Source organism: Cupriavidus sp. 05T42 (assembly GCF_056396345.1).
The window spans coordinates 113,892-171,562 of sequence record NZ_JBFTLH010000012.1 but is presented as its reverse complement, the minus strand read 5'-3'; the positions used below and the strand labels follow the sequence as shown (position 1 = coordinate 171,562).

The following is a 57,671-nucleotide window of genomic DNA, read 5'->3' as shown; positions in this document are numbered from 1 at the left end:
GGTATCCGGCAGGTGTGGCTGGCGCCCGGCTTGCTGGCCGATCCCGCAGCCGCGCCGCGCGGCTTCGCCCCCGGGGCCGACGGGCTCCTGCACCGCAGCCTCGTGCCGACGCCCAAGCAGCTCGGCTGACCTCGGCATCGACCCCAATCCCGCTACTGGCCGGCTTTCCCGGCCGACCCTGACTGTTGCGCCCGCGCCGCTGCGGGTTAATCCCGCCTTTTCGTACGAAATCGCTGTGTTAGACTCGATTCGCATTCCCGACCGCACGGTCGGGGAATGCAACTGCGCAATCCGGGGGTAAACCGCGCAGGACGGGAAAATCAAAAGGGACGGTCTTCGAAGTTCCCGACATTGACGCTGGTGCCAGCGCTGCGCCGGCCATAGAGCCCGAAAAACGGGCCAAACCAAGAACTGAGGGCATCCGCCGGCCGGAAGCCGGCGGATGCCTTTTTCCTTTTTTGGAACCGAAGGAGACGAGATGACATTCAAGCGCGCCAGCGTGATGGCCCTTGCCGCCGCCAGCCTGTTCGCCGGGGCGGCCAGTGCCCAGGTCAAGGTGGGGGTCACCGTATCGGCCACCGGGCCTGCCGCTTCGCTCGGCATTCCCGAGAAGAACACGTTCACGCTGCTGCCCAAGGAGATCGCGGGCAAGAAGATCGAGTACTTCGTGCTCGACGACGCCACCKACACCACCACTGCCGTCAAGAACACCCGCAAGCTCATCAGCGAGGACAAGGTCGACGTGGTGGTGGGCTCCACGGTTACGCCGAACTCGCTCGCCATGGTCGACATCGCCGCCGAGAGCGAGACGCCGATGATCTCGATGGCCGCCTCGGCCCGCATCATCGAGCCGATGGACGCCAAGCGCGCCTGGGTCTTCAAGACGCCGCAAAACGACTCGCACATGGCCACTGCCATTGCGGAGCACATGACGAACAACAACGTGAAGACGGTGGCATTCATCGGCTTCGCGGATGCCTACGGCGAAAGCTGGGCGCAGGAATTCGCCAAGGTGGCGGAGATGCGCAAGATCAAGGTCGTGGCCAACGAGCGCTTTGCGCGCACCGACAACTCGGTGACGGGTCAGGTGCTCAAGATGATGGGCGCCAACGCCGATGCGGTGCTGATCGCTGGTTCGGGTACGCCGGCCGCGCTGCCGGCCAAGACGCTCAAGGAGCGCGGCTACAAGGGCAAGATCTACCAGACCCACGGCGTGGCCAACCCGGACTTCCTGCGCGTCTGCGGCAAGGACTGCGAGGGCACGTTCCTGCCGGCTGGTCCGCTGCTGGTGGCCGAGCAGCTGCCCGACAGCAATCCGGTGAAGAAGCCGGCGGTGACCTACAAGACCGCCTACGAGAAGGCCTTCGGCGGCCAGGTGTCGACCTTCGGCGGCCACGCCTGGGACGCCGGCCTGCTGCTGCAGAACGCGATCCCGGAGGCGCTCAAGAAGGGCCAGCCCGGCACCAAGGAATTCCGCAAGGCACTGCGCGACGCCCTGGAGCAGACCAAGAACCTGCCCGTCTCGCACGGCATCATCACCATGAGCCCCACCGACCACCTCGGCATGGACCAGCGCGCGCGCGTGATGGTGCAGATCGTGGATGGCAAGTGGAAGCTGCAAACGAAGTAAGCCGGCATTCGACCGGCGGTACGGAGCAAGTCGCGGAGTCACGAGGCAAAAAAGGGCGCATGGCGATCCATGCGCCCTTTTTTTGTCCGCCGGATCCTGTGATGATGCCCGCATGACCCTGTTCAGGAGGGCGGCGCCGCCAAGCTGGTAACGCCGCACCTCCTTCCACGACACGTTCCCAGACACGGGGAGACAATGGACCTCTCGATTGCGGCCATCCTGGCGCAGGACGGCATCACCTCCGGCGCCATCTACGCGCTGCTGGCACTGGCACTGGTGCTGGTGTTCTCGGTGACGCGCGTCATCTTCATCCCCCAGGGCGAGTTCGTGGCGTATGGCGCCCTGACGCTCGCCGCGATGCAGGCCGGCCACGCGCCGCAGACCACGTGGCTGCTGCTGGCGATGGGCGTGCTGACGTTCCTCTACGAGTGCGTGACCGTGCTGCGCAGTGCCGAGCTGCGCCGCACCGCCCCGCGCCGGCTGGCCGTGCTGGCCGGCAAGTACGTCGTGTTTCCGCTGGCCGTTCACCTTGTCGTGCAGCAGTACGGCGGGCAGCCGCTGCCGATGCTCGCGCAGATCGCCCTGACGCTGCTGATCGTGATTCCGCTCGGGCCGATGCTGTACCGGCTGGCGTACCAGCCGCTGGCCGAAGCCAGCACGCTGGTGCTGCTGATCGTCTCCGTGGGGGTCCACTTCGCGCTCGTGGGGCTGGGTCTGGTGATGTTCGGCGCCGAGGGCTCGCGTACCAGCGCGTTCTCCGATGCGCGCTTCGACATCGGCACCTTGAGCGTCTCGGGCCAGAGCCTGTGGGTGGTGGGCGTGTCGGCGCTGCTGATCGGCGCGCTGTACTTCTATTTCGAGCGCACGCTCCAGGGCAAGGCGCTGCGTGCCACGGCCGTGAACCGGCTCGGCGCGCGGCTGGTCGGCATCGGCACCACGCAGGCGGGGCGGTTGTCGTTCACGCTGGCGGCGGCGATGGGCGCGCTGTGCGGCATCCTGATCGCGCCGCTGACCACGGTGTACTACGAGTCCGGCTTCCTCGTGGGCCTGAAGGGCTTCGTGGGCGCCATCGTCGGCGGGCTGGTCAGCTATCCGGTGGCCGCGCTCGGCGCGATCCTCGTCGGCCTGCTCGAATCCTATTCGTCCTTCTGGGCCAGCGCGTTCAAGGAGGTCATCGTATTTACCTTGATTATCCCGGTGCTGTTGTGGCGCTCGCTGACCAGCAAGCATGTCGAGGAAGAGGAGTAAGCCATGACACTGCTGACCGAGAAGCCCGTGGCCGACAAGCCGGTGGAGATCATCCACCCTCGCACGAAGGCGCGCACCCCAGCCGCCACGCGCAATCGTATTTTCACGATGTTGTTCGTCGTCGTGCTGGCCTTGCTGCCTGTGCTGCCGACGCCCGAGTTCTGGATCACGCTCGGCAACTACATCGGTCTCTATAGCATCGTGGCGATCGGGCTGGTGCTGCTGACGGGCGTCGGCGGCATGACCTCGTTCGGGCAGGCGGCGTTCGTGGGCCTGGGCGCCTACAGCACGGCCTACCTGACGACGCAGTTCGGCCTGTCGCCGTGGTTCGGGCTGCTGGTGGGGCTGGGCATCACGATGGCCTGCGCCTACGTGATCGGGCTGATCACCATGCGGATGTCGGGCCACTACCTGCCGCTGGCGACGATCGCCTGGGGGCTCTCGCTGTTCTTCCTGTTTGGCAACCTTGAATTCCTGGGCAAGTACGACGGCCTGAATGGCGTGCCGGTGCTGTCGTTCTTCGGTGTGTCGCTGCAGTCCGGGCGCTCGATGTTCTATCTGATCTGGGTGGTGGTGCTGCTCGCCGTGCTGGCCATGCAGAACCTGCTGAACTCGCGGCCGGGCCGTGCCATCCGTGCGCTCAAGGGCGGCGGCACGATGGCCGAGGCGATGGGCGTGAACACCGCCTGGATGAAGGTGGTGATCTTCGTCGTGGCGGCGGTGCTGGCCTGCGTGTCGGGCTTCCTCTACGCGCACCTCCAGCGCGCCGTGAACCCGACGCCGTTCGGGCTCAACTACGGCATCGAGTACCTGTTCATGGCCGTGGTGGGCGGCGTGGGCCACGTATGGGGCGCGGTGCTCGGCGCGGGCATCCTGACCATCCTCAAGGACGTGCTGCAGGGGCTGCTGCCGAAGCTGCTCGGCTCCACGGGCAATTTCGAGATCATTGTCTTCGGTGTGCTGATGGTGCTGCTGCTGCAATACGCGAGCGACGGCATCTGGCCGTTCTTGCGCCGGCTGTTCCCGTCGGGGCCACCGGTGACGGCGCCGGACGATGCCCAGCCGCTGCCGGTGCGCCAGAAGCCCGAGGCCGGCGAGCTGATCCTCGACGTGCGTGCGGCGCGCAAGCACTTCGGCGGGTTGGTGGCCGTGAACGACGTGAGCTTCCAGGTGCGCGCCGGCGAGATCATCGGGCTGATCGGGCCGAACGGCGCCGGCAAGTCCACCACGTTCAATCTCGTCACGGGTGTGCTGCCGCTGACGCGGGGCGAGGTGCGGTACCGCGGTGAGGTGATTTCGGGCTTGCCGTCGCGCGAGATCGTCAAGCGCGGCGTGGGCCGGACCTTCCAGCACGTGCACCTGCTGCCGACGATGACGGTCCTCGAAAACGTAGCCATCGGCGCGCACCTGCGCGGCGACTTCCGCCCCCAGGGCGGCGTGGCGGCGGCGATTCTCCGCATGAATCAGGCCGAGGAGCAGAAGCTGCTGTTCGAAGCGCGCCGGCAGCTCGAGCGCGTGGGGCTGGCCGACTGCATGTATATGGAAGCCGGCAGCCTCGCGCTGGGCCAGCAACGCATTCTGGAGATCGCGCGTGCGCTGTGCTGCGACCCGGCGCTGCTGCTGCTGGACGAGCCAGCGGCMGGCCTGCGTTACAAGGAGAAGCAGGCGCTGGCCGAGCTGCTGAAGAAGCTGAAGGGCGAGGGCATGAGCGTGTTGTTGGTCGAGCATGACATGGACTTCGTGATGAACCTGACCGATCGCCTCGTGGTGATGGAGTTCGGGACGCGCATCGCCGAGGGCGTGCCGGAGGAGGTCCAGAAGAATCCGGCTGTGTTGGAAGCCTATCTGGGCGGCGTCGAGTGAGGATATGAGATGAATCTGATTCTGGAAGTCGATGACCTGCATGTTCGCTACGGCAAGGTCGAGGCGGTGCATGGCGCCAGCCTGAAGGTGGAGGCCGGGAAGATCGTGACCGTGATCGGTCCGAATGGCGCGGGCAAGTCCACGATGCTCAACGCGATCATGGGCGCGCTGCCGGTGAGTGGATCGTCGAACGGCGCGGTGCGCTACCTCGGCCATGACATGGCGGGCATTCCGGTGGAGGGGCGCGTCGCGCGCGGCATGTGCCTGGTGCCGGAGAAGCGCGAGTTGTTCGCGTCGATGACGGTGGAGGACAACCTGCAACTGGGCGCGTTCCGTCGCAAGAAGGCCGGCGAGCGCAATTACCTCGATCAGATGGAGGTGGTCTACGGGCTGTTTCCCCGGCTGAAAGAGCGGGCGAAGCAGGACGCCGGCACGCTGTCAGGCGGCGAGCGCCAGATGCTGGCGGTGGGCCGCGCGCTGATGGCCAAGCCGCAACTGCTGATGCTCGACGAGCCCAGCCTTGGGCTGGCGCCGCTGATCGTCAAGGAGATCTTCCACATCATCCACAACCTGCGCGAGACCGGCGTAGCGACGCTGCTGATCGAGCAGAACGCGCGCGCCGCGTTGCAGGTGGCCGACTATGCCTATGTGATCGAGACCGGCGACATGGCGATGGAAGGGCCGGCTTCCGAGTTGGCTAGCAATCCGAAGGTGATCGAAACGTACCTGGGGCTGGCGAAGAAGGCGGCCTAGTGTACGAAGTAGGTACGGTTGGTTACTTGGATGAATGAAAGCCGGCGTTGAGCCGGCTTTTTTATTTGTGCAGAGAATATCAGGCTGGAGTAGATGGGCGGGATGGATGTTTTTTCCCTTGGCTTAGGAAAGCTCATCTATCCAGTTCATCCTCCTTCGCCACCTCCAACAGCCATGCGCGGAAGCAATTCAGCGCCACATGGTCGCGCCGCTCCTTCGGGGCGCAGAGGAAGTATCCACGCTGCAGCCGGATCGGCAGATCGAAAGGTGCGACCACTGCGCCGGCGGCGATTTCGTCGCGCACCAGGCAGCGCTGGAGCACCGCCACGCCCATGTCCGCCTTCACTGCCTGGACGAGGATCGACACCTGATCGAAGCCGGTGGCCAGTCGGGGCGCAGCACTGGGTACGCCCGCTGCTTCGAGCCAGTGCTGCCAATTGGCGGGCGCCGTGGTGTGGAACAGCAGCGGTTCCTGGAGCAGATCGGCGKGGTGCTGCCATCTTCCCGCCGCGCGCCGTGCGTGGGCCCGTGCGGGGTGGCAGATCGGCACCATCTCGCGGCCAATCACATAGTCGACTTGCAGACCCGGCCACTTGTCGGCCACGCCGGCGAGCAGCGCCGCATCGGGCGACGGCCCGGAGAGATCCTCGTTGCGGCGATAGGGCACGAAGTCGAGCCGGATGTCGGGGTGTCGGCGGTGAAAGTCGGGCAGGCGCGGCACGAGCCAGACGCTCGCCAGCGTGGGGACGGCTGACAGCGTGAGGTGGTGCTGCCGGGCCTGATCCCGTTGCAGCATCGCCGCGCTGGCGGCTTCGATGGCGGCCAGTGGGCCAGCCACGGCCTCAAGATAGATTCGTCCCGCCTCGGTGAGCGTCAGCCGATGTGCGTTGCGATGGACCAGCGGCTGGCCGAAGTGTTCTTCCAGGCGCGCGATGGCCCGGCTGATGGCGCCCTGGGTCACGCAGAGCGTCTCCGCCGCGCGCGTGAAACTGCCCAGCCGCGCCGCCGTGGCGAACGCGTGCAACTCGGACATCGACGGGGAACGGAGCCGCATGGGGCAGGGCGCGGGGGCGCTTGGTTAGGATGAGCTTTGGTAATGCAACCGTGCAATATAGTCGTTTGTGCGCGACCGGTAAACTCCCGACACTCGACGCTCGGTATCCCCATCGAGAACGATAAAGAGGAGTTTGATCCCATGACCCGAGCCCGTTCCCCGCGACGCCAGTTCCTGCTGACCGGCATCGCCATGGCCGCCACGCTGGGCGCCACCGTCAGCGGCCACGCCATTGCGCAAGGCAGCTATCCGAACAAGCCGATCCGGCTTGTCGTGCCGTTCGCGGCGGGCGGTTCCACCGATCTGTCGGCACGCCTGGTGGCCGAATTCGCCGGCCGGGAGCTGGGCCAGACCATCGTCGTGGACAACAAGGGTGGGGCGGGCGGCTCCATCGGCATGGAGCAGGTGGCGCGCTCGGCGCCGGACGGCTACACGATCGGCATGGCCACTGTGAGCACGCACGGCTCGAACCCGGCCGTCTACCCGAAGCTCGGCTATGACCCGATCAAGGACTTTGCGCCGGTCACCAACGTGATTGCCATCCCGAGTGTGTTCGCCGTCCACCCGAGCGTGCCGGCCAAGACGATGCAGGAGTTCATCGCGCTGGCCAAGGCCAACCCGGGCAAGTACACGTTCGCGTCGCCCGGTGCGGGCTCGCTGGGGCACGTCAACATCGAGAACTTCATGATGCTGGCCAAGATCGACCTGCTGCACGTGCCGTACAAGGGCGCCGGGCTTGCGCTCAATGACGCCGTGGCAGGGCAGGTCAACGCGATCACCGACAACCTGTCGTCCACGCTGCCCCACGTGAAATCGGGCCGCCTGCGCGCGCTGGCGGTGCTGGGCGCGGCACGCTCGTCGCAGTTGCCGAATGTGCCGACCTATAACGAGCTCGGCTTCAAGGACATGGGCGATGGCGGCTGGTTCGGCATCGTCGCACCGGCCGGCACGCCGCCGGCCATCGTCGACAAGCTCAACGCCGCCATCCACAAGGCGATGCAGAACCCCGAGTTCAAGCGCAAGGTCGAGGAGTCCGGCGGTACGCTGGTCCCGACCACGCCTGACCAGTTCAAGGCGCAGATCCAGCAGGCCATGGCCCGCTATGCCCGCGTGGCCAAGGCTGCCAACATCAAGCTGGACTGAGCGATGACGACCTTCGAAGCTGTACAGGGCGACGCCCCGATTGGCCCGTTCTCGCTGGCCGGCCCCCAGGGTGATCCGCTGCCGCTGGTTTGCGATTCTCCGCACAGCGGCGTGTTCTATCCGGACGACTTCCGCGCGGTGGTGCCGCTGGCGCGGCTGCGAGGTGGGGAGGACACCCACATCGACACGCTGTGGGAAGCCGTGCCCGAGGTCGGCGGGACGCTGGTCGCGGCCACTTTCCCCCGCGTCTATATCGACCCGAACCGGATGCTCGACGACCTCGACCCGGACCTGCTCGACGGCCCCTGGCCGACCACGCTGGCCCCGGGCGAGAAGACGCGCCTCGGCTACGGGCTGGTCTGGCGCAGGCTGGATGCGAATACCCCGATCTATGACCGCAAGCTGTCCGTAGCGGAAGTGCAGACACGGATCGACCGCTATTACCGGCCGTACCACGCGGTGCTGTCGTCGGCGGTGGAGGCCGCTTACAGCCGCTTCGGCGCGGTGTGGCACTTGAACCTGCACTCGATGCCGAACACCGCCTACGAGCGGCTCAAGATCCAGAGCCCGCACCCGCTGGCGGACTTCGTACTGGGCGACCGGGACGGCACCACATGCGAGCCCGGCCTCGTCAACCTCGTGGAGCGGGAACTGCGGAAGATGGGCTACACCGTAGCCCGCAACGACCCGTACAAGGGTGTGCAGCTCATCGCCCAAATCGGCCGCCCCGCCGAGCGCCGCAATAGCCTCCAGATCGAGATCCGCCGCCCGCTCTATATGGATGAGGCAACCAAGGTACCCAATGCGGGTTTCGTGACCCTCCAGCGGGATTTGGGATTGCTGTCGGCGAGCATCGCCACGTATATCCGCGGGAAGCTTTGAAAGCGGTACGGTGATGTTTCACGTGAAACATCGGAGAGGGAAGGGCCCCGCGGAAGCGGGGCTTTTTCTTTGGGGGCTTAACAGATGACGCCGCCGATGCTTTTGCCGGTTTTCAAGTCGAAACCGACGTAGCACACGTATTCCTTGGCAGAGTATCGTAGACAAGAAATTTCTCTTTTTTCCCTCACGCGAGTCGAGGCGTCCGCACCGCATGCATCAGGCCGGTCCGGCCCAAGGGCGTTGAACATCTCTCGGGCGGCGCTACCCGAGATCAAAAAGGAAATCTTACTGTCGCCTTTGCTGGGCGGGATCGTGTCGCCAAGATAGCCACCATATACAACGTACTCCACTTTTGCTGGACGAAACTCGTACTCCCATGCCGAAGCTGCAGCGCTCACTGCCGCCACGCCCAGCAATGTGGCGACCAGGACTATAGCCATTTGATATCTCATTGTCCTTATCCTCGGACACGAACGTGCAGATGGTTATCGTGGAATGGCTTCCGGACGACCCGTGGGACTGTGAGGTCGTTAAAGTACACATAATCCACGTGTCCACATTGCCAAATGAGCTCGACGAGTCGGCGTGTGGCGGCGCGATCATAGGCCGCTTGCTGGTATTCGACTGGCATGTGTTTCCCGTCCTTACGGACGGGCCGAATGTCGATATCCAGCCCATCCCTATGCGATTTGTGGCCTTCGAAATAGGTGCTGTCGGCGAGACTAATGTTCCCGAATCCCAGCTTCCGATCATCGTGCCGGCCCCATTTGAACTCAAGGTTGAACAAGAACGACAGCATATTCGGATGCGCGTATTGCCCCAGGCCCGCGCTGGGCGTTCCATAGGTGTAGTACGACGCTTCCTCTGGCGCCTGCGGCAGCATGTGAAGACCCCGTGAATCCTGGAAACTCATGACTGAACTCCTGTCTGGTGAGTCCAAGATCATGCGCCGAGTCATGTTGCGACGCAAAAAATGCATCAAATACGTCACAAATGACGTGCGTGGCGGAGATCACAGATTGTGTTCCACGTGAAACACTTCCTCCCACCATGTACCGCACCCGCCATGTTTCACGTGAAACATGGTGTCCGACCAAAGTCCCTGATGGGATTGCCGCTATAATTCGGCATCCTGAATTTTCCCGCCCAGCCTCCCGGAGGAGGTGTCCCATGCTTTACCCGAAAGAGTTCGATGTCATTGTCGTCGGTGGTGGTCACGCCGGCACCGAAGCCGCGCTTGCCGCCGCCCGTATGGGCTGCCAGACGCTGCTGTTGAGCCATAACATCGAGACGTTGGGTCAGATGAGCTGCAATCCGTCGATCGGCGGCATCGGCAAGGGGCATCTGGTCAAGGAAGTGGATGCCATGGGCGGCGCAATGGCGGCGGCCACGGACGAGTCCGGTATCCAGTTCCGCATCCTCAACTCCAGCAAGGGTCCGGCCGTCCGTGCCACGCGTGCCCAGGCGGACCGTGTGCTGTATCGCAAGGCGATTCGGACCCGGCTGGAGAACCAGCCGAGCCTGATGCTGTTCCAGCAGGCCGTCGATGACCTGATGGTGGAGGGCGACCGCGTGGTTGGCGCCATGACCCAGGTTGGCATCGCCTTCCGGGCGCGGGCTGTGGTGCTGACGGCGGKGACGTTCCTCGACGGCAAGATCCACGTCGGGCTGGATAACTACACGGGTGGGCGTGCCGGCGATCCGGCGGCGGTCTCCTTGTCGGCACGTCTGAAGGAATTGAAGCTACCGCAGGGCCGGCTCAAGACCGGCACGCCGCCTCGTATCGACGGGCGCACCATCGACTTTTCGGTGATGGAAGAGCAGCCGGGCGATCTCGATCCGGTGCCGGTGTTCTCCTTCCTGGGCCGTCCGGAGCAGCATCCGCAGCAGCTTCCGTGCTGGATCACGCATACCAACAGCCGTACCCACGACATCATTCGCGGCGGCCTGGACCGCTCTCCGATGTACACCGGTGTGATCGAAGGGGTAGGGCCGCGTTACTGCCCGAGCATCGAGGACAAGATCCATCGCTTTTCGAGCAAGGAAAGCCACCAGATCTTCCTCGAGCCGGAAGGGCTGACGACGAACGAGTTCTATCCGAATGGCATCTCCACCAGCCTGCCTTTCGACGTGCAGCTCGATCTGGTCCATTCAATCCGCGGCATGGAGAACGCGCACATCCTGCGTCCCGGCTACGCGATCGAATATGACTACTTCGATCCGCGTGCGCTGAAGGCGTCGCTGGAGAGCAAGGCCATCCAGGGGCTGTTCTTCGCCGGCCAGATCAACGGTACGACTGGGTACGAGGAAGCCGCCGCGCAGGGCCTGCTGGCCGGTATTAACGCAGGCTGCTTTGTGCGCGAGCGGGATGCCTGGACGCCGCGCCGGGACCAAGCCTACCTCGGCGTGCTGGTCGATGACCTGATCACGCGTGGCGTGACCGAACCGTATCGGATGTTCACGAGCCGTGCCGAATTCCGCCTGAGCCTGCGCGAAGACAACGCGGATATGCGTCTGACCGAGATGGGGCGCGAACTGGGCGTGGTCGATGACGCCCGCTGGGACGCCTTCAATCGGAAGCGCGACGCTGTTTCACGTGAAACAGAGCGCCTGAAGAGCACGTGGGTCAACCCGACGCTGCTGCCCGAGGCTGACGCCGTGCCGCTGCTCGGCAAGGCCATCGAGCGCGAGTATTCGCTGGCTGATCTGCTGCGGCGCCCCGAGGTCACCTATGAGGCACTGATGGCGATGCAGGATGGCCGTCATGCGCCGGAAGGGGTGCTCGATGCAGACCCGATGCTGGCCGAGCAGATCCGCGAGCAGATCGAGATCGGCGTGAAGTACCACGGGTACATCGCCCGCCAGGCCGCCGAGGTGGACAAGCTGGAAGCCAACGAGGCGACAAAGTTGCCGCCTAATTTCGACTACACCGAGGTGCGCGGGCTGGGCTTCGAGGTCAGCCAGAAGCTGAACCAGCATCGTCCGGAAACGCTCGGGCAGGCGTCGCGGATCTCGGGCGTCACGCCGGCCGCGATCTCGCTGCTGTTGGTACACCTCAAGAAGAAKGGCATGGGACGCGGTGCGTCCGCTGCCGCGCCGGCCGGCAACGGCCAGGAGGCTGCCTGAGTGGGCGGCCCCCGACACCCCGCGATCGACGACGCCGCGCAACGCCGCCGCCTGGAAGCCGGGTTGGCGGCCATGGGCCTKACACTGGCGCCGGCCCAGATCGACACGCTGTTCGCCTACCTGACGCTGCTGCGCAAGTGGAACAGCGTCTACAACCTCACCGCCATCCGTCATCCTGACGAGATGCTCACGCACCATCTGCTCGATTCGCTGACGGCCGTCCCCGCGTTGGCGGAAGCCGCGCGCGCCACGGATGCGGCCGAGCCGGCCCGGGGCAGGGTGCTCGACGTCGGCTCCGGCGGCGGCATGCCCGGGCTGCCGTTGGCGATTGCCTGTCCGGACGTGTCCGTGCTGATGGTCGACATCGTCCAGAAGAAGACCGCGTTCCTGACACAGTGCCGCGCACAGCTTGGGCTGTCCAACGCCGCCGCGCATTGGGGCCCGGTGGAGAAGCTCGAGGACGCCAGCGGCTATGCCGTGATCACGTCGCGGGCGTTCGCGGAGTTGAGCGATTTCGTGAGCCTGTCTGGCCAATTGCTGGCGCCGGGCGGGAAGCTGATCGCGATGAAGGGTATTTATCCACAGGCGGAGATCGATCGCATGGAAGCTGCTGGACTGATGGCGACGTGGCAGGTGGAGGCGGTACCGAAGCTGACGGTGCCGGAACTGGATGCGGAACGGCACCTCGTGGTGCTGTCGCGCCGGTCATGAACGATAATGTGAACAATTCAGCACAAACCGGCCTCGCGCCGGCGGTAAGCACTGAGGAGCAGCAAGCGCCTATGGCCAAGGTATTCGTGATCGCCAACCAGAAGGGCGGTGTGGGCAAGACCACCACCACGGTGAATCTGGCCGCCGGGCTGGCTGCGCAGGGGCAGCGCGTGTTGCTGGTGGACCTCGATCCGCAGGGCAATGCCTCGATGGGCTCCGGCATCGACAAGCAGTCGCTCGAACACAGCGTGTACCAGGTGCTCGTGGGGCTGTCGACGGTGCAGCAGGCGCGCCAGCGTTCCGAGTCCGGCCGCTACGACGTGGTGCCCGCCAACCGCGAACTGGCCGGTGCCGAGGTGGAACTCGTCGAGTTGGACCAGCGTGAGCGCCGGCTCAAGCAGGCGCTGGCCGAGGTGGATGGCGAGTACGACTTCGTGCTGATCGACTGCCCGCCGTCGCTGTCCCTGCTGACGCTGAACGGCCTCTGCGCCGCGCACGGCGTGATCGTGCCGATGCAGTGCGAGTACTTCGCGCTGGAGGGCCTCTCGGACCTCGTCAACACGATCAAGCAGGTCCACGCGAACCTGAACCGCGAGCTGAAGGTGATCGGCCTGCTGCGCGTGATGTTCGACCCGCGCGTGACGCTGCAGCAGCAGGTGTCGGCGCAGCTGGAGGCCCACTTCGGCGACAAGGTGTTCAAGACCGTGATTCCGCGCAACGTGCGGCTGGCCGAGGCTCCGTCCTATGGCATGCCGGGCGTGGCGTTCGACGCCGCGTCGAAGGGCGCCAAGGCGTATCTCGATTTCGGCGCGGAGATGATCGCGCGCGTGCGGCAGCTCGGTTGAGCGTCGCGGATTAGGATAGAAGGATGGCGACCATGAGTACCGCGAAGAAGAAGGGCCTCGGCCGTGGACTGGAGGCACTGCTGGGCGGCCCCGCCGAGATCGTCGAGACCGCGAAGCAGGAGGGCGCGCCCACCGTGCTGCGCCTGGAACAGCTGCAGCCGGGCAAGTACCAGCCGCGCACGCGCATGGACGAGGGTGCGCTGCAGGAGTTGGCCGCGAGCATCCGCGCGCAGGGGCTGATGCAGCCGATCCTCGTGCGCCGTGTGGCCGAGCCGGACCGCTACGAGATCATCGCTGGTGAACGCCGCTTCCGCGCCTCGAAGATCGCGGGCCTGGACAAGGTGCCGGTGCTCGTGAAGGACGTGGCCGACGAGGCCGCCGCCGCGATGGCGCTGATCGAGAACATCCAGCGTGAAGACCTGAACCCGCTCGAGGAAGCGCAGGGTATCATGCGGCTGATCCGCGAATTCCAGTTCACGCACGAGCAGGCCGCCGAGTCGGTCGGCCGCTCGCGCAGCGCGGTGTCGAACCTGCTGCGCCTGCTGAACCTGGCCAATCCCGTGCAGACGATGCTGATGGCGGGCGATCTCGACATGGGTCACGCGCGCGCGCTGCTGGCCGTCGACGGCGCCAACCAGATCACGCTCGCCAACCAGATCGTCAACAAGCGGTTGTCGGTGCGCGAGACCGAGAAGCTGGTCACGTCGACGCTCAAGCCGTTCGACCTCAAGTCGCTCAAGCAGAAGACCGGCAACGGCACGCGTGACGTGGCGCGCCTGGAAGAAGAATTGTCCGATACGCTGGGCCTGGCCGTGCAGATCAAGCTCGGCGCGCGCGGCAAGGGTCAGCTGACGATCCACTTCACCAGTAACGACGCCCTCGACGGCGTGCTCACCCGCCTGCGCGAGCCTGCGGACGGCCAGCGCGTGGCCTAGCGTCATCCGCGCGTTACGGCAACCGCTTTGTGCCCCGGAGGCACGCGGTTGTCGGCCTGTTGCGACAATGCCGCGATGTCCGTCGCGGCGCTTCCCACAATCTGCGCGATAACCGAACGGCTTGCACCGTCGAAGGGCAGGGTGCACCGCTCGCGCGCAGGTCAAATCGCCATCATGCGGCCCGTTGCGCGCGCAATCCAATTACGTCTTGCGTCATTGCCGCGCAATATCCCGCCAGCCATCATGGAGGCGTGATAGCAACCGTTGTGCGCAACATGCTGCAAGCTAACTGAAAGCAGATTGACTCGTCTCGTGGATTCCCCGTAGAATCGTGCGGTTTGAATTCTGGCCGGACCCGAAAAGTTCCGGCCTGGAACGAGGCTAGGCAGGTGGTGGTACGAGACCGACAGCAAGACCCTTCGCTGGACCGTGCAGCGTCTCCGGATCAACCGAATACCGCTCGTCGTTACGACGACTGGAGCGATCGGGATGATGACTGGGGCGATGATGGCGCGAATGAAGAACAGGCTGTCGATCCGCTATCGCGTGCCGATGCGGTGACGCTGCTGGGCGAGCGTGCGCTGCGCCCGTCGCGGATGACACCAGCCAGGGTGGTGATGGCGCAGGTTGTTGTGACGCTGCTGTCGGCCTTGGCCTGGGCGGTGTTCGCGCAGGAGCAGGCGGCGTCGGGCTGGTCGGCGTTCTTTGGCGGCACGGTGTGTTTCGTGCCGAGCGGTTTCTTCGCGCTGCGCCTGTGGATGTCGCGCGGGCAGCCGTCGGTCGGCGGCCTGGTGGCCGGCGAGGCGATCAAGGTCTTCGGCACCGTCGCACTGTTCGTGCTGGTGGTGGTGCTGTACCGCGATCTGCGCTGGGTACCGATGCTGGTCACGTTCCTGTTGGCGCTGAAGACATATTGGGTGGCACTCGCGATTCGCTGAGTGGATTCCTGAAGCGGTGGCCGGATGCAAGGGTCGGCTGCCGATTCAAATGAGGCACCCCTCCGGAATATCAAGAGGTTTCAGTTTCACGCGCGGCGGGCCCACGAAGGGGCCAGTGCCGCGTGAGCAAGGTTTGCCCAGAACAACGAGGCGGCTTGCCTGGCGGTGACCGGTCACGTGACCGAAGGCCATGCAAGACGCGTACCGGGCTTCCGCCAGAGCGGGGGCCAGTACCTATCCATTTCGCAATATACGGTTCGCAACGACATGTCAGCAGAAGCTACGCAAGGCGCAGGGCATACGCTCACACCCTCAGGCTATATCGCCGAACATTTGCAGAACTTGAATTCGATCGGCGGGAAGCAGCATTCCGTGGTCGATTTCAGTGTCATCAACTATGACACGGTGTTCTGGTCCGTCCTGTGCGGCGTGCTCGCACTCTCGTTCCTCTACGCCGCCGCGCGCCGCGTGACGCCTGGCGTGCCGGGCCGCTTCCAGGCCTTCGTGGAAATGATCGTCGAGATGGTGGACGACCAGGCCAAGGGCATCATCCACGGCGACCGCTCGTGGATCGCCCCGCTGGCACTGATGGTGTTCTGCTGGATCACCGTGATGAACGCGATCGACTTGATCCCCGTGGACTGGGTCACCGGCCTGAACCACCTGCTGGGCGTGTTCCACATCCACCTGCCGCACCACCGCGCCGTGGCCACTGCCGACCTGAACGGCACGCTGGGCATGTCCTGTGCCGTGCTGGTGCTGATGATCTACTACAGCTTCAAGATCAAGGGCGTGGGCGGCTTCATGCACGAGCTGTTCTCGGCCCCGTTCGGCGCCAAGTGGTACCTGGCCCCGTTCAACCTGATCCTGAACGTCATCGAATACCTGGCCAAGGCCGTCTCGCTCGGCATGCGGTTGTTCGGCAACATGTACGCCGGCGAACTGGTGTTCCTGCTGATCGCGCTGCTGGGTTCGATCTGGACGTTCAGCGGCGACCTGTCCGCGCTGGGCTTCGTCGGTCACGTGATTGCTGGCGCCGTCTGGGCCATCTTCCACATCCTGATCGTGCTGCTGCAGGCATTCATTTTCATGATGCTGACGCTGGTGTACATCGGCCAGGCTCACGATCACCACTGATTTCAAGGTTTTTGGTTTTTTGGTTTTTTGGTTCTAAGTCTCTCTCAATTTAAAGGAGTCATCATGCAAGCATATCTCGCCAACATCCAGGGTCTGACCGCTATCGGCATCGGCATCATCATCGGTCTGGGCGCCATCGGTGCCTGCCTGGGTATCGCCCTGATGGGCGGTAAGTACATCGAGGCATGCGCACGTCAGCCCGAGCTGATGAACCCGCTGCAAACCAAGATGTTCCTGCTGGCTGGCCTGATCGACGCGGCATTCCTGATCGGCGTGGGTGTTGCAATGCTGTTCGCCTTCGCCAACCCGCTGCTGGCTGTCATTCAGTAAGTCTTTTCGGTCTGCATGATGCTGACGGGCGGCGCAGGCCTCAGTCCGATGGCCTGGCCGCCCTTGTGCATTTATCTGTAGTTTGATTACCGAAAGGAACACACCATGAATCTGAACGCAACGTTTTTTGCGCAGATGGTCGTGTTCTTCATCCTGTGGTGGGTTGTTGCCAAATTCATTTGGCCGCCGCTGGTGAAGGCGCTCGACGAACGCGCAAAGAAGATCGCCGATGGCCTCGCCGCTGCCGAAAAAGGCAAGGCCGAGCTCGAACTCGCTAACAAGCGTGTGGACCAGGCTATGGCCGAAGCCCGCACCGAKGGTGCTCAACGCGTCGCTGACGCCGAGAAGCGCGCCCAGCTGACGGCCGACGAGATCAAGCAGAACGCCCAGGCAGAAGCCGCACGCATCATCGCCCAGGCCAAGGCCGAGGCGGATCAGCAAGTGACCCGCGCTCGCGAACAGCTGCGCGACCAGGTCGCCACGCTGGCCGTGAAGGGCGCCGAGCAGATCCTCAAGCGTGAAGTGAACGCGCAGGTGCACGCCGACCTGCTCAATCAACTCAAGGCTGAGCTCTAATCATGGCTGAAACCGCAACCATTGCCCGTCCCTACGCCGAGGCGCTGTTCCGCGTCGCGAGCGAAGCCGGTGCAGGCAACCTGGGTGCATGGTCCGAACTGGTGTCGGAGATGGGGCAGGTTGCTGCCAATCCCGACATGAAGGCGCTTGCCGACGATCCGAACGTTTCCGCCCAGAAGCTGGCGGAAGTGTTCCAGTCGGTGCTGAAGAGCCCGGTCAACGACGAGGCACGCCGCTTCGTGAACCTGCTGGCGGAGAACCACCGCCTGACGGTGCTGCCGGAAATCGCCGAACAGTTCCATGCGCTCAAGAACGCCCGCGAGGGGTCGTCCGACGTCGAGATCACCAGCGCTTTCCCGCTGGAGACCTCGCAAGTCAACGAACTGGTCGCCGCACTCGAACGCAAGTTCGGCCGCAAGCTGTACGCACAGGTGGCGGTGGACCCGTCCCTGATCGGCGGCGTGAGCGTCAAGGTCGGCGACGAAGTGCTCGACACCTCCGTGCGCGCGCGCCTGGCCGCCATGCAAGCCGCGCTGACCGCCTGACCGCAACGGCCGACGGATTGAAGAATTAGGAGCATTGTGATGCAACTGAACCCCTCAGAAATCAGCGAGCTGATCAAGTCCCGCATCTCGGGTCTTGGCGCCGACGCTGAAGTGCGCAACACCGGCACGGTGATCTCCGTGACCGATGGTATCTGCCGCGTGCACGGCCTGTCCGGCGTGATGCAGGGCGAGATGCTGGAATTCCCCGGCAACACCTTTGGCCTGGCGCTGAACCTGGAGCGTGACTCCGTGGGCGCCGTGGTGCTGGGTGAGTACGAACACATTTCCGAAGGCGACACGGTGAAGTGCACCGGCCGCATTCTGGAAGTGCCGGTGGGACGCGAACTGCTGGGCCGCGTGGTGAACACGCTGGGCCAGCCGATCGACGGCAAGGGCCCGATCAACGCCAAGGAAACGGACGTGATCGAGAAGGTGGCCCCGGGCGTGATCGCACGTCAGTCGGTGAGCCAGCCGGTGCAGACCGGCCTGAAGTCGATCGACGCGATGGTGCCGATCGGCCGTGGCCAGCGCGAGCTGATCATTGGCGACCGCCAGACCGGCAAGACCGCCGTGGCTGTCGACGCCATCATCAACCAGAAGGGCAAGGGCGTCTTCTGCGTGTACGTGGCAATCGGCCAGAAGGCTTCGACGATCGCCAACGTGGTGCGCAAGCTGGAAGAGCACGGCGCGATGGAATACACCGTCGTCGTGGCCGCTGCCGCTTCGGACTCGGCCGCCATGCAGTACCTGGCCGCCTACGCCGGCTGCACGATGGGCGAGTACTTCCGCGACCGCGGCGAAGACGCACTGATCGTCTATGACGACCTGACCAAGCAAGCCTGGGCCTACCGCCAGGTGTCGCTGCTGCTGCGCCGCCCGCCGGGCCGCGAAGCCTACCCCGGCGACGTGTTCTACCTGCACTCGCGTCTGCTCGAGCGTGCTGCCCGCGTGAACGAAGACTACGTGTCGAAGTTCACCAACGGCGCCGTGACCGGCAAGACCGGCTCGCTGACCGCGCTGCCCGTGATCGAAACGCAGGCTGGCGACGTGTCCGCCTTCGTGCCGACCAACGTGATCTCGATCACCGACGGCCAGATCTTCCTGGAAACCGACCTGTTCAACGCCGGTATCCGCCCCGCTATCAACGCCGGTATCTCGGTGTCGCGCGTCGGTGGTGCTGCCCAGACCAAGGTCATCAAGAAGCTGTCCGGCGGTATCCGTACCGACCTGGCCCAGTACCGTGAACTGGCTGCGTTCGCGCAGTTCGCCTCGGACCTGGACGATGCCACCCGCAAGCAGCTGGAGCGCGGCCGCCGCGTGACGGAACTGCTGAAGCAGCCGCAGTACCAGCCGCTGCAAGTGTGGCAACTGGCCGCGTCGCTGTACGCCGCGAACAATGGCTTCCTGGACAACGTGGACGTGAAGGACATCCTGCCGTTCGAGAAGGGCCTCCACGACCACCTGAAGACCAAGTTCGCCGATCTCGTCAACCGCATCGAAGATACCAAGGATCTGTCGAAGGACGACGAGGCCGCACTGCGTGCCGCGATCGAGGATTTCAGGAAGTCCGCCGCGTTCTAACCGCGTAATTCCACGGATCGTGCCGCGCGCCCGGAGTAACGGTGGCGCGGCGCGAAACGAATGGAGAGGAAGATATGGCCGGAACGAAAGAGATTCGAACCAAGATCAAGAGCGTGCAGAACACGCGCAAGATCACCAAGGCGATGGAGATGGTCGCCGCGTCCAAGATGCGCAAGGCGCAGGAACGGATGCGGAATGCCCGCCCCTACGCCGAGAAAGTGCGGAATATCGCGGCGCACCTGGCTACGGCCAACCCCGAGTTCAAGCATCCGTTCATGCAGGCCCGCGATGTAAAGCGCGCTGGCATGATCGTGGTGACGACGGACAAGGGCCTGTGCGGCGGCATGAACACGAACGTGCTGCGCGCGGTGACCAACGAACTGAAGACCCTGCAGGGCCGCAACGTGGACGTACAAGCGACCGCGATCGGTACCAAGGGCATGCAGTTCCTGGGCCGCATTGGCGCCAAGGTGGTCTCGCATGTGGTGCACCTCGGTGACACCCCGCATCTGGAAAAGCTGATCGGCGCGATCAAGGTCCAGCTCGACGCATTCGCCAATGGCGAGGTCGACGTGGTGTACCTGGCGTACACCAAGTTCATCAATACGATGAAGCAGGAGCCGATGGTCGAGCAACTGCTGCCGCTGGCAGCCGACAAGCTCAGCCAGACCGAAGACGAAAAGCGTGCCTACTCGTGGGATTACATCTACGAGCCTGACGCCCAGACCGTGGTGGAAGAGCTGCTCGTCCGCTACGTCGAAGCGCTGGTGTACCAGGCCGTGGCCGAGAACATGGCGTCCGAGCAATCGGCGCGCATGGTGGCCATGAAGGCTGCTTCCGACAACGCCAAGAACGTGATCGGCGAACTGCAACTGGTCTACAACAAGACCCGTCAGGCAGCGATCACCAAGGAACTGTCGGAAATCGTCAGCGGTGCCGCTGCGGTCTAAGGCGTCAAGTATTCAAGCTATCGGAGATACGAAATGAGTATCGGAAATATTGTGCAGTGCATTGGCGCCGTGGTGGACATCGAGTTCCCGCGTGACGCAATGCCGAAGGTGTACGAGGCGCTCGTGCTGGAAGAATCCGGCGACTCGTCGTTTGCCGAGAAGGGCCTGACCTTCGAAGTGCAGCAGCAGCTGGGCGACGGCGTGGTGCGTACGATTGCCCTGGGCTCGTCCGACGGCCTGCGCCGCGGCATGCCGGTCAAGAGCACTGGCGCTGCCATCTCCGTGCCGGTTGGCCACGGTACGCTGGGCCGCATCATGGACGTGCTGGGTCGTCCCATCGACGAAGCCGGCCCGATCCAGGCTGACGAGCTGCGCGGCATCCACCAGAAGGCCCCGAAGTTCGACGAACTGTCGCCGTCGGTGGACCTGCTGGAAACCGGCATCAAGGTGATCGACCTGGTCTGCCCGTTCGCAAAGGGCGGTAAGGTTGGCCTGTTCGGCGGCGCCGGTGTGGGCAAGACCGTGAACATGATGGAGCTCATCAACAACATCGCCAAGCAGCACAGCGGTTTGTCGGTGTTCGCCGGCGTGGGCGAGCGTACCCGTGAAGGGAACGACTTCTACCACGAAATGAAGGACTCGAACGTGCTCGACAAGGTGGCCATGGTGTTCGGCCAGATGAACGAGCCGCCGGGCAACCGTCTGCGCGTGGCGCTGACCGGCCTGACGATGGCTGAGCGCTTCCGTGACGAAGGCCGCGACATCCTGTTCTTCGTGGACAACATCTACCGCTACACGCTGGCCGGTACCGAAGTGTCCGCACTGCTGGGCCGTATGCCTTCCGCCGTGGGCTACCAGCCGACGCTGGCCGAGGAAATGGGCAAGCTGCAGGAGCGCATCACGTCGACCAAGACTGGCTCGATCACGTCGATCCAGGCCGTGTACGTGCCTGCGGATGACTTGACCGACCCGTCGCCCGCCACGACGTTCCTGCACTTGGACTCGACCGTGGTGCTGTCGCGTGACATCGCAGCGCTGGGTATCTACCCGGCCGTTGACCCGCTCGACTCCACGTCGCGTCAGCTGGATCCGCAAGTCGTCGGCACGGAACACTACGAAGTGGCCCGCCGCGTACAGCAGACCCTGCAGCGCTACAAGGAACTGCGCGACATCATCGCGATTCTGGGCATGGACGAACTGTCGCCGGAAGACAAGCTGGCTGTGTCCCGCGCCCGTAAGATCCAACGTTTCCTGTCGCAGCCGTTCCACGTGGCCGAAGTGTTCACGGGTTCGCCGGGCAAGTACGTGCCGCTGAAGGAAACCATCCGTGGTTTCAAGATGCTGGTGGATGGCGAGTGCGATCACCTGCCGGAACAGGCGTTCTACATGGTCGGTTCGATCGACGAAGCCTTCGAGAAGGCCAAGAAGCTCCAGTAAGCGGTGTGTTTCGCCTTCATGCACCGTGGCAACTGCCGCGGCCCGCGTGGAGGCGAAAACTTGCTTCCTGGTATCGGGAAGCTAACGCTTTCAGGAGAAAGGATCTGATATGGCAACCATTCTTGTAGACGTCGTCAGCGCGGAAGCGTMGATCTTCTCCGGTCAGGCGAAGTTCGTGGCGTTGCCGGGCGAGACGGGTGAACTGGGTATTCTGCCGGGCCACACGCCGCTGATCACCCGCATCCAACCGGGTGCGGTGCGCATCGAGAAGGAAGACGGTAGCGAAGAGTTCGTGTTCGTTGCCGGCGGTATTCTCGAAGTCCAGCCGAAGCACGTAACTGTGCTGGCCGATACTGCCATCCGCGGTAGCGATCTGGACGAAGCCAAGGCGCAGGACGCCAAGCGTGCGGCCGAGGAACTGATGCAGAACCAGGGCAGCGACCTGGACCTGGCGCGCGCACAAAGCGAGCTGGCCGTGGCCGCTGCGCAGCTGGCTGCCATCGCCCGTCTGCGTCGTAAGAAGTAAGCAGTTAAGTAGGACTGGCGCACCTGTTGTTTTTTCGGTGCGCCATGGAAAAAGGCAGCCATGTGGCTGCCTTTTTTGTTCGACGGGCGCTATATTTTCCTGCCTGGACCACAAAAAAAAGCGCGCGGGCCGGGGAGGCTCCGCGCGGACGGGAAAATCCCTTCGAGGGGTCAATTCGAAGGAACGGGTTCGGTCCAGGATTTACTCACGAGCGCATCGGAGTCTTCTCTCCGCATCCTTGGCGAGGTCTCCGACATCACGTCCGGGGAAACTCAAGCCACGCGCCGATCGGTCTTTCCTGGTGCTCYGGATCGGCAAGTTCTGACTTGCTGGTCCGGAAAATCGGGATACTGCCAAGCAAACTCTTCAGGCTTTCTTCCGCATCCCCTTATTTTTCAATGCTTTACGGGTGGGGACACTTCACACCAGCGCTTCGGTGTGTCAATGCATTGTGGGGGAAACTTCTGGGGATGGCAGTAACAAAATGTATCGTTTTGCAAGTAGTTGAAAGCCCGGCGAGTAAGAAACCGGCGTTTTAGACGCTTTTATGCGCCGATCGGGGCCCAATCTGCACACGGATCGCCGCAGCCCCGGCAAGCCAATGTTAAGACATTTAAGCGCTAGGCTACTGAATGCATTAGGTTTTCTGCGAATGCATAATCCGTACTCCCCACTTTTGGGGKATAAAGAAAACTCCCGCTTTAAAACTGTGTTCGGTAGCGCCTCTAGCGTTACGATTCGATACGGTTCAAGCGCACCCTTCGCCGCTTTGTTTCCTTCGTCGCCCTCCGCCGGGCGATTACACTGGCGCCAGTTCAGATTTTCCACGACGCGCCATGGCCATCGACCCCCAGATTCTCGCCTATTACCAACGCATGGCCGAGCAATACGCCGGCCAGCCCGTACCCGTTGATGCGTCCGCGCGCCGCGCACGCTTCGACGAGGTGGCCGCGCAGTCGTTAATCGACGACCCGGCGGGCATGGCCGTTACCGACATCACGATCGAGACCGGCACGGCGTCGCTGCCTGTGCGCCTGTTCCGTCCTGCCGATGTGGAACGCCCACGCCTGATCGTCTATTTCCATGGCGGCGGCTGGGTGGTTGGCTCGCCGCGCACCCACCACACGGTGGCCGCCTTGCTGGCCGAAGACACGGGTTGCGTGGTGGCCAGCGTCGATTACCGGCTCGCGCCGGAACACGCTTTTCCTGCGCCGTGCGATGACGCGATCGGTGCCGTGCGCGCGCTGGCGGCAATGCGCGAGGCGCTCGACGTCGATCCGACCTTCCTCGCCGTGGCCGGCGACAGCGCGGGCGCGCACCTCGCCGCCGTGGCCGCCCGCGAGGTCAATGCCGCCGCCGGCGCCCCGGTCGTCAACGCGCAGCTGCTGATCTATCCGGTCACCGCACCGGTGCTGACCACGGAGAGCTACCGCGCCTTCGCCGACGGTCCGGGCCTGACGCGTGACGAGATGGCCTGGTTCTGGACCCAATTCATCGGCGTCGATGCCCTGGTGCGTGGCCCCGAGACCACCGACCCGCGCATCCATTTGATGGCCACCGCGCCCTCGCGGCCGCCGCCGGCCAGCGTGGTGCTGGTCGCCGCCAACGACGTATTGCGCGATGACGGCCTCGCCTACGCCGATTTTCTCGTGCGCCACGACGCCCCGGTCGTCACGATCGAGGCCAGCGGTATGACCCACGGCTTCGCGCGCCTGCAGCCGGACGCGCCGCGCGCCCGCGAGTGGATGCGCCGCGCCGCGCAAGCCTTCGTCGGCATCTTCGACGAGGCATGACACCTTTCCCGGACACCGTGTGGCGGCGGGCATCCCTTAGAATGGCGGTCTTGAGAGGATGACCATGACCGCATTGCAGAACGATACCTTCCTGCGCGCGCTGCGCCGGCAACCCACCGAGTACACGCCGCTGTGGCTGATGCGCCAGGCGGGCCGCTACCTCCCCGAATACAACGCCACGCGCGCCCGCGCCGGCAGCTTCCTCGGGCTGGCGAAGAATCCCGCCTATGCGACGGAAGTGACGCTTCAGCCGCTGGATCGCTACCCGCTCGACGCCGCGATCCTGTTCTCGGACATCCTCACCGTGCCGGACGCGATGGGCCTCGGCCTGTCGTTCGCCCAGGGCGAAGGTCCGCGTTTCGCGCACCCGCTGCGCACGGAAGGGGATGTGGCCAAGCTCGCCGTGCCGGACATGGCTTCCCTGCAATACGTTTTCGATGCCGTGAGCGAGATCCGCCGCGCGCTGATCCAGGACGGCCGCCAGCGCGTGCCGCTGATCGGCTTCTCGGGCAGCCCGTGGACGCTGGCCTGCTATATGGTCGAAGGCGGCGGCTCGGACGACTTCCGCACGGTCAAGGCGATGATGTACGGCCGCCCGGACCTGATGCATCGCATCCTCGACATCAACGCCCAGGCGGTGTCCGCCTACCTGAACGCCCAGATCGAAGCAGGCGCCCAGGCCGTCATGGTGTTCGATACCTGGGGCGGCGCGCTGGCCGACGGCATGTACCAGCGCTTCTCGCTCGAATACATGCGCCGCGTGCTGGCCGGCCTCAAGCGCGAGCACGAGGGCCAGCAAATCCCGGCGATTGTCTTCACGAAGGGCGGCGGCCACTGGCTCGAGCAGATCGCCGAGATCGGCCCGGATGCCATCGGCCTCGATTGGACCGTGAACCTCGCCCAGGCCCGTCGCCGCACGGGCGGCCAGGTGGCGTTGCAGGGCAATATCGATCCGACGGTGCTGTTCGCGCCCGAAGCCGCCATTCGTGAGCAGGTGCGTGGCGTACTCGACACCTACGGGGCAGGCGGTGGCAGCGACGGCCACGTGTTCAACCTCGGCCACGGCATCTCGCAGTTCACGCCGCCCGAGAGTGTTTCCGTGCTGGTGGACGAAGTGCATCGTTACAGTCGCACCCTGCGCGGCGCGCGCTAACACAGGCTCCCGGCCGTTTGAAATACCCCGCGTCGCAGCGACGCGGGCCCGTGCGCCGGCCTTGTGCACGGGGAGGCTCACGGCAAGGGCTGTCAAGTAAACTATTTTTTGATTTGTCTCCAAAAAGGTGCCGATGGGTCGTTGTCAAGGCTTGACTTATGCACACTGATAGGTTTGCGGCAGTGCACGAGCGGGTTACCCCTTAACTCAGTTKGGGGGTCTTCGCAAGTCCTTGATTCATAAGACTTTGAATCTTCTTCAAGCGAGCCCGCGACAGCGATGGAACCTTGGATTCAAGCGCCTTCCGGGGAAGATGGAGCGACTTTTCAACAAAGTTATCCACAGGCACTTCGGGGGAAGTGGAAAACCATCCATGGATCATCGACTTAGGGTCACATTTGAAGTTTTACTTTAAGTTGATGTTGCGCCGCACACAGACTTTTCTCATGGTGTCGACCATGCGTCGCATGCACAACGATTGCGCATCTGGACTGCACCAGTCGGGGGTCCGTCGATGACCGCCCCGGCGCTCCACGTCGCGCAAACATCACAGACATTGGAAGCCGATCCCGCCCCTGCACCAGCGCCGATCGTGCGCGTTGCGCTCGATACGCCCGCTGACGATTGCTTCGACTACGTCGCCGCGCACGATGTGGCGCCGGGTGACCTTGTCGTGGTGCCATTCGGCCGCCGCAGCATGGTCGGCGTGGCCGTGGAGATGGCCGACAGCAGCGATGTGCCTGCAGACCGCCTGCGCCCGGTGGAGCGCCATATCGGTTGGATGCCCCCGGTGAATGCCGAATGGATGGCGCTGGCGCGTTTCGCGGCGCGCTATTACCACCGGCGGCTGGGCGAGGTCATGCTGCCCGCGCTGCCGCCTTCCCTGCGCGAGGCCGAGACGTGGGACCGCCTCGGCCAGCGCGCCCAAAGCACGCAGTACCGGGTACGCGACGGGCAGKGCGACGCCTTGCTCGCCGCCGTGCCCACGCGCGCCCGCACCGCCCACGCGCTGGCTGCCGCCCTGGCCGCAACGCCGGACTGGATCGGCCTGACCGACGCCCGCGCGCTCTGCACCGCCGCCCCGGCCCGGCTGGCCGAATGGGAGGCCGCCGGCTGGATCGAATCGTCCATTGCGGCCCGCAGGCTGCTCGATATTGCGCCAGACCAGCCGCCCTCCGTCGCCCCCCCCCTTCACGACGAGCAGCGGCAGGCMGTGGACGCCATCGGCAGCGCCGAAGGCTTTGCGCCGTTCCTGCTGCACGGCGTGACCGGCAGTGGCAAGACCGAGGTCTACCTGCACGCCATGGCGAGCCTGCTGGCCGCCGACCCCGCCGCACAGATCCTGATGCTCGTGCCTGAGATTAATCTCACGCCGCAGCTCCAGGCGCGCATCGCCGCCCGCTTCCCGCACGAGCCGCTGGCCGTGCTCCATAGCGGGCTGGCGGATCAGGAGCGCAGCCTGCAATGGCTGGCCGCCCATCGCGGCGAGGCGCGCATCGTTCTGGGTACGCGGATGGCGGTGCTGGCGTCGATGCCGCACCTGCGGCTGATCGTTGTCGATGAAGAGCACGATACGTCATACAAACAGCAGGAAGGGTTACGCTACTCGGCGCGCGATCTGGCCGTCTGGCGAGCCAACCAGTTGAAGATCGGCATCGTGCTGGGTTCCGCCACGCCGTCGATGGAGACCTGGCATCGGGCGGAGCAGGGCGCCTACCGCAAGCTCGTGCTGCGCGAGCGCGCCCAGGCAGACGCCGCGCTGCCCACGGTGCGGCTGATCGACCTGAACCATGAACGGCAGCGTCAGCGCCATCTGTTCGAAGGGCTGTCCGTGCCGCTGCTGGACGCCATCCAGCAACGGCTGGAACGCGGCCAGCAAAGCCTGCTGTTTCTGAACCGGCGCGGCTATGCGCCGGTGCTGGCCTGCGATAGCTGCGGCTGGCTCTCCGGCTGCCCGCGTTGCTCGGCGTACCTGGTGCTGCACCGGCCGGAGCGCCGGCTGCGCTGCCACCACTGCGGGCTGGAATCGCCGGTGCCACATCACTGCCCCGACTGCGGGAATGTCGACATTGCGCCACTGGGGCGCGGAACCCAGCGCATTGAGGAGGCCCTCGCCACGCGCTTCCCGGACGCCCGCATCGCCCGGATCGACGCCGATTCCACGCGCCGCAAGGGCACCGCGCAGGCGATGTTCGACGAAGTCCACGCGGGCGAGGTCGACATCCTGGTTGGCACGCAGATGGTGGCCAAGGGCCACGACTTCCAGCGCGTGACGCTGGTCGGCATCGTCCATCCGGACGCCGCGATGTTCAGTCACGACTTCCGCGCCGCCGAGCACCTGTTCGCGTCGCTGATGCAGGTCTCCGGCCGCGCGGGCCGGGCCGGGCTGCCGGGCGAAGTCCTGATCCAGACCCGTTACCCGGACGCCCCGGCGTTGCAGGCGCTGGTCCGGCATGACTATGATGGATTTGCCGCCAGCCAACTGCGCGAGCGCCGTCAGGCCGGCCTGCCGCCGTTCGCGTACCAGGTGCTGGTCACGGCCGAGCACGGCCAGCTCGAACGGGCGCTGGCCTTCCTCCAGGCCGCGCGCGAACGGGCCGATGCCTGTGCGCTGGCGCCAGAGGTGCAACTCCACGACCCGGTGCCGATGTCGATGGTGCGCATCTTCAACAAGGAGCGGGCGCAGATGCTGGTGGAAGCGAGCGCGCGCCCGGTTTTACAACGGTTTGTGAGCGAGTGGGTGCAAACATTTGGCGAGGTCGGCAGCGCCGTGAAGGGGGTGCGCTGGCAGCTGGAGATCGACCCGCTGCGGATCTAGACGGCGTGCAAAGTGTTGTAGTGGTGCAACCGTCGCCCCCCTTCGCAGGCTAAGGGGTTGCACTAGGTTGCACCTCGCAATTTTCCGAGGGTAATATCGCGGCAGCCCTGAAGCGGCCGGGGCTCGCGTGCGCACCGCGCGCGGACCGCGTGGCCGCTTCCCCCCGCTTTTCGGAGAACTGCTCGCATGGCCACCACCACCCTCGGCGTCAAGCTCGACGACGCCTCGCGCGACCGCCTCAAACGCGTTGCCCAATCGATCGACCGTACCCCGCACTGGCTGATCAAGCAGGCGATCTTCACGTATCTGGAGCAGGTCGAACGCGGCCATCTGCCGCACGAAGGCGGGTTCAGCGCCGGCGCAGACGCCGAGGGCGGTGACACCGAGGTGCAACCGGGCGATGCCGCCCCGCAGCCGTTCCTCGAATTCGCCCAGAGCATCCAGCCGCAGTCCGTGCTGCGCGCCGCGATTACCTCGGCCTATCGTCGCCCGGAAACCGATTGCGTACCGGTGCTGCTGGAACAGGCCCGCCTGCCGCAGCAACAGGCCGACGCCGCGATCAAGATGGCCAAGACGCTGGCCCAGCGCCTGCGCGAGCAGAAGGTGGGCACCGGCCGCGAAGGCTTGGTGCAKGGCCTGATTCAGGAATTCTCGCTGTCGTCACAGGAAGGCGTGGCGCTGATGTGCCTGGCCGAAGCGCTGCTGCGCATTCCCGACAAGGCCACGCGTGATGCGCTGATCCGCGACAAGATCAGCGGCGCCAACTGGCAGTCGCACCTGGGCCAGAGCCCGTCCCTGTTCGTCAACGCCGCCACCTGGGGCCTGCTGCTGACCGGCAAGCTGGTGGCCACGCATACGGAGTCAGGGCTGTCGAAGGCGCTGACGCGCATCATCGGCAAGGGCGGCGAGCCACTGATCCGCAAGGGCGTGGACATGGCCATGCGCCTGATGGGCGAGCAGTTCGTGACCGGCGAGACCATCTCCGAGGCGCTCGCCAACGCCCGGAAATACGAGGCCGAAGGCTTCCGCTACTCGTACGACATGCTCGGCGAAGCCGCCATGACCGAGGCCGATGCCCAGCGCTACCTGGCCTCCTACGAGCAGGCCATCCACGCCATCGGCCAGGCCTCGCGCGGCCGGGGCATCTACGAGGGCCCGGGCATCTCGATCAAGCTGTCCGCGCTGCATCCGCGCTATAGCCGCGCCCAGCACGAGCGCGCGATCTCGGAACTCTACGGCCGCCTGAAGTCCCTGACGATGCTGGCGCGCCAGTACGACATCGGCATCAATATCGATGCGGAGGAGGCCGACCGCCTCGAAATCTCGCTCGACCTGCTCGAACGCCTCTGCTTCGAACCCGATCTGGCCGGCTGGAACGGCATCGGCTTCGTGGTGCAGGGCTACCAGAAGCGCTGCCCGTTCGTGATCGACTATGTGATCGACCTCGCGCGGCGCAGCCGGCACCGCCTGATGATCCGCCTGGTCAAGGGCGCCTATTGGGATAGCGAGATCAAGCGCGGGCAGGTCGATGGCCTGGAGGGCTACCCGGTCTATACGCGCAAGGTTTATACCGATGTGTCGTACATCGCGTGCGCGCGCAAGCTGCTGTCCGTGCCCGATGCGATCTATCCCCAGTTCGCCACGCACAACGCGCACACGCTTTCGGCGATCTACCAGATTGCCGGCCAGAACTACTACCCCGGCCAGTACGAGTTCCAGTGCCTGCACGGCATGGGCGAGCCGCTGTACGACCAGGTGGTGGGCCCCCTCGCCGAGGGCAAGTTCAACCGGCCTTGCCGGATCTACGCGCCGGTGGGCACGCATGAGACGCTGCTGGCCTATCTGGTGCGCCGCCTGCTCGAAAATGGCGCAAATACGTCGTTCGTGAACCGCATTGCCGACGACACCATCGCCCTCGACGAACTGGTGGCCGACCCGGTCGCCGTGGTCGAGCAGATGCACAAGACCGAAGGCACGCTCGGCCTGCCCCACCCCCGCATCCCGCATCCGCGCGCGCTGTATGGCAAGTCGCGCGCCAATTCGATCGGTATCGATCTGTCGAACGAGCACCGGCTGGCGTCGTTGTCGTCGGCGCTGCTGGCCGGCACCAGCGACACCGTGCGTGCCGAGCCGCTGCTGGGCGGCGATGTGTCGCGCGCCGACGCCGTGTTCGCCCCGGTGCTRAACCCGGCCGACCACCGCGACGTGGTGGGCCACGTCAGCGAAGCCACGCCCGATGAGATCGAGGCCGCGCTGGCCGCCGCCGTCAACGTGGCGCCGATCTGGCAGGCCACGCCGCCCGAGGTGCGCGCCGCCGCCCTGGAGCGTGCCGCCGATCTGATGGAAGCGCAGATGCAGTCGCTGATGGGCACCATCATGCGCGAGGCCGGCAAGACCTTCTCGAACGCGATTGCCGAAGTGCGCGAGGCCGTCGACTTCCTGCGCTACTACGCGGTGCAGGTGCGGGACGGCTTCTCGAACGATACCCATCGCCCGCTAGGCCCGGTGGTCTGTATCAGCCCGTGGAACTTCCCGCTGGCGATCTTCACCGGCCAGGTGGCCGCCGCGCTGGCCGCCGGCAACCCGGTGCTGGCCAAGCCGGCCGAGCAGACCCCGCTGATCGCCGCCCAGGCCGTGCGCCTGCTGCGCGAGGCCGGCGTGCCGGCTGGTGCCGTGCAACTGCTGCCGGGCCGCGGCGAGACCGTCGGCGCCATGCTGGTGGGCGATGCCCGCGTCAAGGGCGTGATGTTCACCGGCTCCACCGAGGTGGCGCGCCTGCTGCAACGCAACGTCGCCGGCCGCCTGGACGCCGCCGGCCGTCCGATTCCGCTGATCGCCGAGACCGGCGGCCAGAACGCGATGATCGTGGATTCGTCCGCGCTGGCCGAGCAGGTGGTGGCGGACGTGGTGTCCTCCGCCTTCGACTCGGCGGGCCAGCGCTGCTCCGCGCTGCGCGTGCTGTGCCTGCAGGAAGACGTGGCCGACCGCATCCTGGAAATGCTCAAGGGCGCGATGGGCGAGCTGACGCTGGCCAACCCGGACCGCCTCTCGACCGACGTCGGCCCGGTGATCGACGACGAAGCGCGTACCGGCATCGTCCGCCATATCGAGGCGATGCGCGCCAAGGGCCGCCGCGTGCACCAGGCCGATCCGGGCGCCGCGCAGTCCGCCGCCTGCCGCCACGGCACCTTCGTGCCGCCCACGCTGATCGAGCTGGAAAGCCTTGAAGAACTGCAACGCGAGGTCTTCGGCCCGGTGCTGCACGTGGTGCGCTACCCGCGCGCCGCGCTCGACACGATGATCGACCAGATCAACGGCACCGGCTACGGCCTGACGCTGGGCATCCATACGCGGATCGACGAAACCATCGCCCGCATCGTGGATCGTGCCCATGTGGGCAACCTGTACGTGAATCGCAACATTGTGGGTGCAGTGGTCGGCGTGCAGCCGTTTGGTGGCGAGGGCCTGTCCGGCACCGGCCCCAAGGCGGGCGGCCCGCTCTACCTGCACCGGCTGCTGTCGGTGTGCCCGCAGGACGCCGTGGCGCGTACCGTGCGCGGCGCCGATACCAATGGCGGGGCACAGGTCGCGCCGGTCTCGTCCGGCCTGGCCGCGCTGAAGGCGTGGGCGCAGGGCTCGCAACCCGAACTGGCCGCCGCCTGCGACCGCTTTGCCGAGGCGAGCCCGTCCGGCCTGGCCGTGACGCTGCCCGGCCCCACCGGCGAGCGCAATACCTACTCGCTGCTGCCGCGCGAGCGGGTACTGTGCCTGGCCCAGCAAGAGGCCGACCTGCTCACCCAACTGGCCGCCGTCCTGGCCGTGGGCGCCCAGGCGTTGTGGCCAGACACCACTGCAAACAAGGGCTTGCTGTCGCGCCTGCCCCAGGCAGTACAATCGCGCGTCCGCCTGGCCGCCAACTGGCAAGATGCGCAGGCCGCGGACGCCGCTTTCGACGCGGTGCTGCACCACGGCGATTCCGACCAGCTGCGTACCGTCTGCGAACAGGTGGCCCAGCGGCACGGTCCCATCGTCGGCGTGCAGGGGTTGGCTCACGGTGAACCGAATGTCGCGCTGGAGCGTTTGTTGATCGAGCGTTCGCTGTCCGTCAACACGGCGGCTGCGGGCGGCAATGCAAGTCTGATGACGATCGGCTAAGTATTAAGCAAGTCCTTAGTTGATCGGTTGTCGATGCGTGCGGTGGGGGCCGGCGATCCCGACCCCGCCGCGCAACCGAGGAACGGAGCGGTGCTGCCAACGCCGGTCCGTGATGCGCGCCGGAGGCCGGCCGCGCAGCTACAACACGGCACCCTAAGCACCCAATGGGACCCAAGGAGAACTGATGAGCTCGACATTCCAAAAAACGGCCATGACCGTTGCCATGGCCGTTGCAGGCCTGACCGCCGCGCAGGCTGCCTTCGCACAGGCGCAGGAAATCAAGCTGGGCTTCGCCGCCCCGATGACCGGCGGCCAGGCGCAGTACGGCAAGGACATGCAGAACGGCGTAGTCCTCGCCATCGAGGACATGAACGCCACCAAGCCGAAGATCGGCGGCAAGGATGTCAAGTTCGTGCTGGTCTCCGAAGATGACCAGGCAGATCCCAAGACGGGTTCCGTGGTCGCCCAGAAGCTGGTGGACTCCGGCATCCAGGGCATGCTCGGCCACTTCAACTCGGGCACCAGCATCCCGGCGTCGATGGTCTACAACCGCGCCGGTATTCCCCAGATCGCCATGGCCACGGCTCCGGAGTACACGCGCCAGGGCTTCAAGACCACGTTCCGCATGATGACGTCCGACACCCAGCAGGGTTCGGTGATCGGCGCCTTCGTGGTGAAGAAGCTGGGGGCCAAGAACATCGCCATCGTCGATGACCGCACCGCCTACGGCCAGGGTCTGGCTGACGAGTTCGAGAAGGCCGCCAAGGCCGCTGGCGGCAAGATCGTGCGCCGCGAGTTCACCAACGACAAGGCGGTGGACTTCAAGGCCGTGCTGACCAACCTGAAGCGCAGCAACCCGGACGTGATCTTCTACGGCGGCGCCGAGACCCAATCGGCCCCGATGGCCAAGCAGGTCAAGGAACTGGGCCTGAAGGCACCCCTGGTGTCGGGCGAAATGTCGAAGACCGACAACTTCCTGAAGCTGGCTGGCCCGGCTGCCGATGGCACGGTGGTGTCGCTGGCCGGCCTGCCGCTGGACCAGATGCCCGGCGGCTCCGCGTACGAGAAGAAGTACGAAAAGCGCTTCGGCAGCAAGGTGCAGACCTACTCGCCGTACGCCTATGACGGCGCCACCGCCATGATGACGGCGATGATCAAGGCCGGCTCGGCCGACCCGGCGCGTTACCTTCCAGTGCTGGCCGCCACCAACATGCAGGGCGTGACCACCAAGACGCTGGCCTATGACGCCCGCGGTGACCTGAAGGACGGCGGCATCACCGTCTACAAGGTCGCGGACGGCAAGTGGACCGTGCTGGAAACGGTCGGCGGCAAGTAAGCCCTGACTGCGCAAGACACAAGGCCGCCGGCTGGCTTTCCTCCGGCCGGCGCGTCTGCCGGACTGACGCCACCCCCCGGGGTGGCGTTTTTTATGCCAAAGCGGATGGGTTTCCCACGCTGTTCTTCCCATGGTCTTTCTCGGCGTTGGCGCATAATCGCGCTTTTGCATACTTTTTCCATAGGAGCCGTCCGTGCAGGAAGTCAGTTATGAGCACGCGATTGCGCTAGCCAACGCCGGGCGCCACGCCGAGGCGCTACAGATCGCCGACCAGCTTTGCGAGGCCCATCCCGAGGTGGTCGACTACGCCGCGCTGCAGGCGCAACTGCATGCGGACCAGGACGATGTGCCCGGCGCGCTGGCTGCGCTGGAAGCCGCCATGGCCCGTCTGCCCGAGCTGTCGCTGGCACCGGTGCACCGCTGGGCGTCGCGCGGCGCGCTCGCCCATCTCTACGGCACGCTGCTGATGCGCCAGGGACAGGACGCCGAGGCGCTGCCCTGGCTACACGAGGCCGCGCGCCGCAACGGGCTGGCCTCGGGCGAGTGGGCCGCGCATTTCTACGCCGGCTTTGTCGCCTTCCGGCTCAACGATTTCGCCCGCGCGGGCCGCTACTGGCACGATCTGCTGTATCGCGCGCCGGACCTGGGCGCCGCCGACATCCTGCCGCTAGTGCAGGACTACGTAGACCGCGCCGACGCCGCCAGCCAGCTTGGCGAGCCGCTGATGCGCATCTGCCTGGCCCGCATCGCGCTCGATTCCCCCGAATTGCTCGACCTGACGCCGGAAGCCGGCGACGCCATGGCGGGCATGGAGGCCGAGCGCGTGCTGGCCGAGCACCCCGATCACCCCGAGGCGCGCCGCCTGCGCGCCCCGCTGCGGCTGGGCAGCGACCGCGCCGGTGCGCTGGACGACCTGGCCACCTACCTGCGCCAGCGGCCCGACCCGCAGGCGCAGGTACGCGACCTGACCTGGCGCCATCAATCTGCCGACGCAGCGCCGGGTACGCCCCCGGCGTGGCAGGGTTTCGCGATGACCGCCGATGCCGACGACGGCGCCGCCTACTTCCACGCCGCCACGGCGCTGGGGGCCTTCATCGACGAGGTGCCGCCGTCCGAGGCGACCCTGAAGCCGATGCTCGAGGCCACCTGCCGCAAGGGGCTGGAGCGCTTCGAAGCCTACTTTTCCACAGGCGAGGGCGATGCCGACGGCCACGGCGGCAACGCCGACCCGCACCTGTACTCGCTGCTGTGCCGGCTGACGGCGCGCCTGCTGCCGGCCGATGCCGTCCATGTCGAGGAAAAGGTGGCGCTGCACCGCAAGGGCATGGCCGCGAGCGATTTCATCGACCATTGGATCGACCTGCTCGACGCTCACGCGTCGGCGGGCCAGCACAAGCAGGTGGTGGAGCTGGCCGGCGAGGTGCTGAACCGCTACCCGGTGGAGCGCAATCCGGCCGATGTCACGTGGGCGTTCAGCCGGCTCGTGGCCGCCTGGCGCGCGCTGGGCGGGCGCGATGCCACCGAGTCCGCCCGCGCTGCCATCACCCATATGGACGCCCGGCTGGACGCGCTGCCCGTGGAGGCCCGCACCGCCGGCGCCCACGCCATGGCGCACGCGCGCGCCCACTATGCGGCGTTGCTGCAGGCGGGCATGGCAGCGATGGACKAGCACGACAAGATCGACGCCCTGGGGGAGCTCGAAGCCCTGCAACGCCGCTCGCTGCTGGTGGAGGACGCGTGGCTGTTCAATCACTTCGGCCAGATCTGGCACGAACTGGCCGAGCCGGCCCGCGCGCTGCCGTTGTTCGAGCGGGCGGTGTCGCTGACCGAGGGCGATCCGGCCGACCAGGCCGCGCCCCGCGCCCAGCGAGCCCGGCTGCTGACGGAGATGGAGCAGTTTCCGGAAGCGCTGACCGACTTCCAGCTCGCCTTTGCCGCCCGTGCCGACTGGGACGCCGAAACGTGGCTGCACGCCGTGCTGGCGGCGCTGGGCATGGGCCAGCGCGAGACGGCGCTGGGCTGGTTCGAGCGCGCCCGCACGCTCGGCGCGGACAAGGGCCGCACCCGTCCGCTGTACGCCAAGGCCGAGGCCGGCCTGAAGGCCACCCGTCCGAAGTGGAAGGTGTGGGGCGTGTAACTTCGGAACGGCTCGCGGGGGCTCCGGGCGCTGAAACAGGTCCGGAAAACCGTCCCCGATTCTGATTCTTGAAAGACCTACAAAACGCCATCGACGACGATGGCGTTTTTTATTGGAATTTGCTGTAAGTTGCCGGCGTCTTCCACGTAGGGTCGGACAAAGCCCGACACTGCAACCCAAGTGCTTCCGTTACCATGTCGGCCATGAACGGATTGAGCCAACTTTTCCCGACCCTGCCGCTGGCACCGGGCGGCCTGTTCTGGGTGGGTCTCGCGCTGGTGGGCGCGGGCCTGGCCGGAGAGGTTTGCCGCCGCTGGCTGGGCCTGCCGCGCATCGTCGGCTACGCGGTGGTGGGGCTGTTCGCCGGCATGCTCGGCCGCAGCATCGTCGACGACAACATGATCCTGCAGACGCGGGTGCTGATCGACATGGCGCTGGCCCTGGCCCTGTTCGAACTCGGGCACCGGCTGTCGCTGTCGTGGCTGCGCGCCAACCGCTGGCTATTGTTTACCAGCGCGGCCGAGAGCCTGCTGACCTGGGGGCTGGTCTCCACGGTGCTCCAGTGGCTCGGGGCGTCGCCGGGCGTGGCGATCCTGGCCGGAGGCATCGCGGTCAGCACCTCGCCCACCATCGTGCTCCAGCTCAAGAACGAGTTGCGCGCCGAGGGGCAGGTCACGGAACGGCTGATGGCCATGGCGGCGCTGAACAGCATCTACGCGGCGGCCATCGTCCAGGTGGCCACGGGTTGGCTCCATTCCGAATACGGCAATATTGGCGCGGCGCTGCTGCATCCGCTCTACCTGCTGGTGGGCTCGTGCCTGCTGGCGTGGGTGGTCGGCAAGCTCGGGCACGCGCTGTACGCGCGCATGTCCGCGGACGATCACTACAGCTTCCTGGTGCTGGTGGGGCTGGTCCTGTTCACGCTGGCGCTGACGCGCGTCCTAAAATTGTCCATGCCGCTGACGCTGATGCTGGCCGGCGTGGTCTTCAAGCACCAGGACCGCCAGCMGCACGTGTGGCCAGCGCACTTCGGCAGCGCCGGGAGCCTGCTGATCATCGTGATGGTAGTGTCGCTGGGCCTGCCGCTGACGGCGCACGACTGGGTAGTCGGCGGCACGCTGGCCGTGGCCCTGGTGGTGATGCGCCATGTGGCGAAGCTGGCCGGCGTGGTGTCGCTCGGTTCGTTCTCGGGGTTGAGCCTGCGCCAGTGCATGGCGCTGGGGCTGGCGCTGGCGCCGATGTCGGGGCTGGCCTACCTGCTGATGAACGACGTGGCGCGCCTGTACCCGAGCACCGGCGGACCGCTGGCATCGATCATCCTGTGTGCGCTGGCCATCGAACAGCTGCTGGGGCCGGTCATCGCGTCCTGGGCGCTGCGCTATGCTGGCGAGGCGCGTGACAATGGAGGAGGGCGCTGATGTCGCTCGAACCGTTCAAGCATTCCGAGGCGCTGACGTTCGGCGTGGAGCTGGAACTCCAGCTTGTGAACCGTCATGACTACGACCTCGCGCCCTTCGCGCCGGACCTGCTGCGTGCGGTCAAGGGCGCCCAGCACGCGGGCGACATCAAGCCCGAGATCAGTCCGTCGATGATCGAGATCAGCACCGGCATCTGCCGCGACTACGCGCAGGCGCTGGAGGAACTGACGGTCATGCGCGACCTGATGACGCGCGCCTCCCGCTCGCTGAACCTGGGCATCTGCGGCGGCGGCACCCATCCGTTCCAGCAGTGGTCGGACCGGACCATCTCCGATTCGCCGCGCTACCAGTACATTTCCGAGCTGTATGGCTATCTCGCCAAGCAGTTCACGGTGTTCGGCCAGCACGTCCATATCGGCTGCCCGAGCGCGGACGAGTCGCTGTTCCTGCTCCACGCCATCGGCCGCTACGTGCCGCACTTCATCGCGCTGGCGGCGTCGTCGCCGTACGTGCAGGGGGTGGATACCGGCTTTGCCTCGGCGCGCCTGAACTCGGTGGCGGCCTTCCCGATGAGCGGCCGCGCACCGCATGTGCTGACGTGGGACGCCTTCACCGCCTACTTCAACAAGATGCGCAACACGGGCGTGATCGAGAGCATGAAGGACTTCTATTGGGATATCCGTCCCAAGCCGGAGTTCGGCACGATCGAGGTGCGCGTGATGGACACCCCGCTGACCGTGGAGCGCGCCTGCGACATCGCGGCGTACATCCAGGCGCTGGCGCGCTACCTGCTGCTGTCACGGCCGTTCATGCCGCAGGAAGACGACTACCTGGTGTACACCTTCAACCGCTTCCAGGCGTGCCGCTTCGGGCTGGAGGGCGAGTACGTGCATCCGAACGAACTGACGCGGATGCCGATCTCGGATCATATTTTGTCGATTTGCGACGCGCTGGTGCCGCACGCGGAGGCGCTCGGCTCGCTCAAGGCGCTAGAAAATATCCGCGCGCTGGCTTCGAGCCGTGACAACGACGCGCACTGGGTGCGCACCGTCGATGCCGATGCGCACAGCCTGCGCGAGACGGTGCGGCGTACCTGCGAGCGGTGGGAGGCCTGACGCCGACGGCGGGCCGGGTGACTGCACCGCTTATTGAACGGTATAGCCCTTGCCACCCATGCAAGCCTTCCACGCCTGGTAGTAGCTGCCCATCGCCTGTTGCTGGCTCGCGGCGTTCTGTTCGTTCGCCGCCTGCACGTTACGGCGTTCCTGCCGGTTCCGCGAGCCGCCCGCCATGGTCCCGACGGCGGCTCCGGCCGCCGCACCCTTGCCGGCATCGCCCGCAACTGCGCCAATCACGGCGCCGCCCGCTGCCCCGCGCGCCGCGCCTTGCACGCGCTGGCCGCCCTGGGCCTGCTGGGGCGGCGGGGCCTGGGCCACCACTGCGGGGTCTATGCCGGTTTGTTGTTTGGCCCAGCTGTAGCACTCCCCGTCATCCTTGGATTGCTGCTGCGCGGACTGGCCCTTGGCCGGATAAGCCACCGGTTTCGACTGTGCCTGCACGCCGGCTGCGGCCAACGCGATTGCCGCGCCGAGCACCATCCCCCATCGCTTGCTGTGATGCATGATGTACCTCCTCCGGCGGGGCCATGTGCCCGCGTGTGCGGTCTCAGTATTGCAGCGCAGGGGGCGAAGTCAAATGAATTCCTTCGTGCCGCGTATTAGGCGTTTGCAGGGGTCAGGTCGGATACACCGGCTCGCATCGGATCTCGGTTTTCACCGAATTGGCGATGAAGCAGGCGTCGTGCGCGGCGTGGTGCAGCTGATCGATGTCGGCGCGGGTCGGCAGGCGCTCGCCCGAGAACGTAACGTCGGGACGCAGCGTCACCACGGTCACCGCCATGCGGCCTTCGGCGGTCTTGGCCAGCGTGCCCACGGACTTGTCCACATAGCGATCGACCACGAAGCGCTGCTTGGCGGCCAGCGCCAGGAACCACAGCATGTGGCAGGCCGAAATCGACGCGATCAGCATTTCCTCGGGATCCACCGCGCTGGCATCGGACATCGGCGGCGGCACCACGTGTGGCGACGCCGAGCCCGGCACTTCCGCGCCGCCGTCGAACCKCAGCACATGCTTGCGGCTGTAGCGGTTGCTCACGAAATCCTGATCGCCGCGCTCCCACGCGATCTCGGCACTGTGCTCGGCCATGCTGGTCACTCCGGGTAGTAGAAGAACGAAAAATCAGATGCCGTGCGGCACGCTTTCCCCATCTCGCCCGGTCACGAGCCCCAGGCGCTGGTTCGCCGGCACGGCGATATCGATCAGCTTGGGGCGGGGCAGGTTGAGGTTGCGCATCATGACGATGAACTCGTCGCGCGAGCGCCCCGCCACGCGGCTGTTGTGGGCGCGCTCATGGCCGATGGTCGACTGGGTGTGGCCCTTGTAGTCGTGGGCGGGGTAGACCAGCGTGTMGTCGGGCAGGCGGAAGAGCTTCTCGGTGAGGCTGTCGAACAGCGTGCMGGCGTCGCCGGACTGGAAATCGGTGCGGCCGCAGCCGTCGATCAGCAGCGCATCGCCGGTGAAGATGCGGCGCACCACGCCGTCCGGCGTGGCTTCCTCCCAGAGGTAGCTCATGCTGCCGGCGGTGTGGCCGGGGGTGTGGATCGCGCGAAGCACCTGCTTGCCGAAGCTGACGGTGTCACCGTCGATCAGTTGTTTCAGCGCAGGCTTGATGTCGCAGCCGGACGGCGCGGCGGTGTTGGCGCCAGTCTGCAGGGCGAGTTGCCCGGCGGAGGTKATGTGGTCGGCGTGCGCGTGGGTCTCGACAATCCAGACCAGCCGCGCGCCAGTCTCGCCCAGCAGCGCCAGGTCACGCGCGTACTGCCGGTCCACCGGATCGATCAGCAACGCCTCACGCGTCTCGGCGTCGATCAGCAGGTAGGTGAAGGTGGACGAAGTCTCGTCGAACAGCTGATGGAAGGTCTGCATGGCCGTTTTCTTCTTGGCAAACCGGGGGTGCCGCCATGATACGCCGGCGCCTGCTCAACATTCCACGATATTCACCGCCAACCCGCCGCGCGCCGTCTCCTTGTACTTGGTCTTCATGTCGGCGCCGGTTTCGCGCATGGTCTTGATGACCGAATCGAGCGAAACATAGTGGGTGCCATCGCCGCGCAGGGCCATGCGGGCGGCGTTCACCGCCTTGACGGATGCCATGGCGTTGCGTTCGATGCACGGGATCTGGACCAGGCCGCCGACCGGGTCGCAGGTCAGGCCGAGGTTGTGCTCCATGCCGATCTCGGCCGCGTTCTCGACCTGCTCCGGCGTGCCCCCGAGCACCGCCGCCAGCGCGCCGGCGGCCATCGAGCAGGCCACGCCGACTTCGCCCTGGCAGCCGACTTCGGCGCCCGAGATCGAGGCGTTGAGCTTGTAGAGCAGGCCGATGGCGCCCGCCGTGAGCAGGAAATCGACCACGCCCGCGCGGTTGGCGCCGGGGATGAAGCGGTCGTAGTAGTGCAGCACGGACGGGATGATGCCGGCCGCGCCGTTGGTCGGCGCCGTGACGACGCGCCCGCCGGCGGCGTTTTCCTCGTTGACGGCGATGGCGTAGAGGTTGACCCAGTCCATCACGGAGAGCGGATCGGACAGCGCCCGCTCCGCGTGCAGCGTCAGTCCCCGGTACAACTCGGGCGCGCGCCGCCGTACCTTGAACGGCCCCGGCAGCTCGCCATCGGTGCGGCAGCCGCGCGCCACGGATTGCTGCATCACGTCCCAGATATGAAGCAGGCCATCGGTCACTTCCTGCTCGGGCCGCCAGGTCAGTTCGTTCTCCATCATGAGCCGGGCGATGGACTTGCCGCTCGCGTGCGCCATCTCCAGCATCGCCCGGCCGCTCCGGAAGGGGTGCGGCAACTGCCGCTCGGCCGCCAGCACCTGGGTGTTCGGCGCGCCGGCCGTGACCACGAAGCCGCCGCCCACGGACAGGTAGCGCGCCTCGCGCAGCGGCGTGCCCGCCGCGTCGAAGGCGTGGAATTTCATGCCGTTGGGATGCTCGGCCATGGCCTCGCGCCGGTAGAACACGATGTGCTCGCGCTCGACGAACGGCACCTCGTGCGTGCCGAGCAGGGCCAGTTTGCGCTGGGCGCGTAGCGTGGCGAGGCGGGACTCGATGGTTTCGGGGTCGACGGTGTCGGGCGCATCGCCCATCAGCCCCAGCATCACGCCCTTGTCGGTGCCGTGCCCCTTGCCGGTGGCGCCGAGCGAGCCGTATAGCTCCACGCGCACGCTGCCCACCTGGGGCAGCAGGCCGTCCCGCTCGAGCCCGTGCGCGAACATCAGGGCCGCACGCATCGGCCCCACGGTATGCGAGCTGGACGGCCCGATACCTACCTTGAACAGATCGAAAACGCTGACAGCCACGGGGAACTCCGGTAGGGGGCGGCGCGCAGGGCGCAGGGGCGGGGAGGCCGTCGGGAAAGTGGTCGGGTGTCGGGTCAGAGCGACATATCGGCATCGGGCCGGCCGGGCTCGCGCCACATGGCGTCGATGGTGGGCCTTGCGTGCCCGTCCTCGGACTTTTCCTTCTGGATCACGCTAATCGTGCCGTCTGTCTCAAGAATAGCGAAATGCACGTCTTCCACACGCGCGCAACCGTTGCGGCGTAGCGCCTTCTGCAGCTCGCGCGGTGTGATGCGCTCCCGGCGCATCACATCCTGGAAGATCTCGCCCTGGTGAATGATGATCTCGGGCCGGCCTTCCACCAGCGCCTCCAGGCGGCGGCTGCGCCAGGTGCCGTAGCCCACCAGCACGTCGGCGCCGAACAGCGTGGCGGCCAGGATCAGCCCGGCGGTGACGGAGTTGTCGCCGCCGTTCATGGCGTTCTGCACCGCGTTCGAGATGATCAGTAGCAGCACCAGATCCAACGGCGACAACTGGCCGATCTGGCGCTTGCCCGACATGCGCATCAGGAACAGCAGCGCGGCGTAGACGATCAGCCCGCGCAGCACGAATTCCCACCAGGGGGCGCTCAGATTCCACATGGACTAGACCTCCGCTAGGGATGGTGTGCTGCACGCCGGCCCGGGGGGCCGGGGCGGGAGGCGCAAAGCGCGCCAGCGGCGTCCGGGCAGGCCGGACGCCGCCAGACACKGCGCCTTAGTCCTGCGCGTACTCGCTCATCGGTACGCAGGCGCAGAACAGGTTGCGGTCGCCGTACACGTTGTCCGCCCGGCCCACCGGCGGCCAGTACTTCTGCGTGCGCAGCGAGGCAATGGGGTAGGCCGCTTCCTCACGCGTGTACGCGTGGGTCCACTCATTGGCGGTGATCACGGCGGCGGTGTGCGGCGCGTGGCGCAGCGGGTTGTCGTCGCGGTCGAAACTGCCGTCCTCCACGCGCGCGATCTCGCCACGGATGGCGATCATGGCGTCGATGAAGCGGTCCAGCTCGTGCAGCGCCTCGCTCTCGGTCGGCTCGATCATCAGCGTGCCCGGCACCGGGAAGCTCATGGTCGGGGCGTGGAAGCCGTAGTCCATCAGGCGCTTGGCCACGTCCTCGTTGCTGATGCCGGTGGCCTTCTGCAGCGGGCGCAGGTCCAGGATGCACTCGTGCGCCACCAGACCGTGCTGGCCGGCGTAGAGCACCGGGAAGTGCGGCGAGAGCCGGCGCGCCACATAGTTGGCGGCCAGGATGGCGTTCTCGGTGGCGGCGGTCAGGCCGGCCGAGCCCATCATCGCGACGTACATCCACGAAATCGGCAGGATGCTGGCCGAGCCGAACGGCGCGGCCGAGACGCCGCCGATGCCGTTGTCGTCGCGGCGATAGCCCACGCTGTCCTGGTTCGGCAGGAAGTCCGCCAGGTGTGCGCCCACGGCCACGGGGCCCACGCCGGGGCCGCCACCGCCGTGCGGAATGCAGAAGGTCTTGTGCAGGTTCAGGTGCGAGACATCGCCGCCGAACTGGCCCGGCGCGGCGGTGCCGACCATCGCGTTCATGTTGGCGCCATCCACGTACACCTGGCCGCCGTGCTGGTGCACGATCTCGCAGATCTGCTGCACGCCCTGCTCGAACACGCCGTGCGTGGACGGGTAGGTGATCATGATTGCGGCGAGGTTCTGGCTGTGCTGCTCGGCCTTCTTCGCCAGATCCTGCAGGTCGACGTTGCCGTCGGCGTCACACGCCACCACCACCACCTTCATGCCGGCCATCTGGGCCGACGCCGGGTTGGTGCCGTGCGCGGACGAGGGAATCAGGCAGATGTCGCGATGGGCTTCGCCGCGGCTGGCGTGGTACTTCTGGATGATCAGCAGGCCGGCGTACTCGCCCTGCGAGCCCGCGTTCGGCTGCAGGCTCACCGCGGCGTAGCCGGTGGCGGCGCAGAGCATGGCTTCGAGCTGGTCGATCATCTCGCGATAGCCCACGGTCTGGTCGAGCGGGGCGAACGGGTGGACCTTGCTGAACTCGGGCCACGTCACCGGAATCATCTCGCTGGTGGCGTTGAGCTTCATGGTGCAGGAGCCGAGCGGGATCATGGTGCGATCCAGCGCGAGGTCCTTGTCCGCCAGCGAGCGCAGGTAGCGCAGCATCTCGTGCTCGGCGTGGTGCGTGTTGAAGACCGGGTGCGTCAGGTAGGCGCTCTGGCGGGCCAGCGCGGCCGGGAAACCATCGCCGACGGCGGCCTCGGTCGCATCGAAGGCCGGCACCGGCTTGCCGTGCGCGAAGATCTCCCACAGCGCGACCACGTCCTCGCGCGAGGCGGTCTCGTCCAGCGAGATGCCCACGCGGGTGGCGCCGATATGGCGCAGGTTGATGCCGCGCGCGGTGGMGGCGGCGTGGATCGCCTCGGTGTTGAAGCCGGTGTCCAGCGTCAGGGTGTCGAAGAACGTGGCGTTGACCGGGGTCACGCCCATCGCCTTCAGGCCGGCAGCCAGCGTGGCGGTCAGGCGGTGCACGCGCTGGGCAATGCGCTGGAGGCCCTGCGGCCCGTGGTACACGGCGTACATCGACGCCATCACGGCCAGCAGCACCTGCGCGGTACAGATGTTCGACGTGGCCTTCTCGCGGCGGATGTGCTGCTCGCGCGTCTGCAGCGCCAACCGGTACGCCTTGTTGCCCTGCGCGTCGATGGTCACGCCCACCAGACGGCCCGGCATCGAGCGCTTGAATTCGTCCTTCACGGCCATGTAGCCGGCGTGCGGGCCGCCGAAGCCGAGCGGCACGCCAAAGCGCTGCGAGTTGCCCACGGCCACGTCGGCGCCCCATTCGCCCGGCGCGACGATCAGCGTCAGCGCCAGCAGGTCCGCCGCCGCCACCACCAGCCCGCCAGCGGCGTGCACGGCATCGGCGATGGCACGGTAGTCGGCCACATCGCCGTTCACGCCCGGGTATTGCAGCAGCACGCCGAAGGCATGGGCGCCGGCGGCCTCGGCGGCGGGGCCGACCTTGACCTCGATGCCCAGCGGCAGCGCGCGCGTGCGTACCACTTCCAGCGTCTGCGGCAGCACGTCGTCCGCCACGTAGAACGTGTTCGAGGCGTGCTTGTTCACGCGCTGGAGCAGCGTCATCGCCTCGGCGGCAGCGGTGCCTTCGTCCAGCATCGACGCATTGGCGATGTCCAGCCCGGTCAGGTCCGTGACCATCTGCTGGAAGTTCAGCATCGCCTCCAGGCGGCCCTGCGAGATCTCGGGCTGGTACGGCGTGTAGGCCGTGTACCAGGCCGGATTCTCGAAGATATTGCGAAGGATGACGCCCGGCGTGAGCGTGTTGTAGTAACCCTGCCCGATGAAGCTCTTGAGCACGCGGTTCTGGTTCGCCAGCCCGCGCAGCTTGGCCAGCGCGGCTTCCTCGGTCAGCGGCTCGGTGAATTCGCCGAGCGGCATGCCGTCGCGGCGGCGGATGGCGGCGGGCACCACGGCGTCGATCAGCGCGGCGCGCGTCTCGTAGCCGAGCACCTTGAGCATGTGTTGCTGTTCGGCGGCATCCGGGCCGATATGACGGGCGGCGAAGGCGTCGCGCGCCTCCAGTTCGGCCAGCGTGGGCCGGCTACCTTGGGCGGCGTTCATGGGAAGAGGGGCGTTCATGGCAAGTGTCTCGTGGGGCGGGGCGGCAGGTGGTCAGCCTGGCCGCCGCGCGGGCATCTCGGGCGCCGTCTCCTGGCTCGGGAGACGGCTGGTGCAGCGCGTCAGGCGCCGACGCTGGCCTTGTAGGCGTCGACGTTCATCAGGCCGTTCACATCGTCGCCATTGGCCGGCTTCAGCTTGAACAGCCACGCGTCGAAGGCGTTGGCGTTGACGGATTCCGGCGCGGCGCTGGCGGCCTCGTTCACGGCGATGACTTCGCCGGCCACCGGGGCGTAGATGTCGGAAGCGGCCTTCACGGACTCCACCACGGCCAGCGCGTCGCCGGCGCCGACCGACTTGCCCACTTCGGGCAGTTCCAGGAAGACGATGTCGCCCAGCGCGTCCTGCGCGTGGTCGGTAATGCCGATCGTCAGCGTGCCGTCGGCTTCAACGCGCACCCATTCGTGCGATTCGGTGTACTTCAGGTCAGCAGGGAAATTCATGACGGATTCTCCGGGAATGCAGTGTTTGTCTTGTTTCGGTTCGCCTGCCGGGGCCAGCCGGGCAGGCGTGATGGCGACCGTTGGTGTCAGCCGGGCGGATGCCTCAGCTCACGAGTGCCTTGCCATTGCGCACAAACGGCAGTTTAACCACAGTCGCGGTCAGTTTGCGGTCACGAATCTCGACCTGGACCTCGGTGCCGGGCACAACGCCCTGCGGCAGCCGGGCAAAGGCAATGGATTGGGAGAGGGACGGGCTGAAGGTGCCGCTCGTGATCTCGCCGTCGCCGGCGGGGGTGATCACCTTCTGGTGCGCACGCAGCACACCGCCCTTGTCGCGCAGGATCAGGCCGGCAAATGTCTTATGTTGTCCGGCTGCCAGCAGCGCCGACTTGCCGATGAAATCGCGCTCGCTCTGCAGGTCGACGGTCCAGGCCAGGCCGGCGTCGAGCGGCGAGGTGTGGATGTCCATGTCCTGGCCGTACAGGTTCATGCCGGCTTCCAGGCGCAGCGTGTCACGCGCGCCCAGTCCGGCCGGGCGCACGCCCACGGACTGCAGCTTTTCCCAGATGCCGGCCACGTTCTCGGCCTCCACCACCAGCTCGAAGCCGTCCTCGCCGGTGTAGCCGGTGCGGGCCACCATCAGCTCGCCGACCATCGGGTCCCGCACCACCACCGCGTTGAACGGCTTGAGTGTGTCGGCCGGCTGGGTCGACGGGAAGGCCTCGTGCACCTTGGCGCGCGCGTTCGGGCCCTGCACGGCGATGATCGCCAGCTTGCCCACGCCGGCCGGCGCCACGTCGCCCCGGCGCGGGGTGATCGTCACGCCGCTGCCGGTGGCCGCGTTGCGGGCCGTGATCCATTCGATGTCGCCCAGCGCCGTGCTGGCGTTCACCACCAGGCGGAAGCGGTCTTCGGCGAAGAAATAGACGATCAGGTCGTCGATGACGCCGCCCTTTTCGTCGAGCATGCACGCGTAGAGGGCCTTGCCCGGGGTCTGGAGCTTGTCGACATTGTTGGCCAGCAGGCCGCGCAGGAAGGCGCGCGTGTTGGGGCCGGACAGGTCCACCACGCACATGTGCGAGACATCGAACATGCCGGCATCGCCGCGCACCGCGTTGTGTTCCTCGATCTGGGAGCCGTAGTTGACCGGCATGTCCCAGCCGCCGAAATCGACCATGCGGGCACCGAGCGAGCGGTGGATGGCGTTAAGGGGCGTGGCCTGGAGCGTCATGGGAAATCCTCTGGAGCGAATACGGCAGCGAAAACGAAAAAAGGGTCATCCGCCGTGGGKATCGATGGCAATGCCACCAATCCGCCGCGGCGGATGACCCCTCTGTCCTCGATACCTGAGAGATTACGATGCAGCTTGCCGCATCGCGCGCCCCTTCGGTGGACACGCTCGCCATGCGTTGGCACGGGCGGGTGTCGCTCTCCAGAGTGCGGCATGCATCGTGTGCATGTTGCATGCCGATCCGACCGGTCCGTGGTGCCTGAGAGTTTTCGGGTGATACCCCTTCGGCGGCGCAATGGCTGCGCGCTCTCCCGGTTGGATGCGCGTGAATGTACGGGACGGGTTKACCTTTGTCAACGCGGCGCCGACGCCACCTTGCTAGGCGCCGGGGAGGGGGCTGGCTGTAATTCCTGCCGCCTGAGGTAAGGACTACCCGCGCCGGATCAACGATCCTTCGTGACGACGTTACCCACCACGCCACCCACCGCCGCGCCACCCACCGTGCCGAGCGCGCTGCCGTTGGTCAGCGCAGCGCCGCCGAGCGCGCCAACGCCCGCGCCAATGGCGGTGTTGCGGGTCTTGGGGCTCATGTCCGCGCAGCCGCCAAAGGCCGCCAGCGTGACACCGATCAGCGTGATTTTCGCCAGGGTTCGCATTGTTTTCATGATCGCCTCCGAATGTGCCGAATTTGTCATCAGGACGGCGTCGCCGCCGGTCCCGCATGACCGTATGAGGCAATCTCCATGCCCCCGATGTCCCCTCGGACGTMACTTTTACGAAGTGTTACCGCGATGAAACACTGGTAGCACTCGCGTCCTTGATGTCCGTCATCAGGCACCGGCGCAGGCCACCCTGCGTGTTAACATCGACGCCTTTCGCGCGCCCGCCAAGCGTGCGCCATCCGGCACCCGCCCACCTATGACCCACGGACTCAACGCCGCCCAATCCGAAGCCGTTCGCTATCTGGACGGGCCCTGCCTCGTCCTCGCGGGCGCCGGGTCCGGCAAGACGCGCGTCATCACGCAAAAGATCGCCCACCTGATCGAGGACAAGGGCTTCGAGCCGCGTCACATCGCCGCCGTCACCTTCACGAACAAGGCGGCGAAAGAGATGCAGGAGCGCATCGGCAAGCTGATGGAGGGCAAGACCACGCGCGAGGGCAAGCGGATTCCGCTCAAGCAGCTCACCGTCTGTACCTTCCACTCGCTCGGCGTGCAGATTTTGCGGATGGAGGCGGAGCACGTCGGCCTGAAGCCGCAGTTCTCGATCATGGATTCGGACGACTGCTTCGGACTGGTGCAGGAGCAGCTCGCCACCACGGACAAGAAGCTGATCCGTAGCGTGCAGGGCACGATCTCGCTGTGGAAGAACGGCATGATCGATCCGGAGACCGCGCTGGCCCAGGCCGCCAATGCCGACGAGCACCAGGCCGCCATGATCTACCGCAATTACGTGGCCACGCTGCACGCCTACCAGGCGGTGGATTTCGACGACCTGATCCGCCTGCCCGCCGAGCTGTTCGCGCGCGACGAGGCCGTGCGCCTGAAATGGCAGAACCGCCTGCGCTACTTCCTCGTCGACGAATACCAGGACACCAACGCCTGCCAGTACGCGCTGCTCAAGCTGCTGGCCGGCGGCTCGCACCTGCGCGCGCCGGCGTTCACGGCCGTGGGCGACGACGACCAGGCCATCTACGGCTGGCGCGGCGCCACGCTGGACAACCTGCGCGGCCTGCAGACCGATTTCCCGGACCTCAAGGTCGTCAAGCTCGAACAGAACTACCGCTCGACGGTGCGCATCCTGGAGGCGGCCAACGCGGTCATCGCCAACAATCCCAAGCTGTTCGACAAGAAGCTGTGGTCGGAGCACGGCATGGGCGACCCCATCGCCATCCATCCGATGAACGACGAGGAGCACGAGGCCGAGTCCGTGGTGTTCCGCCTGTCCGCCCACAAGTTCGAGCGCCGCGCGCAGTTCCGCGACTACGCCATCCTGTATCGCGGTAACCATCAGGCGCGGCTGTTCGAGCAGATMCTGCGGCGCGAGCGGATTCCGTACGTGCTGTCCGGCGGCCAGAGCTTCTTCGACAAGGCGGAGATCAAGGACATCTGCGCCTACCTGCGGCTGATCGCCAATCCGGACGACGATCCCGCGTTCATCCGCGCCATCACCACGCCCAAGCGCGGCGTGGGCAACACCACGCTGGAGGCGCTCGGCACGTTCGCGGGGCAGGCCAAGGTGTCGCTGTTCGAGGCCGCCATGATGGGCGGCATCGAAGGCAAGCTCCAGCCGCGCCAGCTGGAGCCGTTGCGCGTGTTCTGCGAGTCGATGGTGCGCCTGGCGGACCGCGCCAAGACCGATCCGGCCACCGTGCTGCTCGACGACATGATGGCCGGCATCCACTATGAATCGTACTTGTACGATACCTTCGACGAGCGCCAGGCCCAGTCGCGCTGGACCAATACGCTTGAATTCCTCGACTGGCTCAAGCGCAAGGGCACGCGCCCGGAACCCGAGGCCGGGGAGGGCGAGGCCACCGGCTTCGACAACGCCGACGGCTTTGGCGACGAAGGCAAGAACCTGCTCGAACTGACACAGACCGTGGCGCTGATGAGCATGCTCGAAGGCCGCGAGGAAGACCCGGACGCGGTGCGGCTCTCCACGCTCCACGCGTCCAAGGGCCTCGAATATCCGCACGTGTTCCTGGTGGGCGTGGAGGAGGGCATCCTGCCCCACGCGCGCGAGGACGAAGACATGAGCGACGAGAAGATCGAGGAAGAGCGCCGGCTGATGTACGTTGGCATCACCCGCGCCCAGCGCAGCCTCCAGATCAGCTGGTGCAAGAAGCGCAAACGCGCCCGGGACACCTACTCCTGCGAACCCTCGCGCTTCATCGCCGAAATGAAACTCGAAGAAGCGCCGGCTCCCGTCGACGAGACCCCGGCCATGAGCCCCAAGGACCGGCTGGCCAATCTCAAGGCGCTGCTGGGTACGCCGGGCGCACCCGGCAAGCCGGTGACGGGTTGAGTCGCATCCCCTACCAAGCATCACGGCCGATACAAGGCAGACAAGACCGCGCGCCTCGCGCTTTCTAATATGGCGACGCGTCAGACGCCTCGGCGACTGGCGCCGTGCCGCGCCTGCCCTTCGGTTAGCGGTGCGGCTGGGTACGCTTGCGTGCCTGGCTCTTCCCTGTTGAACGCTCCCGGCGCGGCAGTGCCGGGGGCGTCGTTTTGTCAGGCGAAGTTATCCACAGCGCACGTATCGAACCTGATACAAAGCCGCCACAGCGCGAATATTGCAAACTGGTACAGTTGACCGCCGGTCGTTGCGCAGGCCGTCGCCCGCCGGCGTTTCCCATCCCTCCCGCTTTGCCATGGACCTCACTCCCGCCTTGCCTACCCGCCTGCTGATCGTCGACGACGATCCCCAGATCCGCGCCATGCTGGCCGAATACCTGGCCACGTTCGGCATGGCGGCCGATGGGGCCGAAGGCGGGGCGTCGATGCGCACGGCCATGGCGCAGCATCACTATGACCTGGTCATCCTGGACCTCTCGCTGCCCGGCGAGAACGGCCTGACGCTGTGTCGCGAGATCCGCGAGCGCACGGACATCCCCGTAATCATGCTGACCGCCCGCGCCGAACTGGCCGACCGTGTGGTCGGACTCGAGGTGGGGGCGGACGACTACGTGACCAAGCCGTTCGAGATGCGTGAACTGGTGGCGCGCATCCACACGGTGCTGCGGCGCAGCCGGGCCGATGTGCGTCGTTCAGCACCTACCCCGGCGGGGCACGAGGTCAAGTTTGGCGCGTGGCGGCTCAACACCACGCTGCGCCAGTTGCTCGACGAGGAAGACACGGTCGTGCCGCTGTCKAACGCCGAGTTCCGCCTGTTGCTGACMTTCATCGAGCACCCGAACCGCGTGCTGGATCGCGAACTGCTCATCAACCAGGCACGCGGTCGCGACCTCGACGTGTTCGATCGCAGCATCGACCTGCTGGTCTCGCGCCTGCGCCAGAAACTGCGCGACGATCCGCGCGACTCGGCGCTGATCCGCACGGTGCGGGGCGAGGGCTACGTCTTCACGGTCAACGTGGATTCCTGACGCATGGCCGCGTCCCCCCCGCCGCCGAACGCCACCGCCGGCGTCCGGACAGACCCCACCATGCGGCGCCACCTTTTCGATTCGATGTTCCTGCGGCTGTTCCTGGTCATGGCCGCGATCATGGTGGCCGTGCACGTGCTTGGCGTGACCGTCATCGAGGGCCTGTTCCCGCGCCCCGGCTCGCCGCGCTGGGAGGAACGCATGCGCGAGGCGGCCTCGGAGGCCGCCGCCGCCGGCAAGCCATTCCACCGCCCCGAGCCGTCGCAGCGCGGCCCGCGTTTCGAGGAAGACGAGGAGGCGGGCGAGGGCGGCCCGGCCGGGGAGCGCGGCATGTTCCGTCCCGGCCATCCCGACCGGCGCGGGGAGCCGCCCGGACCGCAGCGCCACTTCCCCCCCTGGCACGGACTCTGGCCCCTGCATCCTGGCCTGATCTTCCAGTTCATCGCCATCGTGATTTCGTCGTGGGTGGGCGCGCGATTGCTCGCGCGGCCGGTGCAGCGGCTGGCCACCGGTGCGAACCGGCTGGCCCAGGATGTGCACGCCCCGCCACTCGACGATGATGCGGGTCCGGCCGAAGCGCGCGCCGCCACCAAGGCGCTGAACCTGATGCAGCAACGCATCCGCACGCAGCTGGCGCAGCAGTCGCGCTTCCTGGCGGCGGTCTCGCACGACCTGCGCACGCCGCTCACGCGCATGAGCCTGCGCATCGAGCGCATCGAGGACAACGACGTGCGCTACCGCCTGCGGCAGGATCTGGCCGAGATGAACGGGCTGATCGACGCCACGCTCTATTACCTGCGTGACCGCGACGACGGCACCGGCCCGCGCCAGCGCGTGGACGTGCAGGCGCTGCTCCAGGCCATCGTCGACGATGCCGAGGAACTGGGGCAGGACGTGCGGCTCTCCGGCACCGCCGCGCCGCTGCTGGCCTACCCGGCGGAGTTGCGCCGCGCCGTGGTCAACCTCGTCGAGAACGCGCACCGCTACGGCGGCGCCGCGCATATCGTGCTGACGGACAGCCCCGAGCGCGTGCAGATCGACGTCTGCGACAACGGCCCCGGCATTCCGCCGGCCGAGTTGCAGCGCGTGCTGGAGCCGTTCTATCGCGTGGAGTCGTCGCGCAGCCGGGCTACCGGCGGCGTGGGGATGGGGCTGTCGATTGCCGCCGATATCGTCAATCGCCATGGCGGCGAGCTGACGCTGGACAACCGTGTCGAAGGCGGCCTGCGCGTGCGCATCACGCTGCCGCGCGACTAACTAATAGATATAGCGGCGCGCGGGTCAGGCGCGCTGCGGCACGCCCGACTTGCCGATCGGCGCCAGTTGCACGTACTGAGAGCCGCGCAGCCCGCGCGTGAAGTCGAGCGTGAAATCGCCCACATCGATGCGCGACTGCAGCGCGCGGCGCAATTCCAGCGCACCCGGCGCCTTGGCCGCGCCGGCAGCGCGCACCAGCCAGGCGGCGCCAATGTAGCCGGCCAGCGTGGCCGGGGAGGGCGGTTCGTCGAGGTACTGCTTCATCCGCGCCACGTGTTCCTTGACCACGCGCAGCGTGGATTCCTGCGGGCCGGGCGCCACCTGCGTGACCACCACGCCCCCCGCGTAGTTGCCGCCGAGAATCTCGCGCGCCGAGGCCGGGCTCACGGCCGACAATCCCACCAGAAAACCGTACCAACCCTGCGAGGCCAGCGCGCGGCCAAGGCCGCCGTAGGCAAGCGTGTCGCCGGCCACGATGACCGCGCCGGGCCGCGTCGCGGCGATGCGGCGCGCGCCGTCATCGACACTGCCGGTCAGCGTCACGGCGCGCGTACCGAGGTCGCGCTCCATCCGATCGAGCCACGGCGAGCCCGCCGCGAGCGTGCCGGCGGCGAAGTCGGGCGACACGGCCAGGACGATGTTCTTGAGGCCGTAGCTGCGCAGCTGCCGCACGGCGGCGTCCAGCTCGGCCTGATAGTCGGCGCGCGTGAACCAGATGTTGTCGGCGGCAAGCGAAAGCCCGGAGAGCGGGGCGACGATCTGCACGCCGCGCCGGCTCAGTTCGGACGACGTGGCCAGCGCGGGCAGCAGGGTGTCGCCGGGGCCGAACAGCACGTCGATATGGTCCGACTCGGCCATGCCGATGGCCTGCGAGGTGCCGATGCGCGGGCTGGCATCGGCATCCCGCACCACGTGTACGATGCGCGGCCCCTGACCCGAGGCGTTCGCCGCATCGAACAGCACCTTGGCGCCGGCCAGGTAGTCGCGCGCCAGATCCGCTTGCGGCCCCACGCGGTCCAGCAGATGGCCGACCACCAGCGTGCGGCGCTGTGTGGCGGGCTGTGGTTGCGGCTGGGCGAAGGCGGCCGGCGCCGCGAGCATCGCGGCCAGCGTGCCGAACGACCGGAGCATGCGGCGGCGCGCCGGCGCGGCGGGCGACATCGTTCTGGGCGAGGCTGGGCGCATGGTCGGCGGGCGTTGGAATCGGGTGGAGGAGGGGACGGCGGGCAGAGCCTATCGGCCGTTCGTGACGCTCGGATGACGCCAACGCCCCACGGTGGCGGGGCTGCGGGCGCAAGCGCGGCGTGCGCTTGATGCGCGTCAAGGTGAGCGACGGCGCAGGGGCATAGCATCGTGACCATCTTCGCCCGCAAAAAGAGCGCACCATGTCCGCCCCCACCCTCCCCAGCATGCCTGCCGCCACGGCGTTCGACCGCCGCGCACTGGCCGACTTCCGCAGCCTGGCCGGCCGCATCGACGGCAACGGCCCCCGCTACACCTCCTACCCCACCGCCGACCGCTTCGACGCCGAAGTGGACGACGCCCGCTACCTCGCCGCGCTCGACGCCTGCCGCGCGGACTCCCCCGCGCCGCTCTCGCTCTACCTGCACATCCCGTTCTGCGAGAACATCTGCTACTACTGCGGCTGCAACAAGATCATCACCAAGGACCACGCCCGCAGCGCGCGCTACGTTGACTATCTCGCCCGGGAAATGGCAATGGTTGCCGGCCGGCTCGGCGAGCGCCGCGCGGTCATGCAATCGCACTGGGGCGGCGGCACGCCGACCTTCCTCGATCCCGACGAAATGCGTCGCGTAATGGCGGCGCTGACGCAACACTTCCACCTGCTGCCCGGGGGCGAGCACGCCATCGAGATCGATCCGCGCCGCGTGACCGATGCGCGCATGGCGCTGCTGGCGGAACTCGGCTTCAACCGGATCAGCCTCGGCGTGCAGGACTTCGACCCGGAGGTGCAGGCGGCGATCCATCGTGTGCAGTCCTATGAGGAAACGCGCGATGTGGTGCTGGCGGCGCGCCGGCTCGGCTTCCGCTCGGTCAGCATGGACCTCATCTACGGGCTGCCGCACCAGACCACCGAACGCTTCGCAGCAACCATCGACCGCGTGCTGACGCTGCGGCCGGACCGGCTCTCGGCCTACAGCTACGCGCACCTGCCGCATGTGTTCAAGCCGCAGCGGCGCATCGACGAGGCGGCGCTGCCGCCCGCCGGCGAGAAGCTCGACATCCTGGTGTCCACGATCGAGCGCCTGACCGCCGCCGGCTATGTCTATATCGGCATGGATCATTTCGCGCTGCCGGACGACGACCTCGCCATCGCCCAGCAGGCCGGGCGGCTGCAACGCAACTTCCAGGGCTACGCCACCCACGCGGGGCACGATCAACTGGGCTTCGGCGTCTCGGCGATTGGCGCGGTGGCCGGCCACTACGCGCAGAACGCGCGCACCACGGACGAGTACTACGACGCGCTGGACGCCGGCCGGCTGCCGGTGGCGCGCGGCTTCGGCATGTCCGCCGATGACCATCTGCGCAAGGCGATCATCGGCGCGCTGATGTGTCACGGCACTTTGGACATTGCGGCGGTGGAGGCGGCGCACGGCATCGACTTCGCCCGAACCTTCGCGCCGGAATTMGCCGGGCTGGACGCGCTGGCGGCAGAGGGGTTGCTGCGGCGCGACGCGTCGCGGATCGACATCACCCCGCTGGGCCGGCTGCTGGTGCGCCGCGTGGCGATGGTGTTCGACCGCTACCTGCGCCAGGACGGCGCGCGCGAGGTGCCGCTGGTGCGCTATTCACGCGTGGTCTGACCCGCTGCCTATATATATATCTAGTGGGGCGCCGGCCCCATCGACCCCATCGACCCCATCGAAACAAAAAAGCCCGCGAGGATCGTCGCGGGCTTTTTTGCGTGGACTGAAAGGTGCGCTTGGCGTTACTTCGCAGCGTTGACCATGTAGTCGGCGGCGGCGATCACGTCGGCGTCGGCGCCGGCATAGCCACCCTTGGGCGGCATCACGCCCTTGCCCTTGAGCGCGAAGTTGTGGACGGCGTCCATGCCTTCCTTGATGCGCGGTGCCCAGGCGGCCTTGTCGCCGAACTTCGGCGCACCAGCCACACCGGCGGCGTGGCAGGCGGCGCAAACCTGGTCATAGACCTTCTTGCCGGTCTCGGCCGATGCAGCGGCCGGGGCGGCAGCCGCCGCCGGGGCAGCTGGCGCGGCAGGAACCGCCGGGGCCGCGGCCTGTGCGTCAGGCGCCGAAGCCGCAGCCTGGGCCGGTGCCGCCTGGGCAGGCGCGGGCGGTTCCGGGAACTTGGCGCCGCCGGCGTCGGCCAGGTGCACCACGGCACGGGCCAGTTCGTAGTCGGTGTAGTCGTCCGGCGAGGTGCCGGCGCGGGGGGGCATCGCGCCCTTGCCGTTCATCACGGACTTCAGCAGGCCGTCAAAGCCCTGGCCGATCCGCGCGGTCCAGTCGCCGGGTGTGCCGTGCTTGGGCGCTCCGGCCGCACCGGTGGCGTGGCAGGCGGCGCAGACTTCCTTGTAGACCTGCTCGCCGGTCTTGAAGACGCGCGGCGCGTTCGGGTCCTTGATTTCCAGGGAAGCGACGGGTTGGATGCGATGGTTGACGGCTTCGGCCGTCTGGGTGGAGCCGGCGCCCTCGTGGGTGCCGTGACCAACAAAACTAACCAACAGGACGATCACGAGAATCGGCACCACGAAGGCGGCGATCACGACAGCGATCAGTTGTTTCGGGGTCTTGATGGGAGACTCGTGGTGGTCGTTTTCTTGGTGGACGTCACTCATACAGAACTCTCGATTTTGCAGGGAAACCTAGTGCAGCGCGTTGGGGGCGGCTTGCTTTGTTGGCCCTTGTCGGGGATGGGTCTGTTTTCGCCTTTCGGCTATCTGCGTCCGGGCCATGTCTCGTGTCCCGGGTACGTCTCGTTTCGACGCAAATAGCTGGCGATTATAGACCCAAGCCGTGGCGTCCGGGGCCAAAAGCGGCGGCTGCGAGACCTGCCGGAACCCTTCCCGGCGCAACCCGCATGGACGCCGCCCGACAAACGAGGTATCCTATGCGACTTTCCGACGCCGGCCCTCGTCCGACGTCAATCGCAGCTCACATCGCGCCCGTAGCTCAATGGATAGAGTACTGCCCTCCGAAGGCAGGGGTTGCTGGTTCGATCCCAGCCGGGCGCACCAATAGACTGGCTTGCAGTCAGTCCACGCTAGTCAATCCCGCACACGCGAATTTCCAACAGTTTGTGGTCTGAAGCCAGGTCGACTTCCGAGCAGCGGACGCTTGCGCCCGTCTCACCGATACCCCGTGATATCCGCCGGCTTGCCCGCATCGACCACTTCGGTCATGTAGCGCCAGGCGTCGGGCTGGCTGCCGTCGAGGTCGGTGAAGCCGTAGACCTGCGCCAGTTGGCCGCTGGATAGCGCCTGGCCGTTCCAGCGGGCCAGCTCGGGGTCGGCGGCGAGGGCTGCCACGGCGCGGCCTACGTAGGCGGGGGTTTCGGAGATTGCGAAATGGGGTTGCCGTGCGGTGGCGTCGCGCCAGTTGGCCTCGGTGACGCCGTAGGCGTCCAGCATGGCCTCGGCGCGCAGCCAGCCCGGCGTCAGTGCCACGGCGGTGGCGCCGTACGGCCCCAGTTCATGCGCGAGGGCGAAGGCCATGCGCAGCACGCTGGCCTTCGCCAGATCGTAGAAGAACGACACGCGGTAGTTGGTGGCGTTGTAGGCCGCGGTGCCGTCGGTCACTTCCACCACCAGCCCACCCGGCGATTCGATCAGTAGCGGGATCGCAAAATGGCTGGTAATCGCATGGGTATGCACGCCCAGTTCGAGCGTGCGCAGGCCAATGTCGAGCGACGATTCCCACACGGTCTTATTCCACTCCATGACCGTGGCGCCCCAAATGTCGTTGACGAGGATGTGCAGCGCGCCGTGGTCGGCGCGGATGCGGTTCACCAGCGCGCTGACCTGGGATGGCACCGTGTGATCCACCCGCACGGCGATGCCCCGGCCGCCTGCCGCCGACACCAATTCGGCAGTTTCCTCGATGGTCTCCGGGCGATCCATCTCGGAGCGCTGTGCGCGCGTGGAACGCCCGGTCACGTAGACCGTGGCCCCGGCCGCCCCCAGTTGCACGGCGATGCCGCGTCCAGCGCCACGGGTGGCACCGGCCACCAGCGCGACGCGGTCTCTGAGCGGAGCAGTCATGGGAACGATGCTAGGCAACCGGCGCGCGTGCCGCAAGGTACGCCGCCGCGCGCGAGGCGTCTCCGGCGCCGCCTCACCGCTGTAACCGATCGGTCGATTTCCGGCCCCCGGCGCACGCGGCGCGGCCCGGCGGTAGCCGGCAGGCCAGCGTGGATGCCCCCTCCGCGATTGTGGCGCGCGCCTTGCAAGGAGAAGAGGTTCCGTCGCCCGCATCGCGCACACCGTGGAGGAAACCGCCATGCCAACCCTGACCCCTGC

At 66.5% G+C, this 57,671-nt stretch carries 48 protein-coding genes, 1 tRNA gene and 2 riboswitches (2 of these 51 cut by a window edge); of the genes, 34 read left to right on the top strand and 15 right to left on the bottom strand.

Translation table 11 applies throughout. The annotated features are described in order from the left end of the window. From AC1EJR_RS17800 to AC1EJR_RS17780, 5 genes are all read left to right on the top strand, one after another. Positions 1 to 129: the 3' portion of a hypothetical protein gene (locus AC1EJR_RS17800; RefSeq protein WP_255370966.1), read on the top strand. The gene continues 483 nt to the left of window position 1, outside the view; only the last 129 of its 612 coding nucleotides appear in the window; its start codon lies beyond the left edge, outside the window; it ends in the stop codon at positions 127 to 129. Between the two features lie 349 nt (positions 130 to 478). Then, on the top strand, positions 479 to 1,630 hold the full coding sequence (locus AC1EJR_RS17795) for an ABC transporter substrate-binding protein (protein WP_477147334.1): 1,152 nt from the start codon (positions 479 to 481) through the stop codon (positions 1,628 to 1,630). Between the two features lie 195 nt (positions 1,631 to 1,825). Further along, the gene (locus AC1EJR_RS17790) at positions 1,826 to 2,878 is read left to right on the top strand and encodes a branched-chain amino acid ABC transporter permease (RefSeq protein WP_092300375.1); all 1,053 of its coding nucleotides are present in this window, start codon (positions 1,826 to 1,828) and stop codon (positions 2,876 to 2,878) included. Positions 2,879 to 2,986: 108 nt separating this feature from the next. Then, positions 2,987 to 4,741 (top strand): branched-chain amino acid ABC transporter ATP-binding protein/permease, encoded by a 1,755-nt coding sequence (locus AC1EJR_RS17785; protein WP_477113506.1) that lies wholly within the window; start codon positions 2,987 to 2,989, stop codon positions 4,739 to 4,741. 9 nt (positions 4,742 to 4,750) lie between these two features. Further along, a complete protein-coding gene (locus AC1EJR_RS17780; protein ID WP_092300369.1) occupies positions 4,751 to 5,494 on the top strand; it encodes an ABC transporter ATP-binding protein in 744 nt (247 codons plus the stop codon). A 133-nt stretch (positions 5,495 to 5,627) separates the two neighbouring features. On the opposite strand, the gene AC1EJR_RS17775 is transcribed toward AC1EJR_RS17780, so the two are convergent. Beyond that, positions 5,628 to 6,548, bottom strand: a complete 921-nt coding sequence (locus AC1EJR_RS17775) for a LysR substrate-binding domain-containing protein (RefSeq protein ID WP_477147333.1) — start codon at positions 6,546 to 6,548, stop codon at positions 5,628 to 5,630. A 141-nt stretch (positions 6,549 to 6,689) separates the two neighbouring features. Here AC1EJR_RS17775 and AC1EJR_RS17770 point away from each other — a divergent pair, with 141 nt between their 5' ends. Next, positions 6,690 to 7,691, top strand: coding sequence for a Bug family tripartite tricarboxylate transporter substrate binding protein (locus AC1EJR_RS17770; protein WP_092300363.1), 1,002 nt, complete (start codon positions 6,690 to 6,692; stop codon positions 7,689 to 7,691). A gap of 3 nt (positions 7,692 to 7,694) precedes the next feature. Beyond that, positions 7,695 to 8,573, top strand: coding sequence for an N-formylglutamate amidohydrolase (locus AC1EJR_RS17765; RefSeq protein WP_477113472.1), 879 nt, complete (start codon positions 7,695 to 7,697; stop codon positions 8,571 to 8,573). Between the two features lie 77 nt (positions 8,574 to 8,650). On the opposite strand, the gene AC1EJR_RS17760 is transcribed toward AC1EJR_RS17765, so the two are convergent. Beyond that, positions 8,651 to 9,013 carry a hypothetical protein gene (locus tag AC1EJR_RS17760; protein WP_092300357.1) on the bottom strand — a complete coding sequence of 121 codons (363 nt, stop codon included), beginning with the start codon at positions 9,011 to 9,013 and terminating at the stop codon, positions 8,651 to 8,653. A gap of 17 nt (positions 9,014 to 9,030) precedes the next feature. After that, on the bottom strand, positions 9,031 to 9,486 hold the full coding sequence (locus AC1EJR_RS17755; RefSeq protein WP_441644879.1) for a penicillin-insensitive murein endopeptidase: 456 nt from the start codon (positions 9,484 to 9,486) through the stop codon (positions 9,031 to 9,033). A 257-nt stretch (positions 9,487 to 9,743) separates the two neighbouring features. On the opposite strand from AC1EJR_RS17755, the gene mnmG reads away from it, so the two are divergent. The 21 genes from mnmG to AC1EJR_RS17650 all read left to right on the top strand — a co-directional run bounded on the left by mnmG (position 9,744) and on the right by AC1EJR_RS17650 (position 38,135). Next, a complete protein-coding gene (gene mnmG, locus AC1EJR_RS17750; RefSeq protein WP_477147332.1) occupies positions 9,744 to 11,699 on the top strand; it encodes a tRNA uridine-5-carboxymethylaminomethyl(34) synthesis enzyme MnmG in 1,956 nt (651 codons plus the stop codon). Further along, positions 11,700 to 12,410 (top strand): 16S rRNA (guanine(527)-N(7))-methyltransferase RsmG, encoded by a 711-nt coding sequence (gene rsmG, locus AC1EJR_RS17745; protein ID WP_477113471.1) that lies wholly within the window; start codon positions 11,700 to 11,702, stop codon positions 12,408 to 12,410. It abuts the gene before it with no gap. Between the two features lie 71 nt (positions 12,411 to 12,481). Next, a complete protein-coding gene (locus AC1EJR_RS17740; RefSeq protein WP_092300345.1) occupies positions 12,482 to 13,255 on the top strand; it encodes a ParA family protein in 774 nt (257 codons plus the stop codon). A 32-nt stretch (positions 13,256 to 13,287) separates the two neighbouring features. After that, positions 13,288 to 14,190 carry a ParB/RepB/Spo0J family partition protein gene (locus tag AC1EJR_RS17735; protein ID WP_092300434.1) on the top strand — a complete coding sequence of 301 codons (903 nt, stop codon included), beginning with the start codon at positions 13,288 to 13,290 and terminating at the stop codon, positions 14,188 to 14,190. Between the two features lie 389 nt (positions 14,191 to 14,579). After that, the gene (locus AC1EJR_RS17730; protein WP_092300343.1) at positions 14,580 to 15,128 is read left to right on the top strand and encodes an ATP synthase subunit I; all 549 of its coding nucleotides are present in this window, start codon (positions 14,580 to 14,582) and stop codon (positions 15,126 to 15,128) included. Between the two features lie 267 nt (positions 15,129 to 15,395). Beyond that, positions 15,396 to 16,265, top strand: a complete 870-nt coding sequence (atpB, locus tag AC1EJR_RS17725; protein ID WP_092300340.1) for a F0F1 ATP synthase subunit A — start codon at positions 15,396 to 15,398, stop codon at positions 16,263 to 16,265. Positions 16,266 to 16,328: 63 nt separating this feature from the next. Next, a complete protein-coding gene (gene atpE / locus AC1EJR_RS17720; RefSeq protein WP_092138471.1) occupies positions 16,329 to 16,595 on the top strand; it encodes a F0F1 ATP synthase subunit C in 267 nt (88 codons plus the stop codon). A 105-nt stretch (positions 16,596 to 16,700) separates the two neighbouring features. Continuing rightward, the gene (locus AC1EJR_RS17715; RefSeq protein ID WP_477147331.1) at positions 16,701 to 17,171 is read left to right on the top strand and encodes a F0F1 ATP synthase subunit B; all 471 of its coding nucleotides are present in this window, start codon (positions 16,701 to 16,703) and stop codon (positions 17,169 to 17,171) included. A gap of 2 nt (positions 17,172 to 17,173) precedes the next feature. Further along, complete coding sequence (locus tag AC1EJR_RS17710) at positions 17,174 to 17,716, top strand: F0F1 ATP synthase subunit delta (protein ID WP_092300334.1); 543 nt, start codon at positions 17,174 to 17,176, stop codon at positions 17,714 to 17,716. Positions 17,717 to 17,755: 39 nt separating this feature from the next. Beyond that, the gene (atpA, locus tag AC1EJR_RS17705) at positions 17,756 to 19,297 is read left to right on the top strand and encodes a F0F1 ATP synthase subunit alpha (protein WP_092300331.1); all 1,542 of its coding nucleotides are present in this window, start codon (positions 17,756 to 17,758) and stop codon (positions 19,295 to 19,297) included. Positions 19,298 to 19,371: 74 nt separating this feature from the next. Then, positions 19,372 to 20,247, top strand: coding sequence for a F0F1 ATP synthase subunit gamma (gene atpG / locus AC1EJR_RS17700; protein ID WP_092300327.1), 876 nt, complete (start codon positions 19,372 to 19,374; stop codon positions 20,245 to 20,247). A 33-nt stretch (positions 20,248 to 20,280) separates the two neighbouring features. Further along, the gene (atpD, locus tag AC1EJR_RS17695; RefSeq protein WP_092300324.1) at positions 20,281 to 21,684 is read left to right on the top strand and encodes a F0F1 ATP synthase subunit beta; all 1,404 of its coding nucleotides are present in this window, start codon (positions 20,281 to 20,283) and stop codon (positions 21,682 to 21,684) included. 109 nt (positions 21,685 to 21,793) lie between these two features. Beyond that, entirely contained in the window at positions 21,794 to 22,210 is a 417-nt protein-coding gene (locus AC1EJR_RS17690; RefSeq protein ID WP_477147330.1) for a F0F1 ATP synthase subunit epsilon, read from the top strand. An 836-nt stretch (positions 22,211 to 23,046) separates the two neighbouring features. Next, the gene (locus AC1EJR_RS17685) at positions 23,047 to 24,003 is read left to right on the top strand and encodes an alpha/beta hydrolase (RefSeq protein ID WP_477113470.1); all 957 of its coding nucleotides are present in this window, start codon (positions 23,047 to 23,049) and stop codon (positions 24,001 to 24,003) included. A gap of 64 nt (positions 24,004 to 24,067) precedes the next feature. Beyond that, the gene (gene hemE, locus AC1EJR_RS17680; protein WP_441644874.1) at positions 24,068 to 25,156 is read left to right on the top strand and encodes a uroporphyrinogen decarboxylase; all 1,089 of its coding nucleotides are present in this window, start codon (positions 24,068 to 24,070) and stop codon (positions 25,154 to 25,156) included. Between the two features lie 514 nt (positions 25,157 to 25,670). After that, on the top strand, positions 25,671 to 27,974 hold the full coding sequence (locus AC1EJR_RS17675; protein WP_477147329.1) for a primosomal protein N': 2,304 nt from the start codon (positions 25,671 to 25,673) through the stop codon (positions 27,972 to 27,974). Between the two features lie 186 nt (positions 27,975 to 28,160). Next, positions 28,161 to 32,129: a trifunctional transcriptional regulator/proline dehydrogenase/L-glutamate gamma-semialdehyde dehydrogenase gene (gene putA / locus AC1EJR_RS17670; protein WP_477147328.1), complete on the top strand. Its 3,969-nt coding sequence runs from the start codon at positions 28,161 to 28,163 to the stop codon at positions 32,127 to 32,129. 184 nt (positions 32,130 to 32,313) lie between these two features. Beyond that, the gene (locus tag AC1EJR_RS17665; RefSeq protein ID WP_092300309.1) at positions 32,314 to 33,465 is read left to right on the top strand and encodes a branched-chain amino acid ABC transporter substrate-binding protein; all 1,152 of its coding nucleotides are present in this window, start codon (positions 32,314 to 32,316) and stop codon (positions 33,463 to 33,465) included. A gap of 193 nt (positions 33,466 to 33,658) precedes the next feature. Continuing rightward, positions 33,659 to 35,602: a tetratricopeptide repeat protein gene (locus AC1EJR_RS17660; protein ID WP_477147327.1), complete on the top strand. Its 1,944-nt coding sequence runs from the start codon at positions 33,659 to 33,661 to the stop codon at positions 35,600 to 35,602. Positions 35,603 to 35,796: 194 nt separating this feature from the next. Then, positions 35,797 to 37,020, top strand: a complete 1,224-nt coding sequence (locus AC1EJR_RS17655) for a cation:proton antiporter (protein ID WP_477147326.1) — start codon at positions 35,797 to 35,799, stop codon at positions 37,018 to 37,020. After that, the gene (locus AC1EJR_RS17650; protein ID WP_092300303.1) at positions 37,020 to 38,135 is read left to right on the top strand and encodes a YbdK family carboxylate-amine ligase; all 1,116 of its coding nucleotides are present in this window, start codon (positions 37,020 to 37,022) and stop codon (positions 38,133 to 38,135) included. The genes AC1EJR_RS17655 and AC1EJR_RS17650 overlap by 1 nt, the downstream gene beginning before the upstream one ends. A gap of 30 nt (positions 38,136 to 38,165) precedes the next feature. Here the strand turns inward: AC1EJR_RS17650 and AC1EJR_RS17645 are convergent, their stop codons facing one another. The 9 genes from AC1EJR_RS17645 to AC1EJR_RS17605 form a co-directional block, all read right to left on the bottom strand. Further along, a complete protein-coding gene (locus AC1EJR_RS17645) occupies positions 38,166 to 38,642 on the bottom strand; it encodes a glycine zipper family protein (RefSeq protein WP_369823529.1) in 477 nt (158 codons plus the stop codon). 112 nt (positions 38,643 to 38,754) lie between these two features. Then, positions 38,755 to 39,225, bottom strand: coding sequence for an OsmC family protein (locus AC1EJR_RS17640; RefSeq protein ID WP_477113469.1), 471 nt, complete (start codon positions 39,223 to 39,225; stop codon positions 38,755 to 38,757). A 33-nt stretch (positions 39,226 to 39,258) separates the two neighbouring features. Next, the gene (locus AC1EJR_RS17635; protein WP_477147325.1) at positions 39,259 to 40,005 is read right to left on the bottom strand and encodes an MBL fold metallo-hydrolase; all 747 of its coding nucleotides are present in this window, start codon (positions 40,003 to 40,005) and stop codon (positions 39,259 to 39,261) included. Positions 40,006 to 40,059: 54 nt separating this feature from the next. Beyond that, positions 40,060 to 41,436 carry an L-serine ammonia-lyase gene (locus AC1EJR_RS17630; protein ID WP_477113468.1) on the bottom strand — a complete coding sequence of 459 codons (1,377 nt, stop codon included), beginning with the start codon at positions 41,434 to 41,436 and terminating at the stop codon, positions 40,060 to 40,062. A 74-nt stretch (positions 41,437 to 41,510) separates the two neighbouring features. Further along, entirely contained in the window at positions 41,511 to 42,056 is a 546-nt protein-coding gene (locus AC1EJR_RS17625) for a DUF421 domain-containing protein (protein WP_477113467.1), read from the bottom strand. Between the two features lie 115 nt (positions 42,057 to 42,171). Further along, on the bottom strand, positions 42,172 to 45,093 hold the full coding sequence (gene gcvP / locus AC1EJR_RS17620) for an aminomethyl-transferring glycine dehydrogenase (RefSeq protein WP_477147324.1): 2,922 nt from the start codon (positions 45,091 to 45,093) through the stop codon (positions 42,172 to 42,174). 101 nt (positions 45,094 to 45,194) lie between these two features. Further along, positions 45,195 to 45,575 carry a glycine cleavage system protein GcvH gene (gene gcvH, locus AC1EJR_RS17615; RefSeq protein ID WP_092300282.1) on the bottom strand — a complete coding sequence of 127 codons (381 nt, stop codon included), beginning with the start codon at positions 45,573 to 45,575 and terminating at the stop codon, positions 45,195 to 45,197. Positions 45,576 to 45,678: 103 nt separating this feature from the next. Further along, positions 45,679 to 46,806 carry a glycine cleavage system aminomethyltransferase GcvT gene (gene gcvT, locus AC1EJR_RS17610; protein ID WP_477113466.1) on the bottom strand — a complete coding sequence of 376 codons (1,128 nt, stop codon included), beginning with the start codon at positions 46,804 to 46,806 and terminating at the stop codon, positions 45,679 to 45,681. A 92-nt stretch (positions 46,807 to 46,898) separates the two neighbouring features. Then, a riboswitch (glycine riboswitch) is annotated at positions 46,899 to 47,021 on the bottom strand. A 21-nt stretch (positions 47,022 to 47,042) separates the two neighbouring features. Next, positions 47,043 to 47,130: riboswitch (glycine riboswitch) on the bottom strand. Between the two features lie 119 nt (positions 47,131 to 47,249). Beyond that, the gene (locus tag AC1EJR_RS17605) at positions 47,250 to 47,471 is read right to left on the bottom strand and encodes a glycine zipper 2TM domain-containing protein (RefSeq protein WP_092300425.1); all 222 of its coding nucleotides are present in this window, start codon (positions 47,469 to 47,471) and stop codon (positions 47,250 to 47,252) included. Positions 47,472 to 47,724: 253 nt separating this feature from the next. Here AC1EJR_RS17605 and AC1EJR_RS17600 point away from each other — a divergent pair, with 253 nt between their 5' ends. The 3 genes from AC1EJR_RS17600 (at position 47,725) to AC1EJR_RS17590 (ending at position 52,171) form a co-directional block, all read left to right on the top strand. Continuing rightward, on the top strand, positions 47,725 to 49,833 hold the full coding sequence (locus AC1EJR_RS17600; protein ID WP_477113465.1) for a UvrD-helicase domain-containing protein: 2,109 nt from the start codon (positions 47,725 to 47,727) through the stop codon (positions 49,831 to 49,833). A 349-nt stretch (positions 49,834 to 50,182) separates the two neighbouring features. After that, positions 50,183 to 50,914, top strand: coding sequence for a response regulator (locus tag AC1EJR_RS17595; RefSeq protein ID WP_092300273.1), 732 nt, complete (start codon positions 50,183 to 50,185; stop codon positions 50,912 to 50,914). Between the two features lie 60 nt (positions 50,915 to 50,974). Continuing rightward, on the top strand, positions 50,975 to 52,171 hold the full coding sequence (locus tag AC1EJR_RS17590) for an ATP-binding protein (protein WP_255370965.1): 1,197 nt from the start codon (positions 50,975 to 50,977) through the stop codon (positions 52,169 to 52,171). Positions 52,172 to 52,195: 24 nt separating this feature from the next. Here AC1EJR_RS17590 and AC1EJR_RS17585 read toward each other — a convergent pair whose 3' ends face one another. Continuing rightward, complete coding sequence (locus tag AC1EJR_RS17585; RefSeq protein WP_454757417.1) at positions 52,196 to 53,356, bottom strand: ABC transporter substrate-binding protein; 1,161 nt, start codon at positions 53,354 to 53,356, stop codon at positions 52,196 to 52,198. A 200-nt stretch (positions 53,357 to 53,556) separates the two neighbouring features. Here AC1EJR_RS17585 and hemN point away from each other — a divergent pair, with 200 nt between their 5' ends. Then, a complete protein-coding gene (hemN, locus tag AC1EJR_RS17580) occupies positions 53,557 to 54,996 on the top strand; it encodes an oxygen-independent coproporphyrinogen III oxidase (protein WP_477147323.1) in 1,440 nt (479 codons plus the stop codon). A gap of 125 nt (positions 54,997 to 55,121) precedes the next feature. Here hemN and AC1EJR_RS17575 read toward each other — a convergent pair whose 3' ends face one another. Then, positions 55,122 to 55,991: a c-type cytochrome gene (locus tag AC1EJR_RS17575; protein WP_477113463.1), complete on the bottom strand. Its 870-nt coding sequence runs from the start codon at positions 55,989 to 55,991 to the stop codon at positions 55,122 to 55,124. A 323-nt stretch (positions 55,992 to 56,314) separates the two neighbouring features. On the opposite strand from AC1EJR_RS17575, the gene AC1EJR_RS17570 reads away from it, so the two are divergent. Then, positions 56,315 to 56,390 (top strand) — tRNA-Arg (locus AC1EJR_RS17570). Between the two features lie 111 nt (positions 56,391 to 56,501). Here the strand turns inward: AC1EJR_RS17570 and AC1EJR_RS17565 are convergent. Next, positions 56,502 to 57,413: an SDR family oxidoreductase gene (locus AC1EJR_RS17565; RefSeq protein WP_477113462.1), complete on the bottom strand. Its 912-nt coding sequence runs from the start codon at positions 57,411 to 57,413 to the stop codon at positions 56,502 to 56,504. Positions 57,414 to 57,651: 238 nt separating this feature from the next. Here AC1EJR_RS17565 and AC1EJR_RS17560 point away from each other — a divergent pair, with 238 nt between their 5' ends. Then, a protein-coding gene (locus AC1EJR_RS17560; protein ID WP_092300258.1) for an FAD-binding oxidoreductase crosses the window boundary here: on the top strand, positions 57,652 to 57,671 show its beginning. 1,372 nt of this gene lie beyond the right edge of the window; only the first 20 of its 1,392 coding nucleotides appear in the window; it begins with the start codon at positions 57,652 to 57,654; the stop codon falls past the right edge of the window.

Bases quoted from the DNA above. Each gene is read 5' to 3' on its own strand.
- AC1EJR_RS17790 (WP_092300375.1), top strand. From the start codon at position 1,826: ATGGACCTCTCGATTGCGGCCATCCTGGCGCAGGACGGCATCACCTCC.
- AC1EJR_RS17780 (WP_092300369.1), top strand. From the start codon at position 4,751: ATGAATCTGATTCTGGAAGTCGATGACCTGCATGTTCGCTACGGCAAG.
- AC1EJR_RS17770 (WP_092300363.1), top strand. From the start codon at position 6,690: ATGACCCGAGCCCGTTCCCCGCGACGCCAGTTCCTGCTGACCGGCATC.
- AC1EJR_RS17765 (WP_477113472.1), top strand. From the start codon at position 7,695: ATGACGACCTTCGAAGCTGTACAGGGCGACGCCCCGATTGGCCCGTTC.
- AC1EJR_RS17760 (WP_092300357.1), bottom strand. From the start codon at position 9,013: ATGGCTATAGTCCTGGTCGCCACATTGCTGGGCGTGGCGGCAGTGAGC.
- AC1EJR_RS17755 (WP_441644879.1), bottom strand. From the start codon at position 9,486: ATGAGTTTCCAGGATTCACGGGGTCTTCACATGCTGCCGCAGGCGCCA.
- AC1EJR_RS17740 (WP_092300345.1), top strand. From the start codon at position 12,482: ATGGCCAAGGTATTCGTGATCGCCAACCAGAAGGGCGGTGTGGGCAAG.
- AC1EJR_RS17735 (WP_092300434.1), top strand. From the start codon at position 13,288: ATGAGTACCGCGAAGAAGAAGGGCCTCGGCCGTGGACTGGAGGCACTG.
- atpB (WP_092300340.1), top strand. From the start codon at position 15,396: ATGTCAGCAGAAGCTACGCAAGGCGCAGGGCATACGCTCACACCCTCA.
- atpE (WP_092138471.1), top strand. From the start codon at position 16,329: ATGCAAGCATATCTCGCCAACATCCAGGGTCTGACCGCTATCGGCATC.
- AC1EJR_RS17710 (WP_092300334.1), top strand. From the start codon at position 17,174: ATGGCTGAAACCGCAACCATTGCCCGTCCCTACGCCGAGGCGCTGTTC.
- atpA (WP_092300331.1), top strand. From the start codon at position 17,756: ATGCAACTGAACCCCTCAGAAATCAGCGAGCTGATCAAGTCCCGCATC.
- atpG (WP_092300327.1), top strand. From the start codon at position 19,372: ATGGCCGGAACGAAAGAGATTCGAACCAAGATCAAGAGCGTGCAGAAC.
- atpD (WP_092300324.1), top strand. From the start codon at position 20,281: ATGAGTATCGGAAATATTGTGCAGTGCATTGGCGCCGTGGTGGACATC.
- AC1EJR_RS17685 (WP_477113470.1), top strand. From the start codon at position 23,047: ATGGCCATCGACCCCCAGATTCTCGCCTATTACCAACGCATGGCCGAG.
- hemE (WP_441644874.1), top strand. From the start codon at position 24,068: ATGACCGCATTGCAGAACGATACCTTCCTGCGCGCGCTGCGCCGGCAA.
- AC1EJR_RS17665 (WP_092300309.1), top strand. From the start codon at position 32,314: ATGAGCTCGACATTCCAAAAAACGGCCATGACCGTTGCCATGGCCGTT.
- AC1EJR_RS17650 (WP_092300303.1), top strand. From the start codon at position 37,020: ATGTCGCTCGAACCGTTCAAGCATTCCGAGGCGCTGACGTTCGGCGTG.
- AC1EJR_RS17645 (WP_369823529.1), bottom strand. From the start codon at position 38,642: ATGCATCACAGCAAGCGATGGGGGATGGTGCTCGGCGCGGCAATCGCG.
- AC1EJR_RS17625 (WP_477113467.1), bottom strand. From the start codon at position 42,056: ATGTGGAATCTGAGCGCCCCCTGGTGGGAATTCGTGCTGCGCGGGCTG.
- gcvH (WP_092300282.1), bottom strand. From the start codon at position 45,575: ATGAATTTCCCTGCTGACCTGAAGTACACCGAATCGCACGAATGGGTG.
- gcvT (WP_477113466.1), bottom strand. From the start codon at position 46,806: ATGACGCTCCAGGCCACGCCCCTTAACGCCATCCACCGCTCGCTCGGT.
- AC1EJR_RS17605 (WP_092300425.1), bottom strand. From the start codon at position 47,471: ATGAAAACAATGCGAACCCTGGCGAAAATCACGCTGATCGGTGTCACG.
- AC1EJR_RS17590 (WP_255370965.1), top strand. From the start codon at position 50,975: ATGCGGCGCCACCTTTTCGATTCGATGTTCCTGCGGCTGTTCCTGGTC.
- AC1EJR_RS17585 (WP_454757417.1), bottom strand. From the start codon at position 53,356: ATGCGCCCAGCCTCGCCCAGAACGATGTCGCCCGCCGCGCCGGCGCGC.
- AC1EJR_RS17575 (WP_477113463.1), bottom strand. From the start codon at position 55,991: ATGAGTGACGTCCACCAAGAAAACGACCACCACGAGTCTCCCATCAAG.
- AC1EJR_RS17565 (WP_477113462.1), bottom strand. From the start codon at position 57,413: ATGACTGCTCCGCTCAGAGACCGCGTCGCGCTGGTGGCCGGTGCCACC.